This is a genomic window from Desulfosporosinus sp. (assembly GCF_014237355.1).
GTDB lineage: Bacteria > Bacillota > Desulfitobacteriia > Desulfitobacteriales > Desulfitobacteriaceae > Desulfosporosinus.
Genome location: NZ_JABZFS010000014.1, coordinates 115,343 through 155,779, shown reverse-complemented (window position 1 = coordinate 155,779; position 40,437 = coordinate 115,343). Strand labels below are relative to the sequence as shown.

General features: G+C 39.8%; 37 protein-coding genes and 1 riboswitch (1 of these 38 running past the window's edge). Of the genes, 25 read left to right on the top strand and 12 right to left on the bottom strand.

Annotated features, from left to right (window positions below; translation table 11 throughout):
- Nucleotides 1-216 (top strand): hypothetical protein (locus tag HGJ98_RS03430; protein ID WP_291349629.1); only part of this gene is annotated, 216 nt, incomplete at its 5' end.
- 97 nt (nucleotides 217-313) lie between these two features.
- The gene (locus HGJ98_RS03425; protein ID WP_291349628.1) at nucleotides 314-517 is read left to right on the top strand and encodes a hypothetical protein; all 204 of its coding nucleotides are present in this window, start codon (nucleotides 314-316) and stop codon (nucleotides 515-517) included.
- 286 nt (nucleotides 518-803) lie between these two features.
- Here the strand turns inward: HGJ98_RS03425 and HGJ98_RS03420 are convergent, their stop codons facing one another.
- Nucleotides 804-1,415, bottom strand: coding sequence for a helix-turn-helix domain-containing protein (locus tag HGJ98_RS03420; protein ID WP_291349627.1), 612 nt, complete (start codon nucleotides 1,413-1,415; stop codon nucleotides 804-806).
- A 361-nt stretch (nucleotides 1,416-1,776) separates the two neighbouring features.
- Between HGJ98_RS03420 and HGJ98_RS03415 the strand changes: the two genes are divergently transcribed.
- The 11 genes from HGJ98_RS03415 (at nucleotide 1,777) to cydC (ending at nucleotide 14,555) form a co-directional block, all read left to right on the top strand.
- The gene (locus HGJ98_RS03415) at nucleotides 1,777-2,388 is read left to right on the top strand and encodes a DUF421 domain-containing protein (RefSeq protein WP_291349626.1); all 612 of its coding nucleotides are present in this window, start codon (nucleotides 1,777-1,779) and stop codon (nucleotides 2,386-2,388) included.
- Nucleotides 2,389-2,398: 10 nt separating this feature from the next.
- Nucleotides 2,399-2,824, top strand: a complete 426-nt coding sequence (locus tag HGJ98_RS03410) for a chloride channel protein (RefSeq protein WP_291349625.1) — start codon at nucleotides 2,399-2,401, stop codon at nucleotides 2,822-2,824.
- Nucleotides 2,825-2,846: 22 nt separating this feature from the next.
- Nucleotides 2,847-3,695, top strand: a complete 849-nt coding sequence (locus HGJ98_RS03405) for a chloride channel protein (RefSeq protein WP_291349624.1) — start codon at nucleotides 2,847-2,849, stop codon at nucleotides 3,693-3,695.
- A 260-nt stretch (nucleotides 3,696-3,955) separates the two neighbouring features.
- Nucleotides 3,956-5,101 (top strand): alpha/beta hydrolase, encoded by a 1,146-nt coding sequence (locus tag HGJ98_RS03400; protein ID WP_291349623.1) that lies wholly within the window; start codon nucleotides 3,956-3,958, stop codon nucleotides 5,099-5,101.
- A gap of 623 nt (nucleotides 5,102-5,724) precedes the next feature.
- Nucleotides 5,725-7,167, top strand: coding sequence for an LTA synthase family protein (locus HGJ98_RS03395; RefSeq protein WP_291349622.1), 1,443 nt, complete (start codon nucleotides 5,725-5,727; stop codon nucleotides 7,165-7,167).
- Between the two features lie 68 nt (nucleotides 7,168-7,235).
- A complete protein-coding gene (eutS, locus tag HGJ98_RS03390) occupies nucleotides 7,236-7,589 on the top strand; it encodes an ethanolamine utilization microcompartment protein EutS (RefSeq protein ID WP_291349638.1) in 354 nt (117 codons plus the stop codon).
- Nucleotides 7,589-8,023, top strand: a complete 435-nt coding sequence (locus tag HGJ98_RS03385; RefSeq protein WP_291349621.1) for a EutP/PduV family microcompartment system protein — start codon at nucleotides 7,589-7,591, stop codon at nucleotides 8,021-8,023. The genes eutS and HGJ98_RS03385 overlap by 1 nt, the downstream gene beginning before the upstream one ends.
- Nucleotides 8,024-8,444: 421 nt before the next feature.
- The gene (locus HGJ98_RS03380) at nucleotides 8,445-9,833 is read left to right on the top strand and encodes a cytochrome ubiquinol oxidase subunit I (protein ID WP_291349620.1); all 1,389 of its coding nucleotides are present in this window, start codon (nucleotides 8,445-8,447) and stop codon (nucleotides 9,831-9,833) included.
- Complete coding sequence (gene cydB, locus HGJ98_RS03375; RefSeq protein WP_291349619.1) at nucleotides 9,824-10,828, top strand: cytochrome d ubiquinol oxidase subunit II; 1,005 nt, start codon at nucleotides 9,824-9,826, stop codon at nucleotides 10,826-10,828. The genes HGJ98_RS03380 and cydB overlap by 10 nt, the downstream gene beginning before the upstream one ends.
- A 206-nt stretch (nucleotides 10,829-11,034) precedes the next feature.
- The gene (gene cydD / locus HGJ98_RS03370) at nucleotides 11,035-12,828 is read left to right on the top strand and encodes a thiol reductant ABC exporter subunit CydD (protein ID WP_291349618.1); all 1,794 of its coding nucleotides are present in this window, start codon (nucleotides 11,035-11,037) and stop codon (nucleotides 12,826-12,828) included.
- A complete protein-coding gene (cydC, locus tag HGJ98_RS03365) occupies nucleotides 12,825-14,555 on the top strand; it encodes a thiol reductant ABC exporter subunit CydC (protein ID WP_291349617.1) in 1,731 nt (576 codons plus the stop codon). The genes cydD and cydC overlap by 4 nt, the downstream gene beginning before the upstream one ends.
- A 43-nt stretch (nucleotides 14,556-14,598) precedes the next feature.
- On the opposite strand, the gene HGJ98_RS03360 is transcribed toward cydC, so the two are convergent.
- Complete coding sequence (locus HGJ98_RS03360; protein ID WP_291349616.1) at nucleotides 14,599-15,930, bottom strand: DNA recombination protein RmuC; 1,332 nt, start codon at nucleotides 15,928-15,930, stop codon at nucleotides 14,599-14,601.
- 246 nt (nucleotides 15,931-16,176) lie between these two features.
- Here HGJ98_RS03360 and HGJ98_RS03355 point away from each other — a divergent pair, with 246 nt between their 5' ends.
- From HGJ98_RS03355 to HGJ98_RS03325, 7 genes are all read left to right on the top strand, one after another.
- Nucleotides 16,177-18,786 (top strand): HD domain-containing phosphohydrolase, encoded by a 2,610-nt coding sequence (locus HGJ98_RS03355; RefSeq protein WP_291349614.1) that lies wholly within the window; start codon nucleotides 16,177-16,179, stop codon nucleotides 18,784-18,786.
- Nucleotides 18,787-18,871: 85 nt separating this feature from the next.
- A riboswitch (TPP riboswitch) is annotated at nucleotides 18,872-18,986 on the top strand.
- A gap of 111 nt (nucleotides 18,987-19,097) precedes the next feature.
- A complete protein-coding gene (thiD, locus tag HGJ98_RS03350; protein ID WP_291349612.1) occupies nucleotides 19,098-19,901 on the top strand; it encodes a bifunctional hydroxymethylpyrimidine kinase/phosphomethylpyrimidine kinase in 804 nt (267 codons plus the stop codon).
- A complete protein-coding gene (gene cytX, locus HGJ98_RS03345) occupies nucleotides 19,898-21,127 on the top strand; it encodes a putative hydroxymethylpyrimidine transporter CytX (RefSeq protein WP_291349611.1) in 1,230 nt (409 codons plus the stop codon). The genes thiD and cytX overlap by 4 nt, the downstream gene beginning before the upstream one ends.
- Nucleotides 21,094-21,906: a hydroxyethylthiazole kinase gene (thiM, locus tag HGJ98_RS03340; RefSeq protein ID WP_291349610.1), complete on the top strand. Its 813-nt coding sequence runs from the start codon at nucleotides 21,094-21,096 to the stop codon at nucleotides 21,904-21,906. The genes cytX and thiM overlap by 34 nt, the downstream gene beginning before the upstream one ends.
- Entirely contained in the window at nucleotides 21,899-22,546 is a 648-nt protein-coding gene (thiE, locus tag HGJ98_RS03335; RefSeq protein WP_291349609.1) for a thiamine phosphate synthase, read from the top strand. The genes thiM and thiE overlap by 8 nt, the downstream gene beginning before the upstream one ends.
- A gap of 146 nt (nucleotides 22,547-22,692) precedes the next feature.
- Entirely contained in the window at nucleotides 22,693-22,866 is a 174-nt protein-coding gene (locus HGJ98_RS03330) for an aspartyl-phosphate phosphatase Spo0E family protein (RefSeq protein WP_291349608.1), read from the top strand.
- Nucleotides 22,867-23,035: 169 nt separating this feature from the next.
- Nucleotides 23,036-23,773 (top strand): SDR family oxidoreductase, encoded by a 738-nt coding sequence (locus tag HGJ98_RS03325; protein WP_291349607.1) that lies wholly within the window; start codon nucleotides 23,036-23,038, stop codon nucleotides 23,771-23,773.
- Nucleotides 23,774-24,970: 1,197 nt separating this feature from the next.
- On the opposite strand, the gene HGJ98_RS03320 is transcribed toward HGJ98_RS03325, so the two are convergent.
- On the bottom strand, nucleotides 24,971-25,867 hold the full coding sequence (locus tag HGJ98_RS03320; protein ID WP_291349606.1) for a hypothetical protein: 897 nt from the start codon (nucleotides 25,865-25,867) through the stop codon (nucleotides 24,971-24,973).
- Between the two features lie 206 nt (nucleotides 25,868-26,073).
- Nucleotides 26,074-27,348 carry a UDP-glucose/GDP-mannose dehydrogenase family protein gene (locus HGJ98_RS03315; RefSeq protein ID WP_291349605.1) on the bottom strand — a complete coding sequence of 425 codons (1,275 nt, stop codon included), beginning with the start codon at nucleotides 27,346-27,348 and terminating at the stop codon, nucleotides 26,074-26,076.
- A gap of 192 nt (nucleotides 27,349-27,540) precedes the next feature.
- On the opposite strand from HGJ98_RS03315, the gene HGJ98_RS03310 reads away from it, so the two are divergent.
- The gene (locus HGJ98_RS03310; RefSeq protein ID WP_291349604.1) at nucleotides 27,541-30,546 is read left to right on the top strand and encodes a CotS family spore coat protein; all 3,006 of its coding nucleotides are present in this window, start codon (nucleotides 27,541-27,543) and stop codon (nucleotides 30,544-30,546) included.
- A 317-nt stretch (nucleotides 30,547-30,863) separates the two neighbouring features.
- Here the strand turns inward: HGJ98_RS03310 and HGJ98_RS03305 are convergent, their stop codons facing one another.
- From HGJ98_RS03305 to HGJ98_RS03280, 6 genes are all read right to left on the bottom strand, one after another.
- Entirely contained in the window at nucleotides 30,864-32,498 is a 1,635-nt protein-coding gene (locus HGJ98_RS03305) for an amidohydrolase family protein (protein ID WP_291349603.1), read from the bottom strand.
- A 154-nt stretch (nucleotides 32,499-32,652) separates the two neighbouring features.
- Entirely contained in the window at nucleotides 32,653-32,826 is a 174-nt protein-coding gene (locus HGJ98_RS03300) for a hypothetical protein (protein WP_291349602.1), read from the bottom strand.
- Nucleotides 32,827-32,997: 171 nt separating this feature from the next.
- Nucleotides 32,998-34,458 carry a HAMP domain-containing sensor histidine kinase gene (locus tag HGJ98_RS03295; RefSeq protein ID WP_291349601.1) on the bottom strand — a complete coding sequence of 487 codons (1,461 nt, stop codon included), beginning with the start codon at nucleotides 34,456-34,458 and terminating at the stop codon, nucleotides 32,998-33,000.
- Complete coding sequence (locus tag HGJ98_RS03290; RefSeq protein ID WP_291349600.1) at nucleotides 34,458-35,156, bottom strand: response regulator transcription factor; 699 nt, start codon at nucleotides 35,154-35,156, stop codon at nucleotides 34,458-34,460. The genes HGJ98_RS03295 and HGJ98_RS03290 overlap by 1 nt, the downstream gene beginning before the upstream one ends.
- 132 nt (nucleotides 35,157-35,288) lie before the next feature.
- Nucleotides 35,289-36,218 (bottom strand): ABC transporter permease, encoded by a 930-nt coding sequence (locus tag HGJ98_RS03285; RefSeq protein ID WP_291349599.1) that lies wholly within the window; start codon nucleotides 36,216-36,218, stop codon nucleotides 35,289-35,291.
- Complete coding sequence (locus HGJ98_RS03280; protein ID WP_291349598.1) at nucleotides 36,199-37,140, bottom strand: ABC transporter ATP-binding protein; 942 nt, start codon at nucleotides 37,138-37,140, stop codon at nucleotides 36,199-36,201. The genes HGJ98_RS03285 and HGJ98_RS03280 overlap by 20 nt, the downstream gene beginning before the upstream one ends.
- Before the next feature lie 308 nt (nucleotides 37,141-37,448).
- Here HGJ98_RS03280 and HGJ98_RS03275 point away from each other — a divergent pair, with 308 nt between their 5' ends.
- The 4 genes from HGJ98_RS03275 (at nucleotide 37,449) to HGJ98_RS03265 (ending at nucleotide 39,189) form a co-directional block, all read left to right on the top strand.
- On the top strand, nucleotides 37,449-38,291 hold the full coding sequence (locus HGJ98_RS03275) for an MBL fold metallo-hydrolase (protein WP_291349597.1): 843 nt from the start codon (nucleotides 37,449-37,451) through the stop codon (nucleotides 38,289-38,291).
- Between the two features lie 83 nt (nucleotides 38,292-38,374).
- Nucleotides 38,375-38,497 (top strand): 4Fe-4S binding protein, encoded by a 123-nt coding sequence (locus tag HGJ98_RS22315; RefSeq protein ID WP_367142659.1) that lies wholly within the window; start codon nucleotides 38,375-38,377, stop codon nucleotides 38,495-38,497.
- A 64-nt stretch (nucleotides 38,498-38,561) separates the two neighbouring features.
- Complete coding sequence (locus HGJ98_RS03270) at nucleotides 38,562-38,735, top strand: transposase (RefSeq protein WP_291349596.1); 174 nt, start codon at nucleotides 38,562-38,564, stop codon at nucleotides 38,733-38,735.
- Entirely contained in the window at nucleotides 38,716-39,189 is a 474-nt protein-coding gene (locus HGJ98_RS03265) for a hypothetical protein (RefSeq protein WP_291349595.1), read from the top strand. The genes HGJ98_RS03270 and HGJ98_RS03265 overlap by 20 nt, the downstream gene beginning before the upstream one ends.
- A gap of 26 nt (nucleotides 39,190-39,215) precedes the next feature.
- Here HGJ98_RS03265 and HGJ98_RS03260 read toward each other — a convergent pair whose 3' ends face one another.
- Together HGJ98_RS03260 and HGJ98_RS03255 are read right to left on the bottom strand one after the other, a co-directional pair.
- The gene (locus tag HGJ98_RS03260; protein WP_291349594.1) at nucleotides 39,216-40,046 is read right to left on the bottom strand and encodes an MBL fold metallo-hydrolase; all 831 of its coding nucleotides are present in this window, start codon (nucleotides 40,044-40,046) and stop codon (nucleotides 39,216-39,218) included.
- 218 nt (nucleotides 40,047-40,264) lie between these two features.
- Nucleotides 40,265-40,437, bottom strand: the 3' portion of a protein-coding gene (locus HGJ98_RS03255) for a LysM peptidoglycan-binding domain-containing protein (protein ID WP_291349593.1). 364 nt of this gene lie beyond the right edge of the window; 173 of the gene's 537 nt are visible here — the last part of the coding sequence; the start codon falls outside the window, past its right edge; the stop codon is at nucleotides 40,265-40,267.

The following is a 40,437-nucleotide window of genomic DNA, read 5'->3' as shown; positions in this document are numbered from 1 at the left end:
AAGTTAAGAATCCACACTGCAGGAGCGTGCGTTATGAGTCGCAGTGTGGCGAAAAGCTCATTCGCTTTTCGTTCCAGGGCCAAGGATACTTGGGGCATAGCCCCTGGGAAAGTAGGATCCAAACGGCAGGGAGATTCGTCACGGGACGCCGTTTGGCGAAAGTCTCCACTGGAGACTTTCGTATCGCCAGGTAAACAAGCAACAGACTATCTCTAACGAGGTAGTCTGTTTGTGTTTAGTCATACTGTAAATTAAGATACTTGGGTCCGGGGTTCCCCCCGTTCGGGATCCACACTGCTGGAGAGTGCTTTATATGTCGCAGTGTGGCGAAAAGCTCGTTCCTTCGCCACGAAGTGTGTCCTTTGGGGCGGGTGGCTCGGCGAGACTCTATCCTACGCCGAAAGGTATTCCTTTACGGATCACGGCTTCGGCGATACTCTCCACTGGAGACTATCGTACCGGAGACTTTCGTCACTGGAGACTATCGTGCTTTTCGTCACATTGCTGGGACATTTAGTCGACTGGACAACTGTATAAATTGTTACTTTTTATTGCTCCTGGGCTAGGTGCTTTGCGTATATTCTTAGTGTTTCCATCATTTCACAATTGGGGCAGATTTTAATCTCATCGTTAGATTTTTTAGTATAGTTATACTCCTTCTCGCATTTTGGGCAGATAGGGCATTTCTGATCTTCACTCATTAGCACATTCCCACTTTCCTATTTTCTTTGGTCACCGTTCTAGTATAAGCATGTTTTATTTTGGTCTACAGATATTATATGCATTAGTTTAAGTTCCTTCGCCTACAAGATCAGTTCCTTCTGGTTATTATTAATCTTTATTTTGTATAAGCCATGTTCATTACAGTAGGCATAGAGATTACCATCGTACATTTTTGGAATTCGCAATTCTGCATTTTGCTGTGGATATAACTTCACAAGCAGCACTCTATCACAAGCTACATAGGATACAAACGAAATATAGTGCTTTTTGCTCATTTCATGTTTTATTGCAATATAGTAGTCATTTTCAATGTCAGTCACAATAATCTTGTGCGTTTCATCCTCCAGCTTTGCAATTAAGCCTTCTAGTTTTCTACCACAGCAAGAGATTTCAGCCTCACTTGTACTGGTAATTATATTGGTGCAAGTTTTACATACGTAAAATTTAATTCGCTTCATATTTCCTCCATCAGGATCTTTTTGTTCTAAATCACCTAGTAAAATTCTTTCAATGTTAACATCTAATATTTTGGAGAGGTTACCTAGCAATGATACATCAGGACAACCAAGACCACGCTCCCATTTTGAGATTGTCTTATCGCTTATATTCATCTTATTGGCGACATCTTTTTGGGTCATGTTTTTCTCTTTTCGCAAGCTTGAAATTAAAACTCCTACTTTACCACAGTCCATAATAGTTTCCTCCTTGTCTATGACTAAAATATAATTGCTAATAGGTAATTTTTCAATAAACGCTCCGTAGAGTAGTTAATATCACTGAACCAAAAAATGGCAGGTGTGTTTTATTCTTTGGACAATTACTCCATATCGGAATGCTGCTTTGAGAGGAATGCAATTTATACAGAAAACACTACAATGAGTATATATTCGGATAAAATTTATAATAATAAGGGCAAGTATGATGAAGAGATCTACTGCATTCCCGTAAAACCTAGTAGTAATAGCCGCTTCGGGATACTTCTATATAGTGTACATCTTCTCAACCTGTTGAAACTAAGATATTAACTTTGACTTTTGTAAGGAGGAATTAGATTTGGATTTCAGTTTTATATGGAAAGCCAGCGTCATTGTAATTGGTGGAGTACTTATTCTACGCTTAGCTGGAAGAAAATCAATTTCACAACTGACGGTTGCTCAGACAGTAATGATGGTTGCTGTTGGATCATTAATTATTCAGCCAGTGAGTGAAAGAAATATTTGGATTACTATGGTAATAACATTTATTCTTGTACTTTTGCTGATTGTTATTGAGTATATGGTCGTAAAATTTGACACCCTTGAAAGCTTTTTTTACGGCAAAGCAATTATAGTGGTTGAAAACGGTACGATTAATCAAAAAAATATCAAAAAATTACGTTTAACGGTTGATACTTTAGAACTAAGAATCAGACAGCTAGGCCTTCATAATATCGGTGATTTACAATGGGCCACGATAGAAGCAAACGGTCAATTGGGGTACATGCTAAAACCTGAAAAGCAATACGCTACTAAAGAGGATATCCAGGTGTTAATATCGATGCTTCAAGCAAACATGCCTAGTGTACCTATCCGAGCAGCAGTTACTGATCCAAATGTATCCGATAACCTATTTACAGAAGTTAAAAATAAGGAACATTTAAAAGGTCCACCAGAACACTTGAAATGAGGCAGAAAGAATGGATGTATTGCAAAAGTATAAAACGTTCATAGTTATCCTTTTTAAATGGATAGTTTGGGGAGGGGTTATCGGTGTAATCATAGGCTCAATAACGGCCTTCCTTTTGACGACCAACGATTTCCTTGGAGATGTTCGAGAAACAAACTTTTGGCTTATTTTTTTTCTCCCTCTTGGAGGCATAGCAATAGGCTATATATATATGAAGTATGGTATGAACTCTGGAAATGATGCTGCTAAAGGAAATAACCTGATTATAGATGGAATCCATGGAAAAGCTAAGGTACTAAGGAGAATGGGACCGATTGTTTATTTAGGGACATTTCTTACAGTCTTCTTTGGTGGGTCAACGGGTAGAGAAGGTGCAGCCATCCAAATGGGAGGAAGTATTGCTGAAACAGTAAATCAGTATTTTAAAATTAAATAAATTTGACTCGAGAATTTTGCTGATGAGTGGGATAAGTGCTGGGTTTGGCGCGGCCTTTGGTACACCGATTACGGGAGCTGTTTTTGGAATGGAAATGGCCGCTTTAGGGAAACTGAAATATGAAGCATTAGTCCCTTGTCTCATAGCGAGTTTTACTGCTCATTATGTAAGCACTGTAGCTTGGGGAGTTGTACATGAAGAATTTGTTATAAAAACAGTACCGGAATTTTCCGTCAGTTTGTTTTTAAAAGTTATTCTTATATCAGTGATTTTTAGTTTTATAAGTGTTTTATACTGTCAGTTGAGGCATGGAATACAAAAGGTTTCGGAGAAATATTTAAAGAAAAACCATATGTTAAGAGCATTTGTTGGAGGTATCATCATTGTCGCATTAACTCTGATAGTTGGTTCACAAGACTATAATGGTCGCAGTATTGAATTGCTTGAAAAGTCTTTTTCAGAAAATATTCCTTACTTTGCCTTTCTAGCCAAGCTTATATTTACAGCAATTACACTAGGGACTGGCTTTGTAGGAGGAGAAGCCATACCTCTTTTTATTATAGGTGCAACTTTCGGTAATACCTTATCCCATATTATTGATTTACCTATGTCCTTCCTTGCTGCATTAGGTATGATCGCGGTATTTTGCGGTGGAGCAAATACTCCTATAGCAGCCTTCCTTCTAGGTGTTGAGTTGTTTAAGGGAGAAGGGATAGAATATTTTTTTGTTGCATGCGTTGTTAGTTTTATCTTTTCGGGTCATCATGGACTTTGGCCTTCCCAAACAATATATGAACCAAAGAGCAGACTCTACAGTATTGCAGATGGAGAAACCATTAATGCTACTGAAAAGAAGAAAAATACTCCATAATAAAAGTCTAGTAAAAAAAGTATTACAAGGGGCTTGTCTCATAATGAAGTCTGAGGACATTCATGAAAAGGCAGCTCCTTTTAAATTCCGAGAACAAATGAGAGAGGTTCTTGTCGTCTTTCCAACAGTCACTAGTTTTTTATATTGGCACTTAGATATGGTTGAAGGATATATGAGAAAAATATAGAAAGGTTATTTTGTTAATAACTTGGGTGAATTGTAATAAAATACATTCTTTTGGCTATATATGGAGGAGTAAAATGACAACTATAAAAACGATTTCAGTTAAATCGTTTGGGCGAAGGGTGGCACGTAGTATGCTGATCATACCTGCTGTTTTACTTGTTTGTATGTTTATTCTTGTGGGAGTACTGCTGGCATCTAGTCCTGGAAAAGTTGAACCTTTCTTAGATGAAAACGGAAGGCCTTTGGCAGGTAGCATTTCAGAAAAAATCTTTGTCAATATCAATGGGGTGGAGCAGGGGATGTTTATCAAGGGTAAGGATAAAACGAAGCCTGTAATACTTTTCTTGCATGGGGGTCCTGGTATGCCCGAATATGCGGTTAGTCGAAAATATCCTTTAGTTCTTGAGAACGACTTTACTGTCTGCTGGTGGGAGCAGCGAGGTGCCGGACTTTCCTACAGTTCTGATATTCTGCCCGAGACAATGACCTTTGAGCAATTGATATCAGACACCCTGGAAGTGACTAATTACCTTCGCAAGCGCTTTGGACAGGAAAAGATTTACCTCATGGGCCATTCGGGGGGATCCTTTATTGGTATCCAAGCGGCAGCACGGGCCCCAGAGTTCTACAAGGCCTATATTGCCGTGGCTCAGATTTCAAATCAGCTGGAGTCAGAAAAGTTGGCATACAACTATATGATTGAACAGTTTAGCAGGCTTGGGGACAAAAGTATGTTGCAAAAGTTTGAGAAATACTCTATTAATGAGATAAACCTGCCTTCATACTATACTATGCGTGACGCGCCAATGCACAAGCTTGGCATTGGTACTACGCATAATATGAAATCTGTAATCAGTGGTGTCTTTTTACCTATAATGCTGCACAATGAGTATACCCTAAGCGAAAAGATAAACATATGGCGTGGCAAATTCTTAACTACAAAAACCTACGATCTATGGAGAAAGCTGGTTGCAACAGATTTAACTAAGAAGGTGCAGGGGTTGCATATTCCTGTTTATTTTATACATGGCATATATGATTATACGGTATCTTATTCTTTGGCACAGGATTATTTTGAGGAACTACAGGCGCCTATTAAAGGATTTTACACGTTTGAACTATCAGCGCACAGTCCATTGTTTGAAGAGCCAGAAAAAATGCAGCAAATTTTGCAGGAGGATGTTCTGGTAGGAGTTAATAACCTTGCCGACATAAAGTAGGCGGGTATTTCGCGATTGCTATAAATAAGGTTTCATTCTTCATTATCCAATAATTAGCTGCATATATAATTTAGCCCTCCAACTTATTTTAAAGGGAAGATGAGATTTTTGTCGAATAAAATAAAGTTAATAATTTTCTCGTAGAGGAATGGTGGATTTTGGCTCGTTTAGAAAATGAGTTCGCAAATATCAATAGGAAATTAAGTAAACCGGTTTATCATCGACGAAATCTATTTAGAGGGTTACATTCTTTCGTATCTGTATTAGGGCTTACAGACATCGGGTATGTATTTACAACTTTGGCAATGTTAGTTAAGTCTATTCTCTTTATAGGACTTATAAATAATGATAATGCGACGAGATTTAGTCTTGTGAAAGCATTTTACAGTTTTAGCTCTTCACCCCCTATAGATATCTATATTTTCTTCAGTGTTATAGTACTGAGTTTAGCCTTTATGTCTAAGGGCAGGAACCGGCTTTGGTTTCTGTTTTTTTGCAATAGTTTATTTTCTCTGCTTCTTATTATAGATTTAATGTATTATCGCGGCTATAGCAGCTTTGTTACTCCATATTTGATCGGACAAACAACTAATTTGGACAATCTGTCTAGCAGTATAATATCAATGTTGCGTAAAGTTGATCTGTTGTTTGTCCTTGACCTGCTATTCTTTTTAGTTATAGGTTTGAAGTATAAGACCGTATATCTCAAGACACAAAGAGCTATTTACACCTCGATAATTCTTTTGATTTTTTCAGTCTCGTATATTTATTATCAGCATGTTCAAATGGACCTAAAAGGAAACGGCCATGAGATGCTGTTCAGGGTCGCATGGTCTCCGAATCAGACCATGTCTAATCTTTCACCCCTAGGGTACCACGCTTTTGACATCTATAACTATTTCAAAGATAGTAAGGACGCAAAAATAACTTCCGAGGAAAAAGAACTGATTAAAAATTGGCTTATTGAAAACAAAGAGAAATTGTCGTCCAATGAATATGAGGGTATTTTTAAGGGCCAAAATCTTATTATGATTCAAGTAGAGTCTCTCGAAACATCGGTTATAAACCAAAAAATTGACGGTCAGGAAATCACTCCAAATCTTAATAAGCTATTAGATAATAGTTTATACTTTTCCAATTTTTATGAACAAGTGCATAATGGCTCAAGCTCAGATGCGGATTTAATGGCTAATACTTCGGTTTATCCCATACGAACCGGTTCGACCTTTTTTCGTTTCCCTAATAATTCTTATAATTCATTACCTAAGATTTTAAGGGAGGATGGGTATAATACCCTAGCTATTCACCCTGATAAAGGATCTTATTGGAATTGGATGCCAGCCCTGAAGGCCATGGGATTTGAAAAGACAATGGATGAAGCCAGTTTTAACACAGAAGAGAAGATTGGTTTGGGAATTTCTGACGGAAGCTACTTTAAACAAATAGCACCTATTATACCAGAACAGAAGCAGCCCTTCTATGATTTTATGGTTACTTTAACAAGTCACAACCCCTTTGACTTACCTGAAAAATATCGATCACTTATTCTTAGTGAAGACCTTGATAAGACGAAGCTCGGAGGATACTTTCAAAGTATTCGTTATACCGACGAGCAAATCGGCATTTTTTTGGAATCACTTGAAAAAAGCGGGGTTCTGAATAATACAGTGGTTGTAATCTATGGGGATCACACAGGAGTTCACAAATACTATAATGATGAAGTCCAAAAAGTACAGCCACAAGAAAGCTGGTGGCACGATGACAGTAAACGAATCCCTCTTATTATCTACCATAAGGGGATGAAGGGCAGAGAGATTTCGACGACTGGGGGGCAAATTGATACAATGCCCACCATAGCCTATCTGATGGGAATTAGTCAAGAGCGTTACAATAATTCAGTGTTTGGCCGAAACTTGCTTAATACAAAGAAGGATTTTGTTGTTTTGGCAAATAGACAGTACATTGGAAATGCAGTGAATGGAACAGAACAGGAAAACCATATCAAGGGAATTGATATCGCAGATCTCGTCATTCGCAAAAATTACTTTAAAGAACTGGGATATTGACTAGGAGGAATTTGACAACTTTCGACGAAATACCTATTATTGACCAGAAGTATTTGGAAAATACAGAGATGGTGGTGTTTAGCTTGGTTGAGAAACAACGTGTGATACAAGAATACGTACCGGGTAAACAAGTGACAATGGCTCATATTATACCGAACCCACAGGGAGATATTCATGAGCGATTGGGGATTGTGACTACTGGTGCCATTGGGATTATGACGATTACCCCGAGTGAGGCAGCGATTATTGCAGCTGATGCTGCAAGCAAAGCGGGGGATATTGAACTCGGTTTCGTAGATCGTTTCACTGGTTCTTTGGTAATAACAGGAGATGTTTCTAGTGTCGAAGCAGCGTTAAGAGCTGCCGTAAGTACTTTAGTTAACATTTTAGGGTTTTCAGCGGCTGAGGTGACTAGAAGTTAATGGGTAGAATACTTCTAATTGGGGGAATTGGTGCTGGTAAAACCTCTTTAAAGCAAATGCTTATGAATGAACAAGTTAGCTATAAAAAAACACAGATGTTGGATTTTTCTCATACCTTTATCGATTGTCCCGGCGAATATCTTGAGATTCCGCGTTTTTATCATGTCTTAATAGATGCGAGTCATCAGGTTTCTGAGATCTGGGCACTTCAAGACGCCACAAAACAAAGGACATTTTATCCTCCCAAATTCTCGAAAGTTTTTAGAAAGCCAATCATTGGAATTATTACTAAAGTGGATTTACCGAAGGCCAATATCCAACAAGCGACTTCTTTCTTGAATTATGCTGGCATAGAAGAACCATACTATATAATGTCTGTTAGGAATGAGGAAGGAGTTGCTCCTTTGCGCCTGCGATTAAGTACATTATGTTGAGCTAGGCTATCTCTAACGAATCCAGAAAAGCAAGTTGCTCTGGGTTTATAAAACTTGATTGTAATAGCTATAAGGCTTCTTGCGAGGATTATTCACTGATTTGAAGGTGAAATAATCCTCTTATTTTTTTGTCCCTCTAATGGTTACACTTAGATTGCGCCCTAAGTAGCTTAAAGGAACAAGATTTAGGCTTAAATGGTAATGGGAGGTAATTAGAATTATTATTTGATTGACTACCTAAATTATAATTAGTATAATAATAAATAACATCAATTGAATTTTCATACATATCATATATCAAATCACCAAAAAAGGTACAAGCGACTGAGAGCAGAGGAGGGGATAATCAAATACCGAGATGGAATCCATTAGCATTGGGAAAACAACTAGGACTTATACTAATTACTTTGGAGGTGTCTAAATGACTGAACTCATCATATCGAGATTACAATTTGCAGTGATAACGTCTTACCATTTTCTATTCGTGCCGTTGACGCTTGGACTAGGGATCCTTGTTGCAATGATGGAAACTTGGTATGTTAAAACGGGAAATGAAACTTACAAAAAAATGGCTAAGTTTTGGGGTAAATTATTCCTTATTAACTTTGCCATGGGCGTAGTTACTGGTATAGTTCAAGAGTTTCAATTTGGGATGAACTGGTCGGAGTATTCTCGTTTTGTTGGAGATATCTTTGGAGCACCCTTAGCAATTGAGGCACTTGTCGCCTTCTTTCTCGAATCAACGTTTTTAGGTTTGTGGGTTTTTGGGTGGGATAAGTTGTCTAAAAAAGTTCATTTAATCACTATTTGGATTGTAGCAATTGCTTCTAATATATCAGCGTTCTTTATTCTAGTTGCTAATTCGTTTATGCAAGAACCAGTTGGATACATATTACGTAATGGCCGGGCAGAGATGATCGATTTTCTGGCTTTAATTACAAATCCCCATGTTCTATATCAGTTTCCCCATACCGTGCTTAGTGGTTTTGTAACCGCAGGCTTTTTTGTGATGGGTGTTAGCGCATACCATGTAGTGAAAAAGAATCAACTCGATCTCTTTAAGCGTTCCTTTCATATGGCTTTGATTTTTGGATTAATCAGTACTGCAGGAGTTACTGGAGTAGGGCACTTACAAGGAATGCATCTTGTTGAATCACAACCCATGAAGATGGCAGCTGCTGAGGCGCATTGGGAGACGGAAAATCCAGCTGGCCTATCATTATTCGCCTTAATTGATGAACAAGGACAGAAAAATAATTTTGAGATTAAAATTCCAACCATGTTAAGCTTCCTTTCTTATAATAGTTTCACAGGGGAAGTCAAGGGAATTCATGAGCTTCAGAATAAAGCAGTTCAGGAATACGGACCAGGTAATTATGTCCCACCGGTAACTTCTTTGTTCTGGAGTTTTAGGGTTATGCTCACGGCTGGAATGTGGCTAGTTTTGATGGTGATACTAGCACTTTACTTCACTAAAACTAACAAATTAGAGCAAAAAACCTGGTTTTTGAAACTAATGCTATGGACGATCCCAGTTCCCTATATAGCAAATATTGCAGGGTGGTTCTTGGCAGAAGTGGGACGTCAGCCATGGATAGTCTACGGATTACAGACAGTTGAGGCAGGTGTTTCGACCTCCGTTTCAGCTCTCTCCATGCTAATCGCTTTTGTTGGCTTCCTGCTTATATACTGTGCCTTAGCAGTGGCGGATATTTACCTTATGGTTAAGTATATAAAGATGGGTCCAGAAGAGGCAAACAGGGATGAACACCTGAATAGTGAGGTTAAGGGGGCGTCATTATGGACTTAAACATCCTTTGGTTTATACTCATTACAGTCTTGTTTGTAGGGTTCTTTTTTCTAGAAGGATTTGATTTTGGTGTAGGAATACTGCTTCCTTTCTTGGGTAAGAACGATCAAGAGCGTCGTGTCCTTATTAATACAATCGGACCACACTGGGATGGTAATGAAGTCTGGTTGATCACAGCCGGTGGAGCCATGTTTGCAGCATTTCCTAATTGGTACTCCACCTTATTTAGTGGCTTTTTTCTCGCTTTGTTTCTAGTATTAGTGTCCCTAATAATCCGTGGGGTCGCCTTTGAATTCCGCAGCAGTGATTCCAATCCTCTCTGGCGGAACACTTGGGATTGGATGATTTTCACAGGAAGTTTCCTATCTGCAGTTCTTTGGGGAGTTGCTGTGACAAATTTTGTCAAAGGAGTACCAATTGATGCAAAGATGCAATATGTGGGAACCTTCTTTGATCTCCTCTCTCCCTACGCTATCGTGGGTGGTTTAACCACACTATTCGTTTTCATGTTTCACGGAGCTTTATTCCTTAGTCTAAAGACAACGGGTGAGATGGCTGAACGAGCTTCGAGAGCAGCCCAGAGTATTGCTCTAGTGGCCATCCCAGTAGTTTTATTATTAGCTGTTCTAACCTATTTTCAGACAGATCTCTTCGCTAGTTTTGGTGCAGGTATTACTTTGATTTGTTCTGGAGCAGCTCTTATCCTTGCTTTATTATTGATCCGTTCTCGTAAAGCTGGATGGGCATTTATTGTAAATGGTTTGACCATTTTGTTGTTTACCGTGTCCTTATTTTGGGGGCTCTTCCCGCGTGTGATGATTTCCAGTCTTAATATCAACTGGAGTTTAACAATTTATAACGCCTCGTCCAGTCCTTACACGTTAAAGATTATGACGATCATAGCGCTGATTATGGTTCCCATCGTGCTTCTGTATCAGGGATGGACCTATTGGGTTTTTCGCAAACGAATCACTCAAAAAGACCTTCACTATTAAGACCATGTCATATAGAATTAAGGGCAAGATTTTTCTTGCCCTTAATATATAGTAGTCAGAAATATGACTTGTTGTTCATTTTTCATCATCTGATGGTGCTGCGAAGCGGCATGGAGGTCTACTCTGAAAAAAGACCCTAAAGGTTTAAGATTCTTCACCTCGTTCAGAATGACCGTTCCACTTGAGCTAGGAGATGACTATAGTTTATGTTTGACAAGAGTTTAGTTCGAGAGGGCAGGTCCGTCTGGGGATTACTGTTGCTTACGGTTGTGCTTGGGATAGGGATTGCCTTGCTGGCAGTCGCCCAAGCTTGGTTTTTTTCCCGTGTTGTGGCCATGGTCTTCTTAGAGGGAGTTGGCTTAAAGGCAGTATGGGGTTCTCTTTTAATGATTCTTGGGATCATTGGCTTACGTGCAGCCTTCCAATGGTTCAGTGAGATATGTGCTCATGAAGCAGCATCCCACATCAGGGTGAGTTTGCGCCGGCGGTTAATGAACCATATCGTTGCTCTGGGACCGCTTTATGCTCGAGGGGAACGTACGGGAGAATTAATTACAACCGTGGTAGATGGGATTGAATCCCTAGAGGACTATTTTTCCAAATACCTTCCTCAACTAGTTTTGGCCACAGGGATACCTCTAATTATCTTAGGTTTTGTGTTTCCTCTAGACTGGAAATCCGGATTAATTCTACTTTTGACGGGTCCGCTCATTCCGATTTTTATGATTCTGATCGGAAAGTTGGCTGAAAAGAAGTCCCTTCAGCAGTGGCAAAACTTAGGCTGGATGAGTGCTCATTTCTTAGATGTTTTACAGGGATTAACAACACTTAAAGTGTTTGGTCGGTCAAAAGATCAGATACGTGTGATTGAGAGAGTTAGCGATTCTTTTCGAAAATCGACTCTGAGTGTGTTGAGGATAGCTTTCTTATCTGCATTGATGTTAGAGTTTTTAGCAACGATTAGTACAGCCGTTGTTGCTGTAACCATAGGGCTAAGGTTGGTCAATGGAACCCTCTCCTACTCTTCGGGATTATTTCTTTTACTACTTGCTCCCGAATTTTACACTCCTTTAAGGACACTGGGCTTAAATTTTCACGCTGGTTTGTCTGGGCTAAATGCTGCTAGTCGCATCTTTGAGATTTTGGACCTCCCTCTGATGTATGAAAAGAACAGGGATGACCAGAACCTCCGGAACCAGATTCATCATCAACAGGACAACAACGATTTTCTTGGAAGGAGTAAGGATCAAGTATTAGCATCAAATTATCAAATCTCTTTTCAAGATATTCATTTAGCTTATCAAACTGGAGAATCACCCGCTTTAAACGGAATTAATCTATCCATAAATTCGGGAGAAACCATTGCCCTTGTTGGTCCGAGCGGAGCAGGCAAAACATCGATTGCTCAACTATTGCTTCGTTTTGTTGAACCTACTACAGGAAAACTTCTAGTTAATGGAGCTTTGCTTAGCTCGATATCCGCAGAAAAATGGAGGGAGCAAATCGCTTATGTTCCTCAAAACCCTCATCTTTTTGCTGGCAGCATAGCAGAAAATATTCTCTTTGCTCGGCCTTCCGCGACTCTAGAAGACGTTGTAAGCGCGGCCCAAGAGGCTTCAGCACACGAATTTATTATGAAGCTTCCAAATGGATACCAAACCAACCTAGGAGAAGGAGGTACGCGCTTAAGTGGCGGACAGGCCCAAAGGATTGCCTTAGCAAGGGCTATGTTGAAAGATGCTCCATTGTTTATATTGGATGAAGCAACCTCAAATTTGGACTTGGAAAGTCAGTACTATGTTCAGGAGGCTTTGAAACGCCTGGTAAAGGGAAGGACCACATTAATTATTGCACATCGTTTAGATACGGTATACCATGCCGGTCGCATCCTGGTACTGAATCACGGGCAGATTGTAGAAGAAGGAAACCATGAGGAATTGATGAGAGTACAGGGACTATATTATCGACTCGTGAAAGAATATCGAGGGGAGTTAAGATGAAAAGCTTGAAGTGGTTAATTCACTTGATATTGCCTTATTGGCGACGAATCCTGCTGGCTTTAATACTGAGTACTCTGACAATCACAAGCCATATTGGTTTAATGGCAACTTCCGCGTATCTTTTAGCCCGTGCAGCCCTTCACCCTCCGGTCCTTGACCTAATGGTAACGATTGTCGGAGTTCGTTTCTTTGGACTGTCTCGTGCAGTTTTTCGCTATTTAGAACGGTATGTTTCGCATGACGTAACGTTTCGAATTCTAAGCCAAATACGAGTGAAGTTTTATCAGGGGCTGGAACCTTTAGCTCCTGCCAGACTATTGAACTTTCGCAGTGCAGATTTACTGAGTCGGATTGTGGCGGATGTAGAAATCCAGCAAAATCTATTCTTAAAGGTTTTCGCCCCTCCCATCGTAGCCTTACTAGTCCTCTGTGGGTATGGAGCTTTTCTAGCGAGTTATGATATAAGGTTTTCAGTCATTCTGTCAGCTTGTTTCCTAGTGGCGGGCCTTGGGATACCCTTGATAATTAAACTTCTGAGTCAGGGGGTTGGGCGTCAGTTAGTTGTTCTAAAAGCAGAATTGAACACACAGGTTGCCGATAGCCTATTTGGAATGTCTGAAATACTTGCTTATGGTCAAGCAAACGTGTACTTGGCTAGAATTCGGCGGACGAACGAGAAAGTTACGAATCAGCAACGTCAAATCGTCTGGCTTTCTGCTCTGTCTTCAGCGTTGACAGGGATGCTGGCTAATGTCAGCATGTGGCTAATCCTTGTATTGGGAATTGTACTTGTTGAAGAAGGGAAATTGAGTGGAGTTAACTTAGGGATGCTAGCCTTAGGAACTTTAAGTAGCTTTGAAGCATTGTTTCCCTTAGCCCTCGTTCCTCATCATCTAGAACAAAATCGAGTTGCTGCGGATCGGCTGCTAGAGTTGATTCAGGCTGAACCCGAAATAAAAAATCAGGATACTATGTCTCCCAAGCCGAGAGAGATGAGTATTACCTTTCAGGAAGTGAATTTTAGGTATGGACCAGAGGAACCTTGGGCTTTGAATTGTTTATCATTTCATATTCCTGAACAGAGTAAAGTGGCGATTGTTGGGGCAAGTGGAGCAGGCAAAACAAGTATCGTAAATCTTCTCCTGGGTTTTTGGGACTACGAAGAGGGAAGGATCGATTTTGGAGGATATTCTATACAAGAGTATACCCAGCAAAAGATTAGGGACTATGTAGGGGTCGTGACTCAGCGAACCCATATATTCAATGCCACAATCAGGGAAAATCTTCTGCTGGCCAAACCGGAGGCAAATGATGAAGAACTGATCCTAGCGGCTAAGAAGGCTAAGCTTCACGATTTTGTAAAATCATTTTCCAAAGGCTATGACAGTTACGTTGGAGAAGGCGGTTTAAAACTATCTGGAGGACAGAGACAGAGATTAGCAATTGCACGAGTCTTGTTAAAAAATGCTCCCATCCTAATTCTCGATGAAGCTATGGAAGGACTTGATCCGTTCAATGAACGTGAGGTCATGAGAGAAGTATATCAACTCATGGAAGGGCGTACCACTCTGGTTATAACACATCGTCTCTCAGGATTAGAAAGAATGGATGAGATTCTTGTTCTTGACCAAGGTCAGGTTGTTGAACGTGGAAAGCACCATGAACTCCTCCGACAAAAGGGTTTTTATCGGAAACTATGGGATATGCAGGTAATCCCACTCAATTAGGGAACGATTTTACATCTTATTAATGAGCTCATTACCAGCATGCTTACTCCGGGCGCTCAGTCTCTTGCCCCAGCATTAATTCTGCTTCATTAGCTGGGAGAGTCTGTACATCTCTCAGCTTGCGGGCAATCGTCCGACTTTTTTTAGTGGCTGTATCGATGGTGTTGCTTGCTTCTTGAAGTTTTTTCTGAGTTTTTTCTAAGACTTCTACAAATTTGCCGAATTCGGTTTTAACTGCCCCAAGTAAGTTCCATACTTCGCTGGAGCGTTTCTCAATAGCTAAGGTTTTAAAGCCCATTTGAAGGCTATTTAGGAGAGCAGCCAACGTGGTGGGTCCTGTAATAATAACCTTGTATTCTCGCTGGAGGCGTTCACAAAGACCAGGGCGGCGTAGAACCTCAGCATATAAGCCTTCAACGGGTAAAAATAAGATGCCAAAATCTGTCGTGTTAGGGGGATCAAGATATTTATCCCTGATAGTTTTCCCCTCAAGCTTTATTCGATTTTCCAGAGATTTACCAAGTTCTTCAACGAGTGTAGAATTGGCTTGATCTTGTGCTGCTATTAGCCGTTCATAATCTTCAATGGGGAATTTGGCATCGATTGGAAGCCAGATGACCGTATCTTGTCCGTCTCGAGCAGGGAGCTTAATAGCATATTCTACACGATCATTACTTCCAGCTTTAGTTACGACGTTCGTCGAGTATTGTTCGGGAGTTAGGATCTGCTCTAACAAGTTGCCGAGCTGAATTTCGCCCCAAATTCCTCGGGTTTTAACGTTGGTCAAAACTTTCTTTAAGTCTCCGACACCTGAAGCCAGGGTTTGCATTTCCCCTAGTCCTTTATGGACTGCTTCTAATCTCTCACTGACAATTTTAAAGGATTCTCCTAAGCGTTGTTCGAGAGTAGAGCTCAGCTTTTCGTCCACAGTTGCGCGCATCTGGTCTAATCTCTGGCCGTTATCTTGCTGAAGTAAAATGAGACGTTCTTCTACTGTTTTGCGCATTTGTTCTAATTTTAAATCATTGGTTTTGGTCAGAGAGCCTAGTTGTGTGGCAAAGATATTCAATTGATCGCGCTGAAGACCGGCGATTTCTGCCATTCGAGCTAATACGGAATCATTAAACAAACGGACGGATTGGTTTAATTCCTCGCGGACTTGTCTAGCATTGGTACTAGCTTCTTCGCGGTTTTTGGATATCTCCCCATTAACGATTCGTTCGTTGCGTTCAAGGTTCTTCTCTAAAGAATCAAATTTACTCTCGAACTTAACAAAAGGATGTGTTGATGAGCGGATTATTATGATGACGAGTAGGATGATAGTAATGATGCCTAAGATGATTTGAATTAATTCGAACATAAACGGTTCTGTCATATGAGATCCTCCTAAGTTGTACTTCTAAACTACTTTATCACATTTGGGAGACAAAGGTTTGTTAAAGCAGCAAACATTGTGATAAATTAGGCTTTTTTGTCGATATGTTAATCCTTATGGATATTAGTAAAATTATTATCTTTAATTCACTGTTATAAAGAGGAGTTTTAGCTTTGAAGAGAGAATTTTAGGAGTTTAGAGATAAATCTTATTGTATACTAAAATACATTTCCACCAGGGGGAAAAATGAAACAGATTAAGATACATGTAACAGCATTTATGATAATCGCCTTAACCTTCGGCTTAGGGGGCTTGTCTTTTTTAGCCTTTTTTCAGACAAGAGATCTCTTAAGAACTAATTTAGAGGCCCAAATCACCTCGCTAACATTATCTTCTAGTTCTGAAGTCGGTTTATGGTTAAATGCTCACAAATCGGAACTAGAGATTATGGCAAATACACCCTACGTTGAAAACGGAGACAAGAACGCAATTTTAGCGTATATGAATAAAGAAATTGAGCGTAATAAAGACTATGAAGAGTTTTTCTATGTGGATATCGAAGGTAATTACTTACTAAATTCCGGTCAGAGAGGTAGTATCATCGATCGTCATTACTTTCAGGAGGTCATGGCTACAGGCGAGTCTGTAGTATCAGATCCCTTATTTTCCAGAGGGAATAGTAGTCATAGTATTGTTGTTGCTGCTCCGATTAGGATAGGGAATAAGGTGGTAGGTCTATTAGGTGGGAGTATTAATTTATCGGAACTGATCCAACTCGTTTCGTCAAAAGGGGTTGGAGAGATCGGTAATACATTTATTGTTCAAAAAGATGGTCTGATGATTATTCACCCTAAAGAGGATTATATTATGAGTTACAATGGGCGAATGTATAATCGTACTTCACTAGATTATAGGGATACCATTAAAAAAATGATTCGCGGTGAAACTGGAGTGACAAAGAATACATTTGAAGATGGAGATAAATACCTAGCCTATGCTCCAGTACCAGGCATTGAATGGTCGTTAGGTGTTACGGTTCCGGTCACCTATGTTTTAAATCAGCTGTATTACTTGCCCATCTACTTTATCGCGATTACGAGCTTTTTAGGGATTGTTATGGTCGTTTTAATGAGGCGTTGGCTTGTCCATCCCCTGACTGAATTGACAAAATTTACTGCAGAACTCAATGATAATATATATGAACGTGAGAGTAATTATCAGCTAGAGAGTCCAGTAATTGAAGTTGAGGCTCTTGCTACTAACTTCCGGAGGATGACTGCAGCACTACAAGAAAACTTTAGAAAGCTAGAAAGTTCCGAAGTGAATCTTAAACAAGAGATTATCGAAAAAATGATGGTTCAAAAAGATTTAGAGTGTAGTTACGAAGAACTTGAGGCTGTTGAAGAGGAATTAAGATCTAATTACGAAAAACTTCAATCCAAGGAAAAGTTACATAGAGAATCAGAACGACGTTTCCGATCCATGCTCGAGAACGTGAAACTTATTACAGGGATTATGGATAAGGACGGTCGGATTATCTTTTGTAATGACTTTATACTGGGTCTAACAGGATTTCAAAGAGATGAGGTCGTAGGACATAACTTCTTTGATGTTTTTATTCCCATAGGTATAAGAAAAAGTGCAAATGCTTGGTTTAGAGAAGTCCTAGAAAGTAAGAATATTGTAGTTCATAATATTTATCCTATTCAAACAAAAAACGGGAATACACGGGTTGTTCACTGGAACCATACCCTCTTGTTTGATTCAGAGGGTAATATCTCGGGGATCGCAAGTATCGGAGAAGATATCACTGAGCGTAAGCAATTTCAGGAGAGGCTCGAGCACATGAGTTTCCACGATGCCTTAACTGACCTGTATAACCGAGCATATTTTGAAGAAAAGATACGTTTACTTGGTGGACAGGATTTTGCTCCAGTTGGGATTATAGTTTGTGACGTAGATGGACTAAAACTAGTTAATGATACACTGGGACATACGACAGGGGACAAATTACTCGGGTTGACCGCTGGTCTTATAAAAAAGTGTTTCCGTGAAGAGGACCTAATATTTAGGATTGGCGGGGATGAGTTTGCTATCATTCTACCAAAGAGTGAATTATCGGTGGTAGAACAAGCCTGCTACAGAATTAGAAAAGTGGTCGAAACATATAATATGGAAAATAAAGAGTTTCCTCTTAGCTTATCCATGGGTTTTGCAGTAAGCGAGAAAACAATTGTCAATGTCGACGAAGTGTTTAGAGAAGCAGACGATGGAATGTATCGCGAAAAACTACATCGAAGTAAAAGTACGCGCAGTGCCTTGGTGCAGGCCATGATGAAAGCACTCGAAGCAAGAGATTTTATTACTGAAGGGCATGCGGACAGGTTACAAGAACTAGTGATCACACTAGGTCAGGCTTTGGCTTTATCGGAGCGGACTCTTGCAGATTTACGACTTTTAGCACAGTTCCATGATATCGGTAAAGTGGGCATTCCTGATAGTATTCTTTTCAAGCCAGGACGTCTTACAGAGGAAGAGTTCAAGGAAATGCAGCGACATAGTGAAATTGGACATCGCATTGCTCAGTCGGCCCCAGACTTACTGCCGATCGCTGATTGTATACTAAGACACCATGAGTGGTGGAATGGTCAAGGTTATCCATTAGGGCTTAAAGAAGATGATATCCCCTTAGAGTGCCGCATTTTAGCAATAGCTGATGCCTACGATGCAATGACAAGCAATCGACCCTACAGGAAAGCCTTGAGCCAGGAGCAAGCATTTAAAGAATTAATCGATAACATGGGGATGCAATTTGATCCCGACCTTGTGCCCATATTTATTAAAGCCATCAGGTAAATTAAATTAAATTCGTTTAAATCTCAAAGAGCTAAGTATTGACCATTGACTTTATATTCTCCACATGTTAATTTAATAAAAACTGAATAATGAGCAGGGGTGCTGGAATTGGCTGGCTGAGATTTAGACCCTTATAAGTCTAAGACCCTTTTAACCTGATCTGGATAATGCCAGCGTAGGTAAGCAGTTTACTCTTTTATGAAATTGGAAGAGCACTATCTTATTCTGGAGATATGTGCTCTTTTTGGTTTTATGAGGTTCTTGGGTAGCCAAGTTTTTAAAAGAGAAATTAAACATATTGGAGGTGCGTTATGAAACAGGTACTTACTATAGCTGGTTCAGATTCTAGTGGGGGCGCAGGGATTCAAGCAGATTTAAAAACGTTTTCTGCTCATGGGGTTTTTGGAATGAGCGTAATTACGGCAGTCACCGCTCAAAATACCCAGGGGGTATTTGCTGTACAGGATATCTCTAAAGACGTAATCGCAAAGCAAATTGAGGCGATTTTTGATGATATTGAAGTTGATGGAGTCAAAATCGGTATGGTTTCACAAGTTCCTACAATAGAGGTAATTGTGGAACAGTTAAGAATCTATAAGCCTAAAACCATTGTTTTAGACCCTGTCATGGTCTCTAAGAGCGGTTACCATTTGTTAAATCCAGAAGCTGAAGCAACTTTAATTAAGGAATTACTGCCAATGGCAATGGTTGTTACACCTAATATTCCAGAGGCTGAAGTTATGACGAATAAGTCCATACACACGCTAAAGCATATGGAGGAGGCTGCCAAAGCTATATTTCAGATGGGAGTGAAGAATGTACTCCTTAAAGGGGGGCACTTGGAAGAGGATTCTATTGATATCCTATTTGATGGACAGGAGTTTAGATACTATTCCTCTGCAAGGATTGCAACTAAGAATACTCACGGAACGGGATGTACACTTTCGTCGGCCATCACGGCAAATCTGGCCTTAGGACACAGCCTTAATCAAGCTATCACCCTAGCAAAGGAGTATATAACGATTGCTATTCAGAATTCCTTACCAATTGGAAAAGGCGTAGGCCCAACCCATCACTTCTATACACTTTATAAAAAGGCGGGATTAATTGAGTGAGCACAACTTCAAAAAATAATTTAAGTGGGTTTAATTTTGCAACCCTATGGTTTGGTGCAGCTATATCAGTGGCTGAAATAGTGACGGGTGGTCTTCTAGCCCCCTTGGGATTTAAGATGGGGGTTTTGGCTATCCTGCTTGGACACTTGGTTGGGACGACTATTTTAGTGCTGGGAGGAATCATTGGAACCCAAGAGAGAATCCCAGCTATCATGTCGACGCGTATCTCCTTTGGTGAATACGGTTCCTACTTATTCTCGATCTTGAATGTTTTACAGTTATTAGGTTGGACAGCAGTTATGATTATTGTTGGGGCCCGGTCGGTTAATCACATCACTAATACTTTATGGGCATTTAATAATATAACTGTTTGGAGTTTAATCATCGGAATTTTGATAATGGTTTGGTCATGGCTTGGTAGAGATAGCGGTTGGAAAAGGGCAAACCATTTCGCCGTTATTTTACTCTTCCTTTTAACTTTGGTCTTAAGCTCAATTATTTTCCGTAACCACGAGTTGTTTACAAAGCAGGTTGCTGGAGATTTGGCCTTTGGTTCTGCTTTGGAACTATCCGTAATCATGCCTTTATCCTGGCTGCCGCTAATATCCGACTATACGCGATTTGCAAAGACAAAGAGTGGAGGGGCAGGAGGAAGTTGGCTAGGATACTTCATCGGAAGTAGTTGGATGTATATAATTGGCTTGGGATCTGCAATTATCGCCTCAGATGCTGATCCGTCTGCAATGTTACTGGCTGCAAATCTCGGTATAGTTGCCTTAGGAATTATCATTTTAGCAACGGTAACAACGACTTTCCTTGATGCTTATTCAGCTGGAGTTTCGTGCTTAAATATTTTCCCTAAATTAAATGAGAAAACGGTTACGATTGTTATGACGGCTATTGGTACTGGATTAGCAATCGCCGTGAATATCGAGCAGTATGAATATTTCCTTTATGCTATCGGATCAGTGTTTGCTCCTTTGTTTGCAATCCTGTTAACGGATTATTTCCTTTTGAAAAATAAGAAGATCCAAGCGGACCTTGTGATTAACTGGGGCACATTAACCCTTTGTGCACTTGGAACTGCGTTATACTACCAGTTTGTCAAATTTGATTTTGTTCTGGGTGCGACTATTCCGGTTATGTCAATTATCAGTATTGTACATCTTATTACATGGAGGTTGACTGCTAAATGGAAATACGTGAAAAAATCTGTGCAAGCTTAAGTGTCATTAAAGAGAAGAGTCCCTTGATCCACCATATAACCAACTATGTTACAGTCAACGATTGTGCTAATATTGTTTTGGCCATCGGAGGTTCCCCTGTTATGGCAGACGATCTAGAAGAGGTAGCAGAAATGGTAGGCTTTGCTTCTGCTTTAGTGCTAAATATAGGTACTCTAAATTCCAGAACAATAGAAAGCATGTTGATAGCTGGATTAAAAGCGAAAGAATTGGGCATACCAGTAATTCTTGACCCTGTAGGAGTAGGTGCAACAAAGCTTAGAACTAAAACAGCTGAAAAACTGATTAGGCAAATTAAACCTGAAGTTATTCGAGGAAATATGTCGGAAATCAAAGTCTTAGCAGGTTTAGAAGTAGCCATCAAAGGAGTCGATTCACTCGCGGATGAACAAGATAGTTCAGTTGTTGCAAAGAAACTAGCTTCTGAGTTTGGCTCCATAATTGCTATAACCGGAAAAACTGATGTCATATCTGATGGACTGAATGTTTGCTTTCTCGAAAATGGACATAAAATTTTGGCAGATGTTACAGGGACAGGGTGTATGACGACCTCTCTAGTGGGAACATTTTGCGGCGTAACTAAAGATTACTTTACAGCTGCAGCGGCGGGCATAATCAGTATGGGTCTGGCTGGAGAAATAGCCCAAGCTTCGCTGCGCCAAGGAGAAGGGATAGGTACATTTAGAGTTAGGCTTATGGATAGTATTTATAATCTAACCCCCGAAATCCTGGCAAAAGAAGGTAAGATTTTTTATGAGTAAAGTCAAGATCGACTATAGTCTATATTTAGTCACTGATCGAACACTTCTCGGAGAGCGGGATTTAGCTCAGGGCATTGAGTCGGCTATTCACGGTGGAGTTACCCTAGTTCAGCTAAGGGAAAAGTCAGTCTCAACAAAGGAATTCTTACAATTAGCTGTAAGGGTAAAAGAGATAACAACTCGGTATAGGATTCCGCTAATTATTAATGACCGTCTTGATATTGCCCTTGCGGTAGATGCTGATGGATTACATGTTGGACAAGACGATCTTCCAATGCTAAAAGCGCGGGAGCTTTTAGGACCAAACAAAATTATTGGGGTCTCGGCTAGTACTCTGGCCGAAGCCCTACTTGCCCAACAACAGGGTGCGGACTATTTGGGGGTTGGAGCTGTTTTTAATACATCAACTAAGAGTGACGCAAAAGAGGTCAGTCTCGAGAAATTGGAACTTATTAAAAAATCAGTCTCAATACCTGTGGTAGCGATCGGTGGAATCAATATAACAAACATTCAACAAGTTATGACTACGGGAATTGATGGGGTTTCTGTTGTGTCTGCCATATTGGCTCAAGAGGACATCTTAATGGCTGCAAAACAGTTGCGGGTAGTCATAAAGAACCAACAGAAAACGGATATTTAAAAAAATCATTTTTGGATTTTGGGTATTATTAAACAGGACTATTTCAAATGTGAAATAGTCCTGTTTGTTTAAGATATCATTAGATTTTAATACATAATTTCTGTATAATATAAAATTGTGGAATGAACTTAAAACGGAGGAACAAAGTGTCTCAATCGTTAAATGAGTTAATTAAGCAGATTGAAGAATTACGATCAGAATTGATCAGAGCAAAAAATGGGCGAACCTACACAGATCCAGAAGTTATAGCAGCAAGTCAAGCTTTAGATGAAGTATTGGATAAATATCAGGAACTATTAGATAAGAACAGCAAAATGTAAATAAATATTTATCTACCTTAGGCACAAGGATTGTATTCTTTAGTAAATGAACAATGACTTTTATCCAGCTGATAAAATTATTATTCTGTCCATTGTCCCTAATTAGAGTGTGAGTTATACTAGGAAATATTAATGTATGCAAAATTACATAAATTGGGAGGAGTCTAAATTGTTAAAAGATAAAACTGCACTGATAACTGGAGGCGGAACAGGAATTGGAAAGGCTATTGCCTTATTACTAGCCAAGTCGGGAGTTAATATTGCGCTTAACTTTTCTCGCTCGGAGGAAGACGCGTTAAAGACTTGTCAAGAGATCAAGAATTTAGGAGTACGCAGCTCAATTTATAAAGCAGATGTATCTCAGGATGCTGAAGTAAGAACAATGGTCAGTCAAGTAGCGGCTGATTTTGGAACACTAGATATTCTCGTCAATAATGCGGGAATGACTCACTTTGTAGATCATTCTGATCTAGATGGAATGAAAGATGAGTATTGGGATAATATTTTCGGAGTTAATGTTAAAGGGATGTTCTTTTGTTGCCGTGCCGCATCTGCTGAACTTAAGAAGAGTCGAGGGTGCATTATTAACATCACATCAATTGCAGGGCTGACCGGGTTAGGCAGTTCTATCGCCTATTCTGCTTCTAAAGCAGCAGCAACTAGTGTTACGAAATCATTAGCACGAGTTCTAGCACCCGAGGTTAGAGTCAATGCTGTTGCTCCAGGAATAGTGCAAACCCGTTGGGTTGAGGGGAAAGAAGACCATATTACTCGTCTTGCTGCAGGTACCCCTCTAGGTCGGATTGCAAGTCCTGATGATATTGCTGAAGTTGTCTATTCATTGATAGCTCATGCAGGGTTTGTAACCGGACAAACGGTCGTAGTAGACGGAGGAAACTTCATTTAACACATTTTGCTTAACAAAAGTGGATTAGGAAGTCAATTGGAAGCCTTTTAGTGCTACAAGACTTCCTAACCTATTAATATTGTCTGACCTCAATACTTTTTTGGGAGTTTTTCCTGGACCGACTTCTTTCCAGATCTAGGAACCAAAATACTGCAAAGTTTTTCTGTTTTGGCTCTTGACAACAATTGAATTCTGGGTATAATTAAATCATAAGAGTTAAACAAATAATTCAGTTCAAACAAATCAAATCTTTGGTCGCGTGCTAGGCAGTCTTCGAATTCATCGAAAGTTAAGCATTGCAATCGTTTGAATTAATGCTGAATTTCGAGAATTTGAGCCACCTAGAAGGGTGGTTTTTGTGTTCCAAAAAGATAATTTTCCCGCAAGTTCCTCCAATCAGTCAGTCAGTCACTCTGAGTTAAATTGTTTAAGTGGTATAAAGCAAGCTAGGAAAGAATTAAGGTGATTTGTAAGCTTAGGTTTTTCCCGGAGAAAATTAGTTATCAGATTGACCGCAGAGATTTAAAAGGTACAAAGTAGTGGAAGATTTGTCCAGATTAGTTTCCTTACGTTACCAATAACATGTAATAGCTGGTTACCTTGAGGTTAATAAATGTTAGACCCATATTAGTTCAAGAATCAAACTATTTTAACGAGTTAAGATTCATTAGATAATTGATTATTGTAAGGTGCATGTGTTAACAAATTGTCTGGTTAATTGTTGGTAAAGCTTAGTAGTAGATTAATCTTGAGCCGTGTATCCATTAATTGTGGAGGAACTTGCGGGATCTATTTAGAGTAGGGCCACTCATTGAGTGGCCCTTTTTATTTTTGTATAGGAAAGTATAAAATTTTTGAATCGGGATAACTGATTTTAGCGCGTGCGACAGCACGCTATTTTATTGCGACAGGCACTCTCAAGGGAATGTATCTGTGTTAAACAGAGATGAAGCTATGTTTTTGGCCAGAAGTTACCTGATTTTAATTCTAGGTAATCTGAAATAGTTATTAAGATTTTGAACAACACTTCATTATTAAAAGGCTAGGTTTGCCCTGAAGCTCGTTCATATAATAACAAGAGGATGCCTCATTATCATTTGAGATATCCTCTTTGTATTTGTTCATTGGATTTAAGAATCTAATGGTCATCTAGAAGAGCCCTATAGTTCGTCTTTTTAAATATTTTAACAAAGCATTTTAAGAGTTATTAATTACGTTAACCCTGCGCCCTGTAGGATACTTAAGCATACGAGAAACTGTTCCGTCGGCTTTGACTTCTTCAACGACTAAATTGTAGTTGTTCCCATAATAGCTATCATCTGGTTTTTTCTCGGAAGGAGTAGATTCAACCTCAACCTCTACTTCAACTTCTACACTATCGACTTCATCGACTTCATCGTCATCATCGTCGTCATCGTCATCATCGTCGTCATCGTCATCGTCATCGTCATCATCGGCTTCATCATCGTCATCATCGTCATCATCGTCATCATCGTCATCATCGTCATCATCGTCGTCATCGTCATCATCGGCTTCATCATCGTCATCATCGTCATCATCGTCATCATCGTCGTCATCGTCATCGTCATCGTCATCATCGGCTTCATCATCGTCATCATCGTCATCATCGTCATCATCGTCATCATCGTCATCATCGTCATCATCGTCATCATCGTCATCGTCGTCATCATCATCATCATCATCATCATCGTCATCATCATCGTCGTCATCATCGTCATCGTCGTCATCATCATCATCATCATCGTCGTCATCATCATCGTCGTCGTCATCGTCATCATCATCGTCATCATCGTCGTCATCATCGTCGTCATCATCGTCATCATCAACGTCTTCTACTTCAGCTTCGTCATCGTCATCGTCGACATCGTTGTCTTCTTCGATTACCTCAAAACCGACAACTTCTTCTTCATTTTCTAGTTCGGCCTCTTCAGACCCAAATTCTAACACCTTACCATTCATATAAACAACATTGATTTTCTCAATCTCATCCCCATTTGCTAGTGCATCATGAAGCGATTTCAGTAATTCTTCATTATTCATATTTGAGCACCCTTCCTCACTAAAATTTTCCAAAACACAACATCTCCACCTAATTAAAGCTGAATAGGTTGGAGATTTTTGTGTATTATATGAGCACTTTAAGCAAATGGTACGTTAACAAACAAATATTTCACAAAATCTGGATTCTACGACAAGTATCACAAAAAGTTATTTCTCTAGCTATTCTCTATCTTCTAGTTGAAGTTGAACCCGGTCGTTTTCCCAATTGCGGTAAGCCATTACCCAATTCTCAAGTAAAGAAAACCAAACTTCCTGACAAGTTTCCCATCAAGACAATTTCTAGCATCCAGAACAATGGTTCCCTTCATTCTTGATTTTACTTCAGCCCAGTCAGTTTCAAGAAATTGCTGCCATTCAGTTGAAATAATTAGTGCGTCTGAGTTTTTAACTGATTCATACTGATTAGTGTGGGAATAAACACCCGATAATTCCAGTTGTACCATCGGATCATAAGCGTGAACTTGACAACCTTTTTCTAGAAGTTTTTTAATCATCATAACTGCTGGGGAAGAGCGTAAGTCATCTGTATCAGGTTTAAAGGTCACTCCCCAAATCGTAATCCGTTTTCCCGTTAAATCCGGAAGCTCAGTTGTAAGTTTATTCAGATATAGATCGATTTGGGTGTCATTTACTTCTCTTACCGCATCAAGAAGTTTAGTTTCAACGTTTTTCTTTACCGCTGAATGCTTAAGAGAACTTAAATCCTTTGGTAGGCATGATCCCCCAAACCCTAGTCCTGAATTTAGGAAGTAGCGACCTATTCGAGGATCAGTCCCTATTCCTTTAGCAATGTCATCATAATCCACTTCGTAAGCATCACAAATGCGCGCCATTTCATTAGCAAATGAGATTTTTGTAGCTAAAAAGGCATTGCTAGCATATTTAATTAGTTCTGCTCCTGTCAAACTTGTAAAGATATAGGGCGCCTTTCCCCTATAATAGAGTTTTTTAAGGTTTTTAATTGGCCGACTAGTTTTCGTGCCAAAGACAATTTTATTTGGATGATAAAGATCCCTTAAGGCGAATCCTTCCCGTAAAAACTCTGGATTGGAAACAACATCAAATAAGTCTTCATCTATACCTTTTTCAATCAATCTTTTGTGAATCCACTCATTAGTTCCTGGAGGGACTGTACTTTTAGTGATAATGATTTTATACACATTTGTAGTAGAAGCAATGACGTCAATAACCCGGTGCACAAACATGAGATTGCTGCTGCCATCGTCCTTGGAAGGAGTGCCAACAGCAATCAGAATTACTGGATATTCTTTAATACTTTCTTCAACTAGTGACGAAAAAAATAGCTTATTATTTTTAACGTTTTTAGTAATTAATTCATCCAAGCCTGGTTCATATATGGGTACCTTGCCTTGGCGAAGGCAATTTATTTTTGATTCTTCCATATCAACACATAACACTTCATGTCCGAAATCTGCCAATGCAGCAGCTGTTGTAAGGCCTACATAACCTGCGCCTACGATGCAAATTCTCATTAATCGCTCCACCTATTCAAATAAAATGCAATTTTAATATTGTATTAGAATTAATTTTATAGGTTACAAAATTACATATTATGGTACATTTTTTAGTGTAATAGACAGATTATCCATTTATTGATTCCATTCATAGACTAAGCTGAATAGATTATTGTGTGCCTAACCTTAAATAATAGTGGAGGGAAAGACGTGAAAGAATATACGATTCAACCATGGGATAATGAAGATCACCAAGATATAATCGATTTAGATATGTGGGTCCCCCTAGAAATTGATGAATTAGCGACCCAAGTAATTGATTGCTACGATATGAAGGTCCTTAGTAAAATTTTAGTTACGGCTAAATCAGATAAAGGGGGAGCTATATGGAAAATTGAAACGGATAAAGGGCCCCGAAGTTTAAAAGTATTACATCGAAAACCTGCTAGAAGTCTTTTTAGTGTAGGCGCTCAGGACTATATTGTAAAACAAGGAGGAAGGGTACCAGAATTAAAACAAACTAAAAACGGCCTTCTCTATGTTGAAAAGGGTGGGAAGTTATGGATTGTTACGGATTGGATTGAACCTCTTACCCCAGCAATGAGTGACCTTGAAGGCGCTCAAGCCTTATGTTATGGTTTAGGAGAATTTCATAGGCATTCCCGAGGATATACTCCGCCACCGGGTGCCGAAAGAGCTTCCAGATTGTATCGTTGGCCTGATTATTATCGTAAAATTACCAGTAAAATTGACTGGTTCAGAAACGTTGCTCAAGCATATAATGACCTCCCAGGCAGTCGAACACTACTTTCTGTTATAGACAAATATAAACAAGAAGCTCACAATGTATTAAGCTTTCTCGAGCAATCATCTTATGCTCAGATGGCAGCAATGGGGGAACAGCACTGGGGACTTGTTCACCAAGATTTCGGGTGGTCTAATGGACAACTTGGTGAGGGTGGCCTATGGGTTATTGATTTAGATGGAGTGTCCTACGATTTGCCAATTCGTGACCTTCGTAAACTCATTTCGAGTACAATGTTCGACTTGGGAAGCTGGGATATCACCTGGATAAGGGGAATGATAGATGCCTATCATTCAGCAAATCCTCTGGATCTCGAGACCTATGAAATTCTATTAAATGATCTTGCCTTTCCTAATGAGTTCTACAAACACATTAATGAGATGTTGTTCGATCCTTTGAACTTTTTAAATCTATACGTGGAACCGATCATTCAGCGTCTGGAGCTAGTAGAAAAATCAAAGGCTGAAGTATTGGCCGAGCTGAAAAGGGATAGCCATAAGTACGAATCGGGTAATTATGCCTCAATGCCTATTTTTGAACCCGAAATTCTTGAGATGATGCAAATCAAGGCAACGTCGGAAAAAACCACATTACCAAATATAATCAAAGACAATTCTTTAAGGAATCCAAATATGATCAAAGGGAGTTCTCTTGAAACTAAAACTAAGAAAAAAAGCAAGAAAAAAGCTCTTGAAACAGGGAAGAGTCAGAAAAAATCAAGTGCGAAAAAGAACGAGAATGTAAAAATTCTCATGATCTGCACGGAAAAGTTGCCAGTACCACCAGTGCGGGGCGGAGCAATTCAAACTTATATCCAAGGAATATCTGGAATATTAGCCCAAAAACATGACTTAACAATTCTGGGAACAACAGATTCTTCATTACCCATTGAAGGTTATCAAGATAATATTCGTTATGTAAGAGTTGATGGTGAAAAAAACTTCGAAATCTATGCTGAGAAAGTCATTGATTTCCTTAAAGAAGAATCTTTTGATCTTATTCATGTCTTTAACCGACCACGGCTAATTCCCTTAATTCGTGAAGTTGCGCCTGATTCGCGACTGATTTTAAGTATGCATAATGATATGTTTAATACAAACAAGATTCTTCAAGCTGATGCAATAGCTGCTATTGATGAAGTGGAACGTATTTTCACGGTTAGTGACTATGTTGGCAATACAATCGTTGATTTATATCCTCAAGCTGCTGAAAAGGTGCAAACGATTTATTCCGGAGTAAACCTTGAAGCCTTTGTACCTTGGGAAGAATCAAAATCAGCTGCTCAGATTCGTGCGAATCTGAGGAAAGAGTATAGTCTTGAAGACAAAACAGTTATTTTATTTGTAGGCCGGTTAACCCCTAAAAAAGGTACTGATCTGTTGATCCAGGCACTTAAAGAACTTTACGCCTTTGATTCGAGTATTGCCTTGGTGATTGTAGGTGGAACTTGGTACAGTGTCGACAGAGTTACAGATTATGTTGCTTATGTCAGAGCACTGGCAGAGCGAGCTCCATTTCCGGTGATCAGTACTGGTTATGTACCCGCTGATCGAATTCATCAGTGGTTTTGGGCAGGGGATATTTTTGTGTGTCCTTCTCAGTGGCAAGAACCCCTTGCTCGTGTCCATTACGAAGCTATGGCTGCTGGCTTACCATTTGTTACTACGGCACGTGGTGGAAATCCCGAAGTGGTAATTGGTGAAAACGGATTACTTGTTGAGCAACCCGAGGACCCTATCGAATTTGCCGAAAAGTTTCGAACCCTCGTAAAGGATGCCAGACTTCGCCAGAGAATGGGCTTAAATGGTAGGGACTTAGCTGTAGAAAGGTTTAGCTGGGAGCGGGTAGCGAACGAGGTCTCGGAAGCATGGAAAGGAATAATCGACCACGAAATGGCTCCTAAGAAAGTGAGTGGAAAAGCTAAAGAGAAAGAAAAAGCTCTAACAAAAGACAAAACTAAAGCTAAAGCAAAGGGTAAATCAAACGTCAAAGCAAGAGATAAGTCGCTAGGGAAAAATAATGTAAACAGCTTTAACAGGGATAAGAGCCTATTAATAGGTTCGGATAAAGTCTTAGTTAACGGTCTAGATAAAGGCATAGTTAAGAGCTTAGATAAACCCTTAGCCAAAAATTTGGATAGAGGACTAGTCAAAGGTAGAGCTAAAGGTTTAGCCAAAGACGATAGGGAAGTTAATAATAAAAACTCAGCGATGGTATCATCCGTTGTAAAGATCACCCGGGATATGATTTCACGCCCGAAAGGTGAGAGTAATTCTAATTCTACAAGCGTTCGTAGTTCATCCCTTGTGAATGGTCAAAATGAAGTCGTACCCAAAAGAGCAAACAGTCAGTTCGATCAATCTGATAGTAAATCGGTTATTAAGGTAACAAGGGGTATGATTCATCGTTAGGTGATTAATACAATTTGAATCTCAAGTTAAAATAACGGGTAGCAGTAATGCTTACCCGTTATTTTTAGGTATTAAGTGTATAATAGAGAAAAATCAAATTTATTGGAAACTTCATGGGAGGCGTAAGCGTTGGAACTGAACGTCGAAGAAAGGCAAGAGACCTGTTCAATCGTTAGTAAAATCGTAAGGTTAAAAATATATCGTAAGGTAATAGAGGGTGACTCACGACAGGATGGGGAAATTGTGGGTTGCGATTGCAACTCAACAAGTTCAACCTGTGAGTCTAGGTGCCACTATCGGCTATTAATTGATGATTATTAGGATCGGGGAAGGGATGGAGAATAAAGCTGGCCAGCGTTTGTTTTATGAACTTTACCCTTGGCCACCACGATTTGACCATTGACCAAGGTGTAGTCAATTCCTAAAGGAACCTTTGAAGGATTGTTGTAATCTTCTGGGGCAGCGATTTTATTAGAATCAAGAATCACTAAATCAGCGATATCGCCTTTTCTTACATATCCTCGGTTGGCTAAGTTCAATCTTCGTGCTGGGTCTCCGGTAATTCTCTTAATACCTTCAGCCCAAGTTAATATCTTCTTATCACGGACATATTCCCCTAAGAACTTAGGATATGTGCCGTATAAACGGGGATGAGGTTTGCCGGTAGGAATACCATCCGAACCAATTTGACATAACGGGTGCTTGATTAAAGCTATAATATCTTCTTCGGCAAAAAGGTTTTGGATTACCATTGAACAACGACAATCCTCACTAATTAGCAGTTCTGTAAGCAAATCGATGATTTCGCTTGCAGATTCAACATGTTCGGAGCAGTTTTTTGAGACTAATTGAGTTAGGGTTTGACCTTCTGCCCATTTGTTTTGGTGCTTCGTTACAGAGCTTATCATTATATTGGACCAACCAACCATGCCCACAAAGTTATCCCAGCCTGGATAACTTGGTCCAGAATTGCTCAGTTCATCTTTTAGTTTGGCTCGAAGTTGAGGGTCTTTTAATCTGCGGATGATTTCCGTACTGCCACCTTCTTTGGCCCATGGAGGGAGAACCTGAGACAAAAGTGTACTCCCAGCCCTATAAGGGTGTTCATCGAAGGTTACGTCGACACCATGGTTTCTAGCTTCTTCTACCATGTCTATTAACTCTTCAGCGGTAATGCCATAATCTCGATTTGCATAGGAGCGCATATGGGAAATCTGTAGCTTAACCCCAGATTCTTTAGCTACGGCAAGTGCTTCGGCCATTCCTTCACGAACTTGGCGGGAATGACTTCGTATATGAATCATCATAATTCCGTTATAAGCCGCGACCACCGAACTTAAGGCAAGGAGTTCTTGTTTGGGCGCAAATATCCCAGGTAAGTATGCTAAACCATATGATATTCCTAAAGCCCCATTTGACATTGCTTCTTCGACGATTCTACTCATGGCTGTGATTTCTTTTGCTGAAGGTTGGATATTATTCAACCCCAAAACTTGGGCTCGAACTGCCCCGTGACCGATTAAAACAGCGATATTGTTTGGCTTGTCCGCTTGCCTTAGCTCATTTAAGAACGTAGAAAAATCTGGCCAATTCCAGGTAAGTGGACCAGGACCTAAAATAGGGCTAAGATAGCTGCGCCAGTCTTCCATCCTCTCGAGATGGGGAGCTGAACCCAAACCACATTGCCCAACTATTTCGGTTGTAACTCCTTGATTAATCCTGCTTTCACGGATTGGGCCAGACATAAACGGCACCAAGTCACAATGGCTATGGACATCGATAAATCCTGGAGTGATCATTTTGCTCGTTGCATCTAAGATTTCAGCAGATTCATTGGATAGCCCCAGTCCAATTTCAGCAATCATTCCATCTTTAATTCCAATGTCGGATCGATAGGGTATGTTTCCGGTTCCATCTACAATTAGACCACCCATGATGACAGTATCAAACATCTATAACAGACCCTTTCGATAGTTTTAAAGATTAATAAAGAACCACCCAACTTTTTGAGAAGGGTTGTTTAGGACTAAATATAAAAGAGTCCGTCTTACTAGAAGACGGGCTCTTTAGATCATCCACTAGATCATCCACTAGATAATCCAGCAACTATTCTGCCTTCTTAAAAATGGACCAAGGCGTATCAACGGCTAAACCGTCTTCTAACATTTTTTGTACAGTGCCTGGAGTATAAAAGCCAGCTCCCTCTGTTTTGAATAGGCACTCCTCCAAGGTTATTTCCTCCCAAGTATCCTCGCCTTTTAATTGAGTAAGAAATTTCATCTTGATTCCTCCGTAAAATATATTTTCAAGGTCAAACTAATTATAGCAGGAAATACCCAGCAAGTGAACCTATCCCAGGTGAAACAGGGGGACAGGTGCAGTGTTTCGCGTAGAATTTTTATAAGTCGCTAGGACCTGCGAGACCAAAGAGAAAGAAACCAAAGGAAAAAGTCAGAGATTCCCGGTAGTAGGTATTTTAAGTGAAAACGAAAATGTACTTCCCTGTCCTTCGTTACTCTCTACCCATAGTTTACCCTGATGTGCTTCTACAATAGATTTACTAATCGCCAAACCTAACCCGGTTCCACCGTACATGGGCGAGCGGGATTTTTCTCCACGATAAAAGCTCTCGAATATGTGAGGTATGTCTTCTTGAGAGATTCCAGGGCCATTGTCGGAAACCGATATAATTAAGTTTGGTTTTTTTACATAAGCTTTAACTTGCATTCGCCCGCCCTCTGAGGCATAGTGTTGAGCATTACTAAGTAGATTTAAAAGGACTTGCTCAATTCGTTGACGATCCACTAGGATTTGAACGGAGGGGAGGGGACGATCTATTATCAAGGTTAACTTTCCCTTGTCCTTATTAAATTCAAGTTCATAAGGTTCTAGTATACTTTCAAGAACTTCACGGCTATCCTCTGGTGCTAGTTTGACTTCCAGTTGCCCTAGATCAAATTGAGAGAACTGAAATAGATCTTGAATTTGCCGGTTTAGTTGATCAGTTTTTTGGTGGATTATGGATAAATATCGCTTCACACTTGCTTCATCCTCGACGATTCCATCCTGAAGCCCTTCTACATATCCTTTTATTGAAGAAATTGGGGTTCTTAGGTCATGAGAAATGCTGGCTATCAAGGCTTTACGTGACTGTTCGTAGGCATTCTGTTTTTCTAGGGACTCCTTGAGCTGATCTCGCATGTGGTTGAAAGATCTTACAAACTTGCCTAATTCGTCCTTTCTATGATACTCAAGAGAAAACTCTAAGTTACCCTCACTGATTTTTTGTGTTGCAAGACTCAGGTCGTCAATAGGTCTTAGAATTGTTCGAGAAAAATACCATGTAAAAAGAACTATAAGCAAAATTAAGGCCAAGAATCCCCAACCAAAGCTGGATAGTATTCCTTTTAATATTTCTGCGAAAACGTTATATGGTGGAACAGAAGGATTGACATCGATTAAGGCCGTCGCAACTTGTTTTCCTTCGATCACAATAGGTAAGGAGTATTGAAAAGGGTTTAGACGTAGGGATTGGTTCCAGCTTACCGCTAAAGTATCTTGAGGGAGATGGCTGGGTTCTTGATCCTGCCAACCTAACTTGTCCTCAGAGTCATATAACACTCCACTGGGATCAACAATTCGAATATGAAGTTGATACTTGGAGATTAAGGGTTCTAAAGCAGCCGTAAAGACATCATATTGATGGATATTACTAAATTCATCAACAATCTTACGAGCAGTTTCTTTGTTGACCCTATCTATCTGATGGGTAAAGCTTTCAAGGGATGTAGGGTCTAAAAGATCCTTCATTTTGTTCGTAGTCATATAAAGAGATGTAACGGTTACCACGATGGGTAAAATAATAAGGGCTAATATAATCAGTAGAAAGCGGAGTCTTATTCCAATCTTCATTAAGAACCTCCATCGAATTTATAACCTACGCCCCACACGGTTTTAATGAAATGTGGCTTAGAAGGGTTTTCCTCAATTTTTTCTCGAATTTTACGTATATGCACAGTTACAGTATTGATATCACCGTATTCGTTTTGCCCCCAAACGGCTGTGAAGATCTGTTCCCTAGTAAAAACTTGCTGCGGATGGCTTGCGAGATAACGTAAGATTTCAAATTCCTTGGTAGCTAAGTCTACTTGATTCCCCTTAAGGAAAACTCGGTAGCCCTTGCTGTCAATTTCTAAACTTGAAAACTTTAGCCATTCATCGGGTTTGATAGGGGACGATAACAAGGTATAGCGACGGATTTGGGCTTTAACACGCGCAACTAGTTCTCCGGGGCTAAACGGTTTGGTGATATAGTCATCAGCACCTAGGCCTAAACTTAAGATTTTATCAACATCGCTTGATTTTGCACTCATCATCAGGACTGGGACTGTGGATTGATTGCGAATAATCCGGCATAATTCCATGCCATCAATTTTAGGCAGCATTATATCTAATAGAACGAGAACGGGGAGATGCTGCTGAAATAGAGTTAGTCCCTGCTCTCCATCAAAGGCCAAGATAGTTTCAAAACCTTCTTTTTTAAAATAGTCATGCAATAATTGACCAAGTTCTTTTTCGTCTTCAACAATCAGTATTTTGTAAGATTCCACTGCCCGCCCATCCTCCAATAACTAGTTTGAAATTGATGACTCAATTCCTCTAATTACCATTATAAGAGTACCCCGCACCCTAAAGCAATTATTTTAGTTACGGGGCTAAGAGCTGACAAGACTTAAACTGAACTAGGCGATGTCTCTTTTCTGAAAGGTTATCCATGAGATGGTAATAAATAAAAGCAAATAGCTTCCTAAAACAGTGAGGGAGAAGGGGAGGGTTAGACCAAAAGGATTACTACCCATAGTAACCATGGTTAAGTCCGTATTAGCAAAAAGGATGTATTTACTCCAAGTTTGTTGAGCAAACATGCTAGTTAATTGGGGACCAAGAAGAAGTAAGAGCAACGTAGCACCGATGGCTAAGGCATTGCTGCGGAAAACAACTGAGAGCATAAAGGCTAAAGTTAAATAGATTACGATTTCTACGGATTTTAGCGAATAAGTTTGAAGAGTGTGTACCACCATGCTCATTTGGGAAACCTCTCCCGTCGGGCCAATAAACAGATAAGGATTATCAGAATTATCAAAACCATAGAGAATCCCGTTCGTTACAAATGAGGTTGCCAGCAGGACAATTACAAGCAAAAAGGCAAACATTAAGGAAGCAAAGTATTTTGAAAGCAAAATTTTAGAACGACTAATGGGTCGAATCAGAAGGAGTTTAATGGTTCCCCATACATACTCATTAGAAACGATTCCTCCAGCCACTACAGCAGTCATCATAGTAATAATACTTAGGAGGGATGCCTGTTTTGCAACTTGTTCATAGACTGTAGTATTAGGCGAGATGTCATGGCTTAAGGCATATTTATCAAGTTTTAATTGTTTTTCCACTTCGCTTTTTTGAAAATTGGGGATCTGGGGATTGTTTAGCAGTTCAGTTGCCGTCTGGATTTTTTGTTCAGTCTGCACTTTCCAGTCTCCTACACTTTGAGGGGTTGTTTTGTAGGTATATATTGAAGTGAAAACTGAAAGCCCCATGAGTATGAAGATCATGATAAATTGACCAACTCTGCTGTAAAGCTTCATATTTTCATTAAGAATTAGTTTTAACATGATTATCCTCCCTTGTTATTTCTAAAAACTTATCTTCAAGTGATTTTTTTGGAGTATAAATGCCGTAAACCTGGATTCCATTACGATTTAGTTCTGAGTTAATGAGGGCCACGTTCTTTTTTGAAGTCTTTACCTCTAGACCATCTCTAGTTTCCAAAAGGGGGATATCACTAAACACCTTAGTGATAATGTCTTTAGCCTTTATCAAATCATCTACTTCGAAGAATGTCGGAACATCCTCGTTGTTCCCACGAATAAATTCTTTTAGATCTTTTACTTCGATTAACTTGCCTTGGTTAATCACGGCTACTCTGTCACACATTAATTCCATTTCCGTCAAGAGGTGACTAGATACAATTACCGCAACATTTTCTTCTTGGGACAATCTTCTAAGATAATCTCTGAGTTCGCGTATTCCCGCTGGATCAAGCCCGTTTGTGGGTTCATCTAAAATAAGAACGGATGGTTTGTGAAGCAGTGCTTGGGCAATACCTAATCTCTGTCTCATGCCTAAAGAGTAGGTTTTAACCTTATCCTTAAGGCGTTTGTCTAAATTAACTAAGGTTGCAACCTCTTGGATGCGCTCTTTACTAATACCCGCTGACATATTGGCAAAATGAACGAGATTTTGATAGCCCGTAAGAAATGGATACAATTCCGGATTTTCCACAATTCCCCCTACATGCCGAATTGCAGACTTGAAATCAGAAGAGATACTTTTACCTTGAATAAATACCTCCCCTTCTGTGATAGAAATAAGCCCAACCAACATACGAATAGTCGTTGTTTTTCCTGCACCGTTAGGCCCTAATAAGCCAAATATTTCTCCACTATTAATATCAAACGTTAATTGATCTACGATGGTTTTACCTGAGATTCTCTTAGTTACACCGTTTAATTGGACGGCAGTTTTGCCCGACATATTTGACCTCCCTCATATAGTTCTAAAGTTATTATGCCTACTAAATGTAGACTGCTACATATAAAAACATTAAGAAAATATTAAATCGGTGAAACAGGGGGACAGGTGCAGTGTTTCGAAGTAGTCGAAACAGTTGACCTGTCCCCTTGTTTGTCCCCTTGTTTGTCTGTAAAACAATTTCGATAAATAAAACAGTAGTATGAAACATTTCTTGCAGGATGAAGAGTTATGCCTATTGAATTTGTTAAGAGATTACAGAATAGTAAAGCATGCATAAGAAAAGTAAAATATGTAAAGGGGTTCAGACATTGAGCAAGTTAAACGTAACGATCTTAATCGAAAACACCGTAGGAGTTCCTTTAGGGCTCTTAGCGGAATGGGGTTTGTCAATGCTCTTGGAATTTGGTGAAGAGAGGATCTTATTTGATGTAGGGGAGCAAGGCAATTTGATCAGTAACGCACAAATCTTAGGCCATGATCTAAGGTTAATTGACCGTGTCATCTTAAGTCACGGACACTATGATCACACGGGAGGTCTTTTTAAGTTCCTGCAATTTAGAGGGCGGATTCCAGTTTATGCTCATCCGGATTTATTTAAAGGGCATTACGGTCGGGGAGTTAAAGGAAATGCGGATAGGTATATAGGTGTGCCGTATTGTCAGAAGCAACTGGAGAGTGCTGGTGCTGAGTTTCACTGGCATAGTGAACCCGTAGAATTAAGTCCTGGTCTATGGTTAAGTGGTGAAATCCCACGAGAAACAACGTTTGAGGAACTAGATGATCGATTGGTTGAGTTTAAGGGAGGGAATCTTATTCAGGATAGCATTCGAGATGATTTAAGTCTTTTCTATATGACAGATCAAGGATTGATCATACTTCTCGGTTGTGCACATTCGGGACTGGTAAACATTGTAGAACATGCTAAAAGGGTAACTGGTCAGCAAAAAGTAAGAGCTATTATTGGTGGAACTCATCTTGGACCAGCGACTCCGAATCAAGAGCGACAAACGATGGACTATCTGAGAGGACTTGATTTAGACTGTTTGGCCCCAAATCACTGTACTGGACCGGTTATCTTAAGCAAGTTAGCGATGGAATTTCCTAACGCTTTTACTTGGGCAATGGCTGGTAGTACATTGGATTTCAGTTAATGATTTAGAGAAAATTATTATGAAAAGCTGAAGGGAGTTCAACTGATGGCTATCCCCACTTCTCGAACCAAGAGTCAGCTGATATCTTAGTCGATTCCAGCCTTTGTACAGGTTGCGGTTTATGCATCGAAGTCTGTAAGGGTTTTAATCTTTTTCTAGAAAAAGGTAAGGTGATCTGTCAGGATTCTGTTTACGGTTGTATGTGAAACAGAGGGACAGGTCCACTGTTTCGTTGGAATGATATGCAAACCGTTTGAGGGGGTGTGTCAAATGCCAAGAAAAGCAAGAGAACAAAGCCCAACAGGTATCTATCACGTCATGATGCGTGGTATCAATCGTCAGAGTATCTTCGAAGAAGAAAAAGATCGTCTAAAATTCATCGAGAAACTTGCTGAATTCAGAGACAAAAATTCGATGTGGGCATTTGTTTCAGGAACGATTTAAAAGCGAAATCGTAAGTACAGACTCATATTTTCTAACAGCTCTACGTTATATTCACCAAAATCCTATCAAGGCGAAGATAGTAGAGGATATTTCGCACTACAAATGGAGTAGCTATGGAGAATACTTTGGCCAAGGACATATTGTAGATAAGGAGCACGTCCTAGGGATGTTTTCTGATACATCTAGCGAAGCATTAAGGCTGTTTGAGATATTTTCGAGAGAGATGATAACTGAAGTATGTTTAGATGTAGAAGAAACCAAACAAGGTATTAGCGATGTAAGACTCAGAGAAATACTCAAGGAAAAGTTCGGAATTGACTCTATAAAACTAGCAAACGAAGAAAGAAAACGGCAAGAGGAGATACTTAAAGAGTTAAAACAATTGAAAGGTACTAGTATACGGCAAATCGCAAGAACGACCGGTGTATCACAAACGAGAGTTTGGAAAGCGTGAAACAGTACACCTGTCCCCGTGTTTCGCTAGAATTGATCAACAAAACGGCCTTGTTCTGGAACTGCTATTTCCTCAAAATAATTAGTCAATAAATCTAAATGACGTGATAACTCGTCACCTTTCATTGGTTGACCATGGCTGGGAAGAACAAGCATCGGATTTAAGTCCCTCAATAGATTTACTGACCTTTCAGCTGCTTTCCAATCAGTCGTTAGGTAGGCGGGGGGTCCGCTTATTTGCTCGTCTTGAGTCATAACCGACATTAATGACTCTTGTTTCAGGGTTGTAATGGCATCACCAGGTATCATTATGCGGTCTTGTTCTCTAAATAGGGCAACGTGTCCTTCCGTGTGACCAGGTGTAGGAATCCATTTCCAGCCATGCATACCTGGGATACTTTGGTCCGAAGGAAGTGAATTAGCGCGGTATCCTATGTCTATACTGGTGTGTGGAAACGTCGGGGACATTTGTGCTACCATTCCTCCGCCTACGCTTGGGTCTCCAACTGGGTAATCCTTTTTTCCTGTTATGTAAGGAAGTTCTGATTCATGAGCATAAACGGGAACATCCCAATAATTTGAAAGCTTTATTAATGATCCTACGTGATCAAAATGTCCGTGTGTAAGAATGATGGCCTGAGGGCGAGTTTTCTCTCCAAAGCGCTTCTCAGCCATCTTTAGGATATAATCTGCAGAGTTTTCTAGGCCTGTATCAATTAGAAACCATTCGCTTTTCTTATTTGGGTTACTGACCATAAAGGCGTTCACAACCCTGAATTGCAGAATAAGAATATCGGGAGTGATTTCGCTAGCTGAGGTCGTCAGTTTTGATAATAACTCAACCATAGTATTTCCCAACTTGATCTCCTCCAGTTTAAAATTTTAGATACGTTCTATTTTGTCCGTCTGGTAGGAGACTATCCTTTCTGCTTTAAGAATTTGAGACGTCATTAGGCTCAATTAAATAATAGATTTAATAAAAAGAACGGTACAGATGTCCCGTGTTTAGAAAAAAACAGTATACCTGTCCCTTGCTTCTCCTTAAAAGAAAACAGTGCACCTGTCCCCGTGTTTCGCTATTGAGTCGGAGGGATGTTGATAACCTGACCAACAGAGAGAACATCGGGATTGGTTATTTGTGGGTTGATATTCAAGATGCTTTGAATCGTTACGTTAAACCTTGTAGCGATGATATACAATGTATCCCCTGGTCTTATAACATAGCCGATAACGTCTGATCTTGGTGCGC

What these genes read in the sequence shown, in the direction of transcription:
- HGJ98_RS03425 (WP_291349628.1), top strand. Translation starts at nt 314, where the DNA reads ATGTCGCAGTGTGGCGAAAAGCTCGTTCCTTCGCCACGAAGTGTGTCC.
- HGJ98_RS03420 (WP_291349627.1), bottom strand. Translation starts at nt 1,415, where the DNA reads ATGGACTGTGGTAAAGTAGGAGTTTTAATTTCAAGCTTGCGAAAAGAG.
- HGJ98_RS03410 (WP_291349625.1), top strand. Translation starts at nt 2,399, where the DNA reads ATGGATGTATTGCAAAAGTATAAAACGTTCATAGTTATCCTTTTTAAA.
- HGJ98_RS03405 (WP_291349624.1), top strand. Translation starts at nt 2,847, where the DNA reads ATGAGTGGGATAAGTGCTGGGTTTGGCGCGGCCTTTGGTACACCGATT.
- HGJ98_RS03400 (WP_291349623.1), top strand. Translation starts at nt 3,956, where the DNA reads ATGACAACTATAAAAACGATTTCAGTTAAATCGTTTGGGCGAAGGGTG.
- HGJ98_RS03395 (WP_291349622.1), top strand. Translation starts at nt 5,725, where the DNA reads ATGTTGCGTAAAGTTGATCTGTTGTTTGTCCTTGACCTGCTATTCTTT.
- eutS (WP_291349638.1), top strand. Translation starts at nt 7,236, where the DNA reads ATGGTGGTGTTTAGCTTGGTTGAGAAACAACGTGTGATACAAGAATAC.
- HGJ98_RS03385 (WP_291349621.1), top strand. Translation starts at nt 7,589, where the DNA reads ATGGGTAGAATACTTCTAATTGGGGGAATTGGTGCTGGTAAAACCTCT.
- HGJ98_RS03380 (WP_291349620.1), top strand. Translation starts at nt 8,445, where the DNA reads ATGACTGAACTCATCATATCGAGATTACAATTTGCAGTGATAACGTCT.
- cydB (WP_291349619.1), top strand. Translation starts at nt 9,824, where the DNA reads ATGGACTTAAACATCCTTTGGTTTATACTCATTACAGTCTTGTTTGTA.
- cydD (WP_291349618.1), top strand. Translation starts at nt 11,035, where the DNA reads ATGTTTGACAAGAGTTTAGTTCGAGAGGGCAGGTCCGTCTGGGGATTA.
- cydC (WP_291349617.1), top strand. Translation starts at nt 12,825, where the DNA reads ATGAAAAGCTTGAAGTGGTTAATTCACTTGATATTGCCTTATTGGCGA.
- HGJ98_RS03360 (WP_291349616.1), bottom strand. Translation starts at nt 15,930, where the DNA reads ATGACAGAACCGTTTATGTTCGAATTAATTCAAATCATCTTAGGCATC.
- HGJ98_RS03355 (WP_291349614.1), top strand. Translation starts at nt 16,177, where the DNA reads ATGAAACAGATTAAGATACATGTAACAGCATTTATGATAATCGCCTTA.
- thiD (WP_291349612.1), top strand. Translation starts at nt 19,098, where the DNA reads ATGAAACAGGTACTTACTATAGCTGGTTCAGATTCTAGTGGGGGCGCA.
- thiM (WP_291349610.1), top strand. Translation starts at nt 21,094, where the DNA reads ATGGAAATACGTGAAAAAATCTGTGCAAGCTTAAGTGTCATTAAAGAG.
- thiE (WP_291349609.1), top strand. Translation starts at nt 21,899, where the DNA reads ATGAGTAAAGTCAAGATCGACTATAGTCTATATTTAGTCACTGATCGA.
- HGJ98_RS03315 (WP_291349605.1), bottom strand. Translation starts at nt 27,348, where the DNA reads ATGAGAATTTGCATCGTAGGCGCAGGTTATGTAGGCCTTACAACAGCT.
- HGJ98_RS03305 (WP_291349603.1), bottom strand. Translation starts at nt 32,498, where the DNA reads ATGTTTGATACTGTCATCATGGGTGGTCTAATTGTAGATGGAACCGGA.
- HGJ98_RS03300 (WP_291349602.1), bottom strand. Translation starts at nt 32,826, where the DNA reads ATGAAATTTCTTACTCAATTAAAAGGCGAGGATACTTGGGAGGAAATA.
- HGJ98_RS03295 (WP_291349601.1), bottom strand. Translation starts at nt 34,458, where the DNA reads ATGAAGATTGGAATAAGACTCCGCTTTCTACTGATTATATTAGCCCTT.
- HGJ98_RS03285 (WP_291349599.1), bottom strand. Translation starts at nt 36,218, where the DNA reads ATGTTAAAACTAATTCTTAATGAAAATATGAAGCTTTACAGCAGAGTT.
- HGJ98_RS03280 (WP_291349598.1), bottom strand. Translation starts at nt 37,140, where the DNA reads ATGTCGGGCAAAACTGCCGTCCAATTAAACGGTGTAACTAAGAGAATC.
- HGJ98_RS03270 (WP_291349596.1), top strand. Translation starts at nt 38,562, where the DNA reads ATGCCAAGAAAAGCAAGAGAACAAAGCCCAACAGGTATCTATCACGTC.